Source organism: Pelomonas aquatica (genome assembly GCF_026712205.1).
Lineage (GTDB): Bacteria > Pseudomonadota > Gammaproteobacteria > Burkholderiales > Burkholderiaceae_C > Pelomonas > Pelomonas aquatica.
In genome coordinates this window covers 1-56,458 of sequence record NZ_JAPPUW010000020.1, presented here as the reverse complement: position 1 = coordinate 56,458, position 56,458 = coordinate 1, and the positions used below count along the sequence as shown (strand labels likewise).

50 protein-coding genes and 7 tRNA genes (1 of these 57 cut by a window edge) are annotated in these 56,458 nt (G+C 68.5%); 46 read left to right on the top strand and 11 right to left on the bottom strand.

Annotation, left to right across the window (positions count from 1 at the left end; genetic code table 11):
- Positions 1-854, bottom strand: partial view of an acetylornithine transaminase gene (locus NYP07_RS19040; protein WP_268153304.1) — the 5' portion only. 328 nt of this gene lie to the left of the window's left edge; 854 of the gene's 1,182 nt are visible here — the first part of the coding sequence; it begins with the start codon at positions 852-854; its stop codon lies off the left edge, out of view.
- Positions 855-953: 99 nt separating this feature from the next.
- Here NYP07_RS19040 and NYP07_RS19035 point away from each other — a divergent pair, with 99 nt between their 5' ends.
- On the top strand, positions 954-1,922 hold the full coding sequence (locus tag NYP07_RS19035) for a GlxA family transcriptional regulator (protein ID WP_268153303.1): 969 nt from the start codon (positions 954-956) through the stop codon (positions 1,920-1,922).
- Between the two features lie 17 nt (positions 1,923-1,939).
- Here NYP07_RS19035 and NYP07_RS19030 read toward each other — a convergent pair whose 3' ends face one another.
- Genes NYP07_RS19030 through NYP07_RS19020 form a run of 3 tightly spaced genes read right to left on the bottom strand, consistent with a single transcriptional unit; the run spans position 1,940 to position 4,044 of the window.
- Positions 1,940-2,482 carry a chromate transporter gene (locus NYP07_RS19030; protein ID WP_268153301.1) on the bottom strand — a complete coding sequence of 181 codons (543 nt, stop codon included), beginning with the start codon at positions 2,480-2,482 and terminating at the stop codon, positions 1,940-1,942.
- Positions 2,479-3,036: a chromate transporter gene (locus NYP07_RS19025; protein WP_268153299.1), complete on the bottom strand. Its 558-nt coding sequence runs from the start codon at positions 3,034-3,036 to the stop codon at positions 2,479-2,481. The genes NYP07_RS19030 and NYP07_RS19025 overlap by 4 nt, the downstream gene beginning before the upstream one ends.
- On the bottom strand, positions 3,037-4,044 hold the full coding sequence (locus NYP07_RS19020; RefSeq protein WP_268153297.1) for a D-2-hydroxyacid dehydrogenase family protein: 1,008 nt from the start codon (positions 4,042-4,044) through the stop codon (positions 3,037-3,039).
- An 80-nt stretch (positions 4,045-4,124) separates the two neighbouring features.
- Here NYP07_RS19020 and NYP07_RS19015 point away from each other — a divergent pair, with 80 nt between their 5' ends.
- Entirely contained in the window at positions 4,125-4,631 is a 507-nt protein-coding gene (locus NYP07_RS19015) for a DUF1993 domain-containing protein (protein ID WP_268153295.1), read from the top strand.
- A gap of 85 nt (positions 4,632-4,716) precedes the next feature.
- On the opposite strand, the gene NYP07_RS19010 is transcribed toward NYP07_RS19015, so the two are convergent.
- The gene (locus NYP07_RS19010) at positions 4,717-5,370 is read right to left on the bottom strand and encodes a GntR family transcriptional regulator (protein ID WP_268153293.1); all 654 of its coding nucleotides are present in this window, start codon (positions 5,368-5,370) and stop codon (positions 4,717-4,719) included.
- Between the two features lie 96 nt (positions 5,371-5,466).
- On the opposite strand from NYP07_RS19010, the gene scpA reads away from it, so the two are divergent.
- From scpA to NYP07_RS18845, 33 genes are all read left to right on the top strand, one after another.
- The gene (gene scpA / locus NYP07_RS19005) at positions 5,467-7,650 is read left to right on the top strand and encodes a methylmalonyl-CoA mutase (protein WP_268153291.1); all 2,184 of its coding nucleotides are present in this window, start codon (positions 5,467-5,469) and stop codon (positions 7,648-7,650) included.
- A complete protein-coding gene (locus tag NYP07_RS19000; protein WP_268153289.1) occupies positions 7,650-8,075 on the top strand; it encodes a GNAT family N-acetyltransferase in 426 nt (141 codons plus the stop codon). The genes scpA and NYP07_RS19000 overlap by 1 nt, the downstream gene beginning before the upstream one ends.
- Complete coding sequence (gene meaB / locus NYP07_RS18995) at positions 8,072-9,040, top strand: methylmalonyl Co-A mutase-associated GTPase MeaB (protein WP_268153287.1); 969 nt, start codon at positions 8,072-8,074, stop codon at positions 9,038-9,040. The genes NYP07_RS19000 and meaB overlap by 4 nt, the downstream gene beginning before the upstream one ends.
- On the top strand, positions 9,037-9,426 hold the full coding sequence (locus tag NYP07_RS18990) for a VOC family protein (RefSeq protein ID WP_268153285.1): 390 nt from the start codon (positions 9,037-9,039) through the stop codon (positions 9,424-9,426). The genes meaB and NYP07_RS18990 overlap by 4 nt, the downstream gene beginning before the upstream one ends.
- Positions 9,427-9,441: 15 nt before the next feature.
- Positions 9,442-10,974 (top strand): acyl-CoA carboxylase subunit beta, encoded by a 1,533-nt coding sequence (locus NYP07_RS18985; protein WP_268153283.1) that lies wholly within the window; start codon positions 9,442-9,444, stop codon positions 10,972-10,974.
- 5 nt (positions 10,975-10,979) lie between these two features.
- A complete protein-coding gene (locus NYP07_RS18980) occupies positions 10,980-11,270 on the top strand; it encodes a helix-hairpin-helix domain-containing protein (protein ID WP_268153281.1) in 291 nt (96 codons plus the stop codon).
- Between the two features lie 14 nt (positions 11,271-11,284).
- Complete coding sequence (locus NYP07_RS18975) at positions 11,285-12,343, top strand: acyltransferase family protein (protein WP_268153279.1); 1,059 nt, start codon at positions 11,285-11,287, stop codon at positions 12,341-12,343.
- A complete protein-coding gene (locus NYP07_RS18970; protein ID WP_268153277.1) occupies positions 12,336-14,462 on the top strand; it encodes an acetyl-CoA carboxylase biotin carboxylase subunit in 2,127 nt (708 codons plus the stop codon). Before NYP07_RS18975 ends, NYP07_RS18970 begins: the two co-directional genes overlap by 8 nt.
- Positions 14,462-14,920 carry a VOC family protein gene (locus NYP07_RS18965; protein ID WP_268153275.1) on the top strand — a complete coding sequence of 153 codons (459 nt, stop codon included), beginning with the start codon at positions 14,462-14,464 and terminating at the stop codon, positions 14,918-14,920. Before NYP07_RS18970 ends, NYP07_RS18965 begins: the two co-directional genes overlap by 1 nt.
- 260 nt (positions 14,921-15,180) lie before the next feature.
- Positions 15,181-16,512, top strand: a complete 1,332-nt coding sequence (locus NYP07_RS18960) for a hypothetical protein (protein WP_268153273.1) — start codon at positions 15,181-15,183, stop codon at positions 16,510-16,512.
- Positions 16,513-16,592: 80 nt separating this feature from the next.
- On the top strand, positions 16,593-17,486 hold the full coding sequence (locus NYP07_RS18955) for a LysR family transcriptional regulator (protein WP_268153271.1): 894 nt from the start codon (positions 16,593-16,595) through the stop codon (positions 17,484-17,486).
- A 112-nt stretch (positions 17,487-17,598) separates the two neighbouring features.
- A complete protein-coding gene (leuC, locus tag NYP07_RS18950) occupies positions 17,599-19,014 on the top strand; it encodes a 3-isopropylmalate dehydratase large subunit (protein WP_268153269.1) in 1,416 nt (471 codons plus the stop codon).
- 2 nt (positions 19,015-19,016) lie between these two features.
- Positions 19,017-19,664 carry a 3-isopropylmalate dehydratase small subunit gene (leuD, locus tag NYP07_RS18945; RefSeq protein WP_268153267.1) on the top strand — a complete coding sequence of 216 codons (648 nt, stop codon included), beginning with the start codon at positions 19,017-19,019 and terminating at the stop codon, positions 19,662-19,664.
- Positions 19,664-20,758, top strand: coding sequence for a 3-isopropylmalate dehydrogenase (leuB, locus tag NYP07_RS18940; protein WP_268153265.1), 1,095 nt, complete (start codon positions 19,664-19,666; stop codon positions 20,756-20,758). The genes leuD and leuB overlap by 1 nt, the downstream gene beginning before the upstream one ends.
- A gap of 96 nt (positions 20,759-20,854) precedes the next feature.
- Positions 20,855-21,976: an aspartate-semialdehyde dehydrogenase gene (gene asd / locus NYP07_RS18935; protein ID WP_268153263.1), complete on the top strand. Its 1,122-nt coding sequence runs from the start codon at positions 20,855-20,857 to the stop codon at positions 21,974-21,976.
- A 232-nt stretch (positions 21,977-22,208) separates the two neighbouring features.
- Positions 22,209-24,722, top strand: coding sequence for a motility hub landmark protein FimV (locus tag NYP07_RS18930; protein ID WP_268153261.1), 2,514 nt, complete (start codon positions 22,209-22,211; stop codon positions 24,720-24,722).
- Between the two features lie 98 nt (positions 24,723-24,820).
- Entirely contained in the window at positions 24,821-25,603 is a 783-nt protein-coding gene (gene truA, locus NYP07_RS18925; protein ID WP_268153259.1) for a tRNA pseudouridine(38-40) synthase TruA, read from the top strand.
- Positions 25,600-26,229: a phosphoribosylanthranilate isomerase gene (locus NYP07_RS18920; RefSeq protein WP_268153257.1), complete on the top strand. Its 630-nt coding sequence runs from the start codon at positions 25,600-25,602 to the stop codon at positions 26,227-26,229. The genes truA and NYP07_RS18920 overlap by 4 nt, the downstream gene beginning before the upstream one ends.
- An 8-nt stretch (positions 26,230-26,237) precedes the next feature.
- A complete protein-coding gene (gene trpB, locus NYP07_RS18915) occupies positions 26,238-27,491 on the top strand; it encodes a tryptophan synthase subunit beta (RefSeq protein WP_268153255.1) in 1,254 nt (417 codons plus the stop codon).
- Positions 27,488-28,288 (top strand): tryptophan synthase subunit alpha, encoded by an 801-nt coding sequence (gene trpA / locus NYP07_RS18910; protein WP_268153253.1) that lies wholly within the window; start codon positions 27,488-27,490, stop codon positions 28,286-28,288. The genes trpB and trpA overlap by 4 nt, the downstream gene beginning before the upstream one ends.
- Before the next feature lie 3 nt (positions 28,289-28,291).
- Positions 28,292-29,164, top strand: a complete 873-nt coding sequence (gene accD, locus NYP07_RS18905) for an acetyl-CoA carboxylase, carboxyltransferase subunit beta (RefSeq protein WP_268153251.1) — start codon at positions 28,292-28,294, stop codon at positions 29,162-29,164.
- Between the two features lie 62 nt (positions 29,165-29,226).
- A complete protein-coding gene (gene folC, locus NYP07_RS18900) occupies positions 29,227-30,537 on the top strand; it encodes a bifunctional tetrahydrofolate synthase/dihydrofolate synthase (RefSeq protein ID WP_268153249.1) in 1,311 nt (436 codons plus the stop codon).
- Between the two features lie 15 nt (positions 30,538-30,552).
- Positions 30,553-31,365 (top strand): SPOR domain-containing protein, encoded by an 813-nt coding sequence (locus tag NYP07_RS18895; RefSeq protein WP_268153247.1) that lies wholly within the window; start codon positions 30,553-30,555, stop codon positions 31,363-31,365.
- Positions 31,366-31,375: 10 nt separating this feature from the next.
- Complete coding sequence (locus NYP07_RS18890) at positions 31,376-31,909, top strand: CvpA family protein (protein ID WP_268153245.1); 534 nt, start codon at positions 31,376-31,378, stop codon at positions 31,907-31,909.
- Positions 31,910-31,920: 11 nt separating this feature from the next.
- Entirely contained in the window at positions 31,921-33,435 is a 1,515-nt protein-coding gene (purF, locus tag NYP07_RS18885; protein WP_268153243.1) for an amidophosphoribosyltransferase, read from the top strand.
- A 4-nt stretch (positions 33,436-33,439) separates the two neighbouring features.
- On the top strand, positions 33,440-34,663 hold the full coding sequence (locus NYP07_RS18880) for an O-succinylhomoserine sulfhydrylase (protein ID WP_268153241.1): 1,224 nt from the start codon (positions 33,440-33,442) through the stop codon (positions 34,661-34,663).
- Positions 34,663-36,093, top strand: a complete 1,431-nt coding sequence (gene gltX / locus NYP07_RS18875) for a glutamate--tRNA ligase (RefSeq protein ID WP_268153216.1) — start codon at positions 34,663-34,665, stop codon at positions 36,091-36,093. The genes NYP07_RS18880 and gltX overlap by 1 nt, the downstream gene beginning before the upstream one ends.
- A gap of 91 nt (positions 36,094-36,184) precedes the next feature.
- Positions 36,185-36,260 (top strand) — tRNA-Ala (locus NYP07_RS18870).
- A 52-nt stretch (positions 36,261-36,312) separates the two neighbouring features.
- A tRNA-Glu gene (locus NYP07_RS18865) sits at positions 36,313-36,388 on the top strand.
- 74 nt (positions 36,389-36,462) lie between these two features.
- Positions 36,463-36,539 (top strand) — tRNA-Asp (locus NYP07_RS18860).
- 75 nt (positions 36,540-36,614) lie between these two features.
- Positions 36,615-36,690: transfer RNA gene (locus NYP07_RS18855), tRNA-Ala, on the top strand.
- 48 nt (positions 36,691-36,738) lie between these two features.
- Positions 36,739-36,814, top strand: a tRNA-Glu gene (locus NYP07_RS18850).
- 72 nt (positions 36,815-36,886) lie between these two features.
- Positions 36,887-36,963, top strand: a tRNA-Asp gene (locus NYP07_RS18845).
- 62 nt (positions 36,964-37,025) lie between these two features.
- On the opposite strand, the gene NYP07_RS18840 is transcribed toward NYP07_RS18845, so the two are convergent.
- From NYP07_RS18840 to NYP07_RS18830, 3 genes are all read right to left on the bottom strand, one after another.
- Positions 37,026-37,277, bottom strand: coding sequence for a hypothetical protein (locus NYP07_RS18840; protein WP_268153215.1), 252 nt, complete (start codon positions 37,275-37,277; stop codon positions 37,026-37,028).
- 184 nt (positions 37,278-37,461) lie between these two features.
- A tRNA-Ser gene (locus NYP07_RS18835) sits at positions 37,462-37,552 on the bottom strand.
- A gap of 23 nt (positions 37,553-37,575) precedes the next feature.
- Positions 37,576-37,872, bottom strand: coding sequence for a hypothetical protein (locus NYP07_RS18830; protein WP_268153214.1), 297 nt, complete (start codon positions 37,870-37,872; stop codon positions 37,576-37,578).
- 194 nt (positions 37,873-38,066) lie between these two features.
- Here NYP07_RS18830 and NYP07_RS18825 point away from each other — a divergent pair, with 194 nt between their 5' ends.
- Positions 38,067-38,771 (top strand): helix-turn-helix transcriptional regulator, encoded by a 705-nt coding sequence (locus NYP07_RS18825; protein WP_268153213.1) that lies wholly within the window; start codon positions 38,067-38,069, stop codon positions 38,769-38,771.
- A 276-nt stretch (positions 38,772-39,047) separates the two neighbouring features.
- Here NYP07_RS18825 and NYP07_RS18820 read toward each other — a convergent pair whose 3' ends face one another.
- Positions 39,048-39,959 (bottom strand): SPFH domain-containing protein, encoded by a 912-nt coding sequence (locus NYP07_RS18820; RefSeq protein ID WP_268153212.1) that lies wholly within the window; start codon positions 39,957-39,959, stop codon positions 39,048-39,050.
- A 42-nt stretch (positions 39,960-40,001) separates the two neighbouring features.
- Entirely contained in the window at positions 40,002-40,430 is a 429-nt protein-coding gene (locus tag NYP07_RS18815) for an NfeD family protein (RefSeq protein WP_268153211.1), read from the bottom strand.
- Between the two features lie 130 nt (positions 40,431-40,560).
- Between NYP07_RS18815 and NYP07_RS18810 the strand changes: the two genes are divergently transcribed.
- On the top strand, positions 40,561-42,834 hold the full coding sequence (locus NYP07_RS18810; protein WP_268153210.1) for an arginine/lysine/ornithine decarboxylase: 2,274 nt from the start codon (positions 40,561-40,563) through the stop codon (positions 42,832-42,834).
- A 163-nt stretch (positions 42,835-42,997) separates the two neighbouring features.
- Here NYP07_RS18810 and fabI read toward each other — a convergent pair whose 3' ends face one another.
- Positions 42,998-43,780, bottom strand: coding sequence for an enoyl-ACP reductase FabI (gene fabI, locus NYP07_RS18805; RefSeq protein WP_268153208.1), 783 nt, complete (start codon positions 43,778-43,780; stop codon positions 42,998-43,000).
- 248 nt (positions 43,781-44,028) lie between these two features.
- Here fabI and rimP point away from each other — a divergent pair, with 248 nt between their 5' ends.
- From rimP to NYP07_RS18760, 9 genes are all read left to right on the top strand, one after another.
- A complete protein-coding gene (rimP, locus tag NYP07_RS18800; RefSeq protein ID WP_268153207.1) occupies positions 44,029-44,652 on the top strand; it encodes a ribosome maturation factor RimP in 624 nt (207 codons plus the stop codon).
- On the top strand, positions 44,649-46,127 hold the full coding sequence (nusA, locus tag NYP07_RS18795) for a transcription termination factor NusA (RefSeq protein WP_268153205.1): 1,479 nt from the start codon (positions 44,649-44,651) through the stop codon (positions 46,125-46,127). The genes rimP and nusA overlap by 4 nt, the downstream gene beginning before the upstream one ends.
- 53 nt (positions 46,128-46,180) lie before the next feature.
- Positions 46,181-49,186, top strand: a complete 3,006-nt coding sequence (gene infB / locus NYP07_RS18790; RefSeq protein WP_268153203.1) for a translation initiation factor IF-2 — start codon at positions 46,181-46,183, stop codon at positions 49,184-49,186.
- A 64-nt stretch (positions 49,187-49,250) separates the two neighbouring features.
- Positions 49,251-49,631 carry a 30S ribosome-binding factor RbfA gene (rbfA, locus tag NYP07_RS18785; RefSeq protein WP_268153201.1) on the top strand — a complete coding sequence of 127 codons (381 nt, stop codon included), beginning with the start codon at positions 49,251-49,253 and terminating at the stop codon, positions 49,629-49,631.
- Complete coding sequence (gene truB, locus NYP07_RS18780; RefSeq protein ID WP_268153199.1) at positions 49,624-50,580, top strand: tRNA pseudouridine(55) synthase TruB; 957 nt, start codon at positions 49,624-49,626, stop codon at positions 50,578-50,580. The genes rbfA and truB overlap by 8 nt, the downstream gene beginning before the upstream one ends.
- Before the next feature lie 24 nt (positions 50,581-50,604).
- On the top strand, positions 50,605-52,428 hold the full coding sequence (typA, locus tag NYP07_RS18775; protein ID WP_268153197.1) for a translational GTPase TypA: 1,824 nt from the start codon (positions 50,605-50,607) through the stop codon (positions 52,426-52,428).
- A 109-nt stretch (positions 52,429-52,537) separates the two neighbouring features.
- The gene (locus NYP07_RS18770; RefSeq protein ID WP_268153195.1) at positions 52,538-53,485 is read left to right on the top strand and encodes a DMT family transporter; all 948 of its coding nucleotides are present in this window, start codon (positions 52,538-52,540) and stop codon (positions 53,483-53,485) included.
- The gene (locus NYP07_RS18765; protein ID WP_268153193.1) at positions 53,482-54,597 is read left to right on the top strand and encodes an enoyl-CoA hydratase/isomerase family protein; all 1,116 of its coding nucleotides are present in this window, start codon (positions 53,482-53,484) and stop codon (positions 54,595-54,597) included. Before NYP07_RS18770 ends, NYP07_RS18765 begins: the two co-directional genes overlap by 4 nt.
- A gap of 248 nt (positions 54,598-54,845) precedes the next feature.
- The coding region (locus tag NYP07_RS18760) for a heavy metal translocating P-type ATPase (protein ID WP_268153191.1) at positions 54,846-56,458 on the top strand (1,613 nt) is incomplete at its 3' end.

Here is a 56,458-nt window from a genome sequence, read left to right as displayed (position 1 = left end):
AGCCCCACGGCCGCCATCAGCGGGTTGCCGCAGAAGGTGCCGCCCTGGTCGCCGGGCTGGAAGCAGTTGAGGGCCTCCTTGCACAGCAGCGCCGCCAGCGGCACGCCGCCGCCCAGGCCTTTGGCCAGGGTCATGATGTCGGGCTCGATGCCGAACAGCTCGTAGGCGAAGGCTGCTCCGCAGCGGCCGATGCCGGTCTGCACCTCGTCGGCGATCAGCAGCACGCCGCGTTCGGCCGTCAGTGCGCGCAGCTCGCGCACGAAGCCGGGGTCGGCCATCACGACGCCGGCCTCGCCCTGCACGAACTCGATCATCACGGCCACCGTGCGCGGCGACATCGCGCGCTCCACCGAGGCCAGGTCGTTGAGCCTGGCCTTCGCGAAGCCGGTGGGCATGGGCGGGTAGATCTCGCTCCAGCCCGGCTTGCCGGACGCGCTCATCATGGCCAGCGTGCGGCCGTGGAAGCCCTGCTCGAAGCCGATGACCTCGTGCGCGCCGCCGCGCATGCGGCTGCCCCAGCGGCGCGCGAGCTTGACGGCGCCCTCGTTGGCCTCGGCGCCCGAGCTGGCGAGGAAGACGCGGTCGAAGCAGCTCAGGCCCACCAGCCGCGCGGCCAGATCCAGCAGCGGCCGGTTGTAGTAGGCCGGGCTGGGGTTCAGCAGCCGCTGCGACTGCCGCAGCAGGGCCTCGGTGATCAGCGCCGGGCTGTGGCCCAGGCTGTTCACGGCCCAGCCCTGTACCAGGTCCAGGTGGCGCTTGCCGCCTTCGTCGGTCAGCCAGGCGCCCTGGCCCGAGGCGAACACGGTGTCGGGCCGGCGGGTGATGGTGAGGAGGTCTTGTCCGGGGGAGGTCATGGCGCTGCGGTGCCGCTGTGGTCGATGCGGCGGCCAGTGTGCGGCGCGGCGTGCCTGGCCGCCAGGACGCAGTTCCCACCTTTCCTGCCATAGTGGGGCATGGCCTGCCGCATCGTCTTCGTGCTCTTCCCGGGCTTCCAGCAGCTCGACCTGGCCGGCCCGATGGCGGTGTTCGAGGTGGCCCGGCTCGCCCGGCCCGGCAGCTACGACTGGCGGCTGGTGGCCAGCGCGCCGCCGGCCGTGCGCAGTTCCGCCGGCGTGGCCTGGCCGGTGCAGGCCCTGCCGCGCCGGCTGGGTGGCGGGGACACCGTCATGGTGATCGGCGGCGACGGCGTCGATGCCGCCTGCCGGGATGCGCGCCTCGTCGCCTGGCTGCAGCGGGCCAGCCGCTCGGGGGCGCGCATCGCCAGCATCTGCAGCGGCAGCCTGTTGCTGGCGGCGGCCGGCCTGCTGGACGAGCGCACGGCCACGACGCACTGGTCGCGCAGCCGGCAGTTCGCCACCGACTTCCCCGCCGTGCGCCTGCAGCCCGACCGCATCTATGTGCGCGAGCCGGCCCTGCGGCGGCGGCAACTGCCCGAGCTCTGGACCAGCGCCGGCATGACGGCCGGCATCGACCTGTGCCTGGCCCTCGTCGCCCACGACCATGGCGAGGAGGTGGCGAAGCAGGCCGCCCGGCAACTGGTGGTGGAGCGCCGGCGGCCGGGCGGGCAGTCGCAGTTCTCGCCGCTGCTGGACCTGCAGCGCCCGGAGGGCCGCTTCGGTGCGCTGCTCGACGAGGTGCGCCGCGACCTGCGGCAGGACCTCGGCGTGGAGGCGCTGGCCGCACTCGCCTGCATGAGCCCGCGCCACTTCGCGCGCTGCTTCCGGGCCGAGACGGGCGCGACGCCCGCCCAGGCCGTGGAACGCCTGCGGGTGGAGGCGGCGCGGGCGGCGCTGGAGCAGGGGGCGGCGTCGGTGCTGCGCGTGGCCGTGGACTGCGGCTTCGGCAACACCGAGCGCATGCGGCGCGCCTTTCTGCGCCTGCTGGGGCGGCCGCCGGCGGCGCTGCGTTCCGCCGCGGCCTGAACCGCCCGACGCGCTTCTCAGACCAGGCCGAGCGCGCCCAGCAGGCCGCCGGCCAGCACCATCCAGACCAGGCCCAGGCGCGTCTTCAGCGTCAGCAGCACCGTCGCGGCCATCAGTGCCAGCGTGCCCCAGCGGTGCGCGTCGACCTTCAGGAAGGGCAGGGCCAGCAGCCAGCCGGTCGCGATGATGAGGCCCAGCGTCAGCGGCGTCATGCCGGCCGAGAAGGCGCGCAGCACGACATGCTCGCGGTTGGCGCGCGCCCAGCGCGTGGCGGTCAGCGTCAGCACGCTGGACGGCAGCATCATGCCGGCCATGGACGCGGCGGCCCCCGGCAGGCCGGCGACGTTCCAGCCCAGCACCGCGACGAAGAGGATGTTGGGCCCCGGCGCGGCCTGGGCCAGCGCGATGGACGAGGTGAAGGAGGTGTCGGTCAGCCAGCCCGTCCTGTCGACGAGGTAGCGGTGCATCTCCGGCACCGTCGTGATGCCGCCGCCGATGGCCAGCAGCGACAGCGTCAGGAAATGCAGGAAGAGGCTGGAGAGGTCGACGGGCGTGCTCACTGCCTGAGCCTCCACCAGGCGACGAGCATGCCGCTGCCGCCCAGCAGCGCGAGGACGTCGATCAGCGGCCAGCGCAGCAGGCCGATCAGCGCGAAGGCCAGCAGGGCCAGGCCCAGGGCCAGCGGGCGCCCGAGCGGGCTCTTCTTCAGCGCCGGCAGCAGCTTGAGGCCGGTGGCCAGGATGAGCCCGGCCGACACCGCGCCCATGCCGCGCAGCGCGTCCGCGGCGACGGGGTGGCCGGCGACCTGGCCGTAGATGGCGGCCATGCCGAGCACGATGACCGAGGGCACGCCCAGCATGCCGGCCAGCGCGACGACGGCGCCGCGCAGCCCGAAGAAGCGGTCGCCGATCATCATCGACAGGTTGACGATATTGGGCCCCGGCAGCACCTGGGCGATGGCCAGGGTCTCGACGAAGTCCTCCTTGCTCATCCAGCCCAGGCGCTCGACCAGCTCGCGCTGGGCCACGGCCAGCACGCCGCCGAAGCCCTGCAGCGCCAGCCGCGAGAACGCGAGGAAGAGCTCGGTCAGCGACCGCGGCCGGTTCTGGCTCATTCAGCGCAGAACCTTGAGCGCCTCGGGGTTGACGATGTTCGTCGGCCGCGACTGCATGAAGTTCAGCACATTGTCGAAGGCGGCGTCGAAGTAGAGCTCGTAACCGTCCTGCTCGACATAGCCGATATGGGGCGTGCAGACCGCGTTCTCCAGCCGCAGCAGCGGGTGGCCCTGCAGGATGGGCTCGCTCTCGAACACGTCGATGGCGGCCATGCCGGGGCGGCCGCGGTTCAGCGCGGACACCAGCGCGTTCTCCTGCAGCAGCTCGGCCCGCGAGGTGTTCACGAACAGCGCGGTCGGCTTCATCTGCGCGAGGTCTTCGGGCGTGACGATGCCGCGGGTCGCGTTGCACAGGCGCAGGTGCACGCTCAGCACGTCGGCCTCGGCGAAGAAGGCCTCGCGGCTGGCCGCGGCCTCGTGGCCGTCGGCCTCGGCCTTCAGCCGCGAGGACTCGCTGCCCCAGACTAGCACCGTCATGCCGAAGGCGCGGCCGTAGCCGGCGACGAGCTGGCCGATCTTGCCGTAGCCCCAGATGCCCAGCGTCCTGCCCTTGAGCACCATGCCGACGCCGAAATTGGCCGGCATGGAGGCCGCCTTCAGCCCCGCCTGCTGCCAGGCGCCGTGCTTGAGGTTGCCGATGTACTGCGGCAGCCGACGCATGGACGCCATGATGAGGGCCCAGGTCAGTTCGGCCGGCGCGACCGGGCTGCCCATGCCCTCGGCCACCGCGATGCCCAGTCGCGTGCAGGCCTCGACGTCGATGTGGCTGCCGACGCGGCCGGTCTGCGAGATGAGCTTGAGCTTGGGCAGCTTCTCGAGCAGCTGGCGCGGGAAGGCGGTGCGCTCGCGGATCAGCACCAGCACCTCGGCGTCGCGCAGCCGCACGGAGAGTTGCCCGATGCCCTTCACCGTGTTGGTGAACACCTTGGCGTTCAGGGGCTCCAGCTTGGCTGCGCAGCGCAGTTTTCGGACGGCGTCCTGGTAGTCGTCAAGAATGATCACGTTCATGGCTCGGGGCATTTTGCCCCGCCGTGCGGCAAGCGTCGGCCGTGCTGGCTACGATAGTTTTCCCGCAAAGGAGACCCCCGATGACGAAGATCTCGATGCATGCCGCGAGCGTTCCCGCCTTCGCGAAGATGCTGGGCAACATGCTGAGCTGGCTGGAAGCCGCCAAGGCCCATGCCGAGGCGCGCAAGTTCCCGGCCGACAACTACCTGGGCCTGCGTCTGGCGCCCGACATGCTGCCGTTCACGAAGCAGATCCAGATCGCCAGCGACGCGGCCAAGGGCTGCGTGGCCCGCCTGGCCGGCCAGGAGATCCCGAAGTACGAGGACGACGAGGCGACGCTGGCCGAACTGGCCGAGCGCATCCGCAAGACGCGCGACTATGTGCTGTCGGTGCCGGCGGCGGCCTTCGAGGGCAGCGAGGACCGCGAGATCACGATCCCGCGCCGCTCGGGCGAGGCGCTGAAGTTCGACGGGCTGAGCTATCTGACGCATTTCGCCCAGCCCAACTTCTATTTCCACGCCACCACCACTTACGCGCTGTTGCGCCATGCCGGCGTGCCGCTGGGCAAGAGCGATTACCTGGGCTGAGCGAAGGCCGGGGGCGGCTGCCAGCCGCTCCTGGCTTCGATGGGCAAGCCCTGTCGGCGGCGGTTCACGACCTGTCCCGATTCCTTCAGGCGGCAGCCTGGGTGGCGCTCAGGCCGTTGCGGAAATGGGCGCTGACGAGGCTGCGGCAGGCCTGGGCGTCGCGCGCCAGCAGCGCGGCGACGATGGCCCGGTGCTCGTCCAGCGATTCCGCCAGCCGGCCCTCGCGGAACAGCGAATGGTGGCGGTTGAGCTTCATCAGCCGGCGCAGATCGCCCACGATCTGCAGCCGCCAGCGGTTGCCGTCGATCTCCAGCACGCGCAGGTGGAAGCGCTCGTTGGCGGCGAAGAAGCGGTCCTGGTCGGGGAGGGCGTCCTCCAACTCGCGGTGCAACTGGCCGAGTTCGGCCAACTCGGCGTTCGTGGCGCGGCTGGCCACCTCGGCGGCCGCGTCACTTTCGAGCAGCGACAGCAGTTGGTAGGCTTCCCGCACGTCGCGCTCGCTCATCTCGGTCACGTAGGCGCCGCGGCGCAGCTTCATCGTCACCAGGCCTTCGGCGGCCAGCACCTTCAGCGCCTCGCGCAGCGGCGTGCGGCTGATGCCCAGTTCGCCGCAGAGCTTGAGCTCGTCGATCCACGAGCCCGGCTCCAGCTCGCGGCCCAGGATGCGCTGGCGCAGCCGGTCGGCCACCTGCTCGTACAGGGCCGTGGAGGCGAGTGGGGCGGCGTGCCGGTCGGTCATGGGCGGGGCGGGTGTCAGTTCAGTGTAGCGCTTCTGAATTTATAATTATGAATGACGAATCGGCTAAGATGCCGACCGAGTTACAGGAGAGTTTCGATGTCGGATGCCAGCCGCGCCGCAGGCGCCCCGGAGTTCAAGACCGCCACGCTGGAGCAGTGGAACAAGGCAGCAGCCAAGTCCGCCCCGGGCGGTGACGTGGCTGCGCTGAACTGGGTCACGCCCGAGGGCCTGACGGTCAAGCCGCTCTACACCGCGGCCGACACGGCCGGCCTGCCGCATGCCGACACCTTGCCCGGCTTCGAACCCTTCCTGCGCGGCCCGCAGGCGACGATGTATGCCGCGCGGCCCTGGACCATCCGCCAGTACGCCGGCTTCTCCACCGCCGAGGAGAGCAATGCCTTTTATAGAAAGGCGCTCGCCGCCGGCGGCCAGGGCGTGTCGGTGGCCTTCGACCTGGCCACCCACCGCGGCTACGACAGCGACCATCCGCGCGTGACGGGCGACGTCGGCAAGGCCGGCGTGGCCATCGATTCGGTGGAGGACATGAAGATCCTGTTCGACGGCATCCCGCTGGACAAGGTCTCGGTGTCGATGACGATGAACGGTGCCGTGCTGCCGGTGCTGGCCGGCTATGTCGTGGCGGCGGAAGAGCAGGGCGTGGGCCAGCAGCAGCTGGCGGGGACCATCCAGAACGACATCCTGAAGGAGTTCATGGTCCGCAACACCTATATCTACCCGCCGGAGCCATCGATGCGCATCGTCGGCGACATCATCGAGTACACGGCCCGGGAGTGCCCCAGGTTCAACTCCATCTCCATCTCGGGCTATCACATGCAGGAGGCGGGCGCCAACCAGGCGCTGGAGCTGGCCTTCACGCTGGCAGACGGCCAGGAGTATGTGAGGACCGCGATGGCCAAGGGCCTGAGCGTGGACGACTTCGCGCCGCGCCTGTCCTTCTTCTGGGCCATCGGGATGAACTTCTATCTCGAGATCGCCAAGATGCGCGCCGCGCGCCTGCTGTGGTGCCGCATCATGAAGGACTTCGGCGCTGCGTCGCCCAAGAGCCTGATGCTGCGCACCCACTGCCAGACTTCGGGATGGAGCCTGACCGAGCAGGACCCGTACAACAACGTCGTGCGCACCACCATCGAGGCCATGGCCGCCGTGTTCGGCGGCACGCAATCCCTGCACACCAACTCGCTGGACGAGGCCATCGCGCTGCCCACCGAGTTCAGCAGCCGCATCGCGCGCAACACCCAGCTCATCATCCAGGAAGAGACCCACATCACCAGCGTCGTCGACCCCTGGGCCGGCAGCTACATGATGGAGAAGCTCACCCAGGACATGGCCGACAAGGCCTGGGCCATCATCGAGGAGGTGAACGCCCAGGGCGGCATGATCAAGGCGGTGGATTCGGGCTGGGCCAAGCTCAAGATCGAGGCCAGCGCGGCGGAGAAGCAGGCCCGCATCGACTCCGGCGCCGACGTCATCGTCGGCGTCAACAAGTACAAGCTCGCCAAGGAAGACCCGGTCGAGATCCTGGAAGTGGACAACGTCAAGGTGCGCGACGCACAGATTGAGCGGCTGAAGAAGATCAAGGCCACGCGCAATGCCGAGTCGGTCCAGGCGGCGCTGGCCGCGCTGACCCAGGCGGCCGAGACCGGCGAGGGCAACCTGCTGGACCTCAGCATTCAGGCCGTGCGCGTGCGCGCGACGGTGGGCGAGATCTCCGACGCGTTGGAAGCCGTCTTTGGCCGCCACCGCGCCGACACCCACAAGGTCAGCGGCGTCTATGCCGCGGCCTATGACTCGGCCGAGGGCTGGGCCAAGCTGCAGGGCGAGATCGCCGCATTCGGCGACGAACAAGGCCGGCGCCCGCGCGTGATGATCGCCAAGCTCGGCCAGGACGGCCACGACCGCGGCGCCAAGGTCGTCGCCACCGCGTTTGCCGACCTCGGCTTCGACGTCGACATCGGCCCGTTGTTCCAGACCCCTGAGGAGTGCGCCCGCCAGGCCATCGAGAACGACGTGCACGCCGTGGGCGTGTCGACGCTGGCCGCCGGCCACAAGACGCTGGTGCCGGCCATCCTCGCCGAGCTGAAGAAGCAGGGCGCCGACGACATCATCGTCTTCGTCGGCGGCGTCATCCCGCAGCAGGACTACGACTTCCTGTACGAGGCCGGCGTCAAGGGCATCTATGGCCCGGGCACGCCCATCCCGGCCAGCGCCAAGAGCGTGCTGGAGTCCATCAAGGCGCAACTGGCTGGAGTGACCGCCTGATGACGCCGACGCTGGCGCCCGTTGCCGACGAGGACTTCGAGGCCATGCTGGCCCTGCGCATCGAGGCGCTGCGCGAGAGCCTGGAGCGGCTGGGCCGCTTCAACCCCGACGTCGCCCGGGCGCGGCTGAAGAGCCAGTTCCGGCCCGAGTGGATGCAGCACCTCGTCGTCGACGGCGAGCGCGTCGGCTATTTCACTGTTGAGCCGCGCGACGGCGAGTTGCGTCTGCACCACCTCTATCTGCGGCCGGCCGCGCAAGGGCAGGGCGTCGGCGCCTGGGTGCTCGACCTGATCAAGTCACGAGGTCTGCCGATCACGCTGGCCGCGTTGCGCGACAGCCGTGCCAACGACTTCTATCGTCGCCACGGCTTCCGTGCCGTCGAGGAACAGGACTTCGACATCGAATACCGCTGGGAGGCCGCTTGAGCCTCGCTGAGCCGCTGCAGGGCGGCGACCGCCGCGCGCTGGCCAAGGCCATCACGCTGATCGAGTCCACCCGGGCCGACCACCGCGAGCAGGCCGACGCGCTGTTGACCGCGCTGATGCCCGCCACCGGCGGCGCGCTGCGGCTGGGCATCTCCGGCGTGCCGGGCGTGGGCAAGAGCACCTTCATCGAGGCCCTGGGCGTCTTCCTGCTGGAGCGCGGCCACCGCGTCGCGGTGCTGACGATTGACCCCTCCAGCAGCGTGTCCGGCGGCGCCATCCTGGGCGACAAGACGCGCATGGAGAAGCTCTCCATGGACACGCGTGCCTTCATCCGCCCCAGCCCCAGCGGCGGCACGCTGGGCGGTGTGGCCGAGAAGACGCGTGAGGCCCTGCTGCTGTGCGAGGCGGCGGGCTTCGACGTCGTCATCGTCGAGACCGTCGGCGTGGGCCAGAGCGAAACCGCCGTGGCCGGCATGACCGACCTCTACCTGCTGCTGCAGTTGCCCAATGCCGGCGACGACCTGCAGGCCATCAAGAAGGGCGTCATGGAGCTGGCCGACCTCGTCGTCATCAACAAGGCCGACCTGGACCAGGCCGCCGCGATGCGCGCGCAGGCGCAGATCACGTCGGCGCTGCGGCTGCTGCCCACCCATGCCCATGCCACGCAGCGCGTCATGAAGGTCAGCGCGCTGAAGTCCGACGGCATCGAACCCGTGTGGGCCGCGCTGACGGCGCTGCGCACCGAGCGCGAGGCCAGCGGCGCCTGGGGCGCCAGGCGCCGCGAGCAGTCGCTGGCCTGGATGTGGGAGCGTATCCAGTCCGGGCTGAAGCAGGCCTTCATGGCCCATCCCGGCGTGCATGCGCAGCTGGACATCACCACGGCCGCCGTGCGCGAAGGCCGCACGCCGGCCTCCACCGCCGCCCGCCAGCTGCTGGCGGCCTTTCAAGCCGGGAGCGTCGCATGATCACGGGCCTGCATCACCTCAACCTGCGCGCGCCTGCTCCGATGCTCGCCGTGCTGCGCGATTTCTACCGCGATGCGCTCGGCCTCGAACCCGGCCCGCGGCCGAACTTCGGCACGTCCGGCTACTGGCTCTATGCGGGCGGCCACCCGGTGCTGCACCTGTCCGAGCAGGCGCCGCACGAGCCGCGGCGCGGCGCCGTGGACCCGGCCGCGCCGACGACCTACGACCACACCGCCTTTGCCGGCACCGACCCCGAGGCCACCGCCGCGCAGCTGCGCCAGCTGGGCGTGGCCTTTCACGAATCCCGCTCGGCCGTGACCGGCCAGCACCAGTTCTTCCTGCAAGACCCCGCCGGCAACGGCGTGGAGATCAATTTCCCGTTCTGAAGAGAGCCGACCACCATGCACGACATCCTGCAAGCACTCGAAGCCAAGCGCGCCCGCGCCCGGCTGGGCGGCGGCGAGAAGCGCATCGCCGCCCAGCACGCCAAGGGCAAGCTGACCGCCCGCGAGCGGCTGGAGCTGTTGTTCGACGAGGGCAGCTTCGAGGAATGGGACATGTTCGTCGAGCACCGCTGCGTCGACTTCGGCATGGCCGACAACAAGATCCCCGGCGATGGCGTCGTGACCGGCTACGGCATGATCAACGGCCGCCTGGCCTTCGCCTTCAGCCAGGACTTCACCGTCTTCGGTGGCGCGCTGTCCGAGGCCCATGCCGAGAAGATCTGCAAGGTGATGGACCAGGCGATGAAGGTCGGCGCCCCGGTCATCGGCCTGAACGACTCGGGCGGCGCGCGCATCCAGGAGGGCGTCGCCAGCTTGGGCGGCTATGCCGACGTGTTCCAGAAGAACGTGCTGGCCTCGGGCGTGATTCCGCAGATCAGCATGATCATGGGCCCCTGCGCCGGCGGCGCGGTCTACTCGCCGGCCATGACGGACTTCATCTTCATGGTGAAGGACAGCAGCTATATGTTCGTCACCGGCCCCGAGGTCGTGAAGACCGTGACGCACGAGGAAGTGACGGCCGAGGAACTTGGCGGCGCGACGACGCACAGCACGCGCAGCGGCGTGGCCGACCTGGCCTTCGAGAACGACGTCGAGGCGCTGCTGATGCTGCGCCGCTTCTTCAACTACCTGCCGCTGTCCAACCGCGAGAAGGCGCCCGTGCGTCCCAGCGGCGACCCGGCCGGCCGGCTCGACCTGTCGCTGGACACGCTGGTGCCCGACAACCCGAACAAGCCCTATGACATCAAGGAGCTGATCCTCAAGGCCGTCGATGACGGCGACTTCTTCGAGCTGCAGCCCGACTACGCGAAGAACATCGTCACCGGCTTCGCCCGCATGGAGGGCCAGACGGTCGGCATCGTCGCCAACCAGCCCCTCGTGCTGGCCGGCTGCCTGGACATCAAGAGCAGCATCAAGGCCGCGCGCTTCGTGCGCTTCTGCGACGCCTTCCACATCCCCGTCATCACCTTCGTCGACGTGCCCGGCTTCATGCCCGGCACCAGCCAGGAATACGGCGGCATCATCAAGCACGGCGCCAAGCTGCTGTACGCCTACGCCGAGGCCACCGTGCCCAAGATCACCGTCATCACCCGCAAGGCCTATGGAGGCGCCTACGACGTGATGGCCTCCAAGCATCTGCGCGGCGACGTGAACTTCGCCTGGCCCAACGCCGAGATCGCCGTGATGGGCGCCAAGGGCGCCGTCGAGATCATCTTCCGCGAGGACAAGGGCGACCCCGAGAAGCTCGCGGCCAAGGAGGCCGAGTACAAGGCCCGCTTCGCCAACCCCTTCGTGGCCGGCAGCCGCGGCTTCATCGACGACGTCATCCAGCCCCACGAGACGCGCAAGCGCATCTGCCGCTCGCTGGCGATGCTGAAGGACAAGAAGCTCGACAACCCGTGGCGCAAGCACGGCAACATCCCGCTCTGACGGCCATGGCCAAGGCAACCTGTGCCGCCGAAGCGAAGCGGCTCACCGACATCCCCAACATCGGCAAGGCCCTGGAGGCCGACCTGATCGGCCTGGGGCTGCCGACGCCTGCACATGTGAAGGCCATGGACCCCTTCGAGACCTACGACCGCCTTCGCGACGCCCAGGGCCGGCTGCACGACCCCTGCGTGCTGGACACCTTCATGGTCGCGCACGACTTCATGAACGGCGGGCCCGCCCAGCCGTGGTGGAACTTCACCGAGCAGCGCAAGAAGCTGTTCGCGAAAACGAAATGAGCAGGCAGGGTGCGATGTCGTTCGCGGGCCTCCAGATGCTGCGTGCATTTGCGGCCTGGCTGGTCGTGCTGCATCACTACCACCAACTGATCCACGGGTTCGACAAGTCCACGCTGGTGGGGCGGCTGCTCGTCGAGGCCGGGCCCTACGGCGTTGACGTGTTCTTCGTCATCAGCGGTTTCATCATGCACAGCTCGCTGACCGGGCGCGAGCAGCGACCTGCAGACTTCCTGATGCGTCGAGTCGATCGCATCGTGCCGGCCTATTGGCTGGCGACGGTTGTGTTCGCGGTCTGCGTTGCCGTACTGGGGCGTGCCGAAGACCGCTGGACTCAATGGGACGCGCAGCGCCTGATCCTGTCTGCGCTGTTCATTCCCCACAAGCACCTAAGCAGCATGGGTCAGTACCCCGTGCTCACGGTCGGCTGGTCGCTCAACTTCGAGATGTTCTTCTACACGTTCCTGACCTTGATGCTGGTCTTGGCGGGACGATTCTGGATGTGGGCGGTCGCCTTGCTGCTGGTTGCCCTGCCATGGATCTGGCCTGTCAATGCCCCCTGGGCCGCAGTGCTCGCGTCACCGCTGCTGTTGTTCTTCGTCGCGGGCTTGCTCATCAGCCGCTGCTTGCAGTGGATGCAGGCTCGCGGCACGGCAGGTTCGCCATCCTGGCGGCTTGAGCTGCTGTTCGCGGTGCTCGTGTCGATCTGGACCTTCGCCTATCTCGGCTTCAAGCCCCTGCCACTGCTATGGCGATTCGATTTCCCGTTGCGGTTGCTGACTGCAGTTGCCGCCGTGGTGATGGTCATCCGGTGCGAGGGCTGGCTGGCGGGCAGGCCGTCGCTGGGCTGGCTGGTCCGACTGGGCGACGCTTCCTACTCCACCTACCTGGTCCACCCCATCGTATTGGTGCTGATGCTGGCCCTGCCCTGGGTCGTGGTCGGGCCCGACCTGCAGCCCCTGGCCCTGCTGGCCTACGTGGCCGGAACGCTGGGGCTGTCCCTTGTTTTTCATCGTTATGTAGAGAGCCGTCGCTGGTTCACGCGAAGCCTGACCGCTAGAGGTGCAAATGTTTAAGAAGATCCTGATCGCCAACCGGGGTGAAATCGCCTGCCGGGTTATCGCAACGGCGAAGAAGATGGGCATTGCCACCGTCGCCGTCTACTCCGAGGCCGACAAGGATGCCCGCCATGTCGAGCTGGCCGACGAGGCCGTGCTGCTCGGCCCGGCGCCGTCGCGCGAGAGCTATCTCGTCGCCGACAAGATCATTGCCGCCTGCAAGCAGACCGGCGCCGAGGCGCTGCACCCGGGCTACGGCTTCCTGTCCGAGAACGAGGACTTCGCGCGCCGCTGCGAGGCCGAGGGTATCGTCTTCATCGGCCCCAAGCACTACAGCATCGCGGCCATGGGCGACAAGATCGCGTCCAAGAAGCTGGCCAATGAAGCCCAGGTCAGCACCATCCCCGGCCACAACGAGCCCATCCTGTCGCCGGAAGAGGCGGTAGCGATCGCGCAACGCATCGGCTATCCGGTCATGATCAAGGCCAGCGCCGGCGGCGGTGGCAAGGGCCTGCGCGTGGCCTTCAACGACAAGGAATGCTTCGAGGGCTTCAGCTCCTGCCGCAACGAGGCGCGCAACAGCTTCGGCGACGACCGCGTCTTCATGGAGAAGTTCGTCGAGCAGCCGCGCCACATCGAGATCCAGGTGCTGGGCGACGGCCACGGCAACGTCGTCTACCTGCACGAGCGCGAGTGCTCCATCCAGCGCCGCCACCAGAAGGTCATCGAGGAGGCGCCGTCGCCCTTCATCAGCGAGGCCACGCGCAAGGCCATGGGCGAGCAGGCCGTGGCCCTGGCCAAGGCCGTCAACTACCAGAGCGCCGGCACCGTGGAGTTCGTCGTCGGCAAGGACCAGGACTTCTACTTCCTGGAGATGAACACGCGGCTGCAGGTCGAGCACCCGGTGACGGAATGCATCACGGGGCTGGACCTCGTCGAGCAGATGATCCGCGTCGCGGCCGGGGAGGCGCTGACCTTCAAGCAGGCCGACATCAGGCGCGACGGCTGGGCCATTGAATGCCGCATCAATGCGGAAGACCCCTTCCGCAACTTCCTGCCCTCGACCGGCCGCCTGGTGCGCTACCAGCCGCCCGAGGCCTCGATGGAGGCTGCCAGCCCCCGCTCGCTGGGTACAGCGAACGCCCCCCAAGGGGGCGCGGCCGACCTTGGGAGCGGCCCGGCGGTCGGCCTGGCCGAGCCGCAGCGCTTCGGCGTGCGCGTGGACACCGGCGTCTACGAAGGCGGCGAGATCCCGATGTTCTACGACTCGATGATCGCCAAGCTCATCGTGCACGGCAAGGATCGCACCGAGGCCATCGCCAAGATGCGCGAGGCGCTGAACGGCTTCGTCATCCGCGGCGTGTCCAGCAACATTCCCTTCCAGGCCGCGTTGCTGGCGCATCCAGACTTCGCCACCGGCAACTTCAACACCGGCTTCATCGCCCAGCATTACGCGGGCGGCTTCAAGGCCGAGGACGTGCCGCACGACGACCCGCTCTTCCTCGTCGCGCTGGCCGGCTTCATCCGCCGCAAGGCGCGTGAGCGCGAGGCCGGCATCAGCGGCCAGCTGCCGGGCCACGAGGTGCAGATCGAGCACGACTACGTCGCCGTCGTGAACCTGGGCGGCGGCCGCTCCGAGCCGCATGCGCTGCGCATCACCGAGTTCGCCGGCGCGCTGGGCGAGGCGCGCGTGCAGGTGGGGGGCAAGGACTTTCGGCTTGTCTCCGGCTCGCGGCTGAACGATGTGCGCATCAGCGGCACGGTCAACGGCCAGGCCTTCACGGCCCAGGCCGAGCGCGGCACGGCCAAGAACCCGCTGGCCTACCGCATCCAGCACGGCGGGCGCTCCGTCGAGCTGACCGTGCTGAGCCCGCGCGCGGCCGAGCTGCAGGCGCTGATGCCCTACAAGGCGCCGCCGGACACGTCCAAGCTGCTGCTGTCGCCGATGCCGGGCCTGCTGGTGCAGCTGGCGGCCCAGGTCGGCCAGACCGTTCAGGCCGGCGAAAGGCTCGCGGTCATCGAGGCGATGAAGATGGAGAACATCCTCAGCGCCAGCCAGGACGTCACCGTGGCCGAGGTGCTGGCCAGGCCGGGCGAGAGCCTGTCGGTGGACCAACCCATCCTGAGGTTCGCGTGATGAAGCCCTACCGCATCCTCGGCATCCAGCAGATCGCCATCGGCGGCCCCGACAAGGCCGCGCTGCGCAAGCTCTGGGTGGATGTGCTGGGCCTGCAGCTCACCGGCAATTTCGTGTCCGCGCGGGAGAACGTGGACGAGGACATCTGCGCCATCGGCCAGGGGCCGCACAAGGTCGAGGTGGACCTGATGCAGCCGCTGGACCCCGACAAGAAGCCCGCCGTGCACACGACGCCGCTGAACCATGTCGGCCTGTGGGTGGACGACCTGCCCAAGGCCGTCGAGTGGATGAGCGCCAACGGCGTGCGCTTCGCGCCCGGCGGCATCCGCAAGGGCGCGGCCGGTTTCGACATCTGCTTCATCCACCCGAAGAGCAATGACGAATTCCCGATCGGCGGCGAAGGCGTGCTGATCGAGCTCGTGCAGGCGCCGCCCGAGGTCGTCGCGGCGCTGGGCTGATTTCACAGCCCCGTCAAAGCTCGCTTGCCGGCCCGCGAAGCGGTTCGCTGCCGGCGAAGCGGCGATTCCCGACTTGCCGCTTCCGCGCAGCCGTACCGCTGCGTAACCTGAGGCCTGCAAAACTTGCGCGTGCCGCGCTGGGCTGACCGGCCCGTGGCACACCGGGAGGCGCGGTGGCCACAAGCCGGCGTGTGGATTCGGTCGCAAGGCTTTGCACTGATGGGGCCAGAATCGGCGTCTTTTGTCCGTCACGCCGCCCGATGCGCCCGATCTTCCCGCTGCTGGCCCTGCTGCTGCCCACGCTGGCGCAGGCCTGGGGCAACCACAGCCCCATGTGCTACCGCGCCTTCGAGCGCATGCCCGAGGTCGCGAATGCCGCGCCCGTGACGGCCGAACCCCTCGTCGATTTCCTGCGCAGCCAGGAGGCGCCCATCGCCGCCTTGCTGGACGGGCAGGAAGCCGCCTCCCGCGAGCACCTGAAGACCTATGCGCCGCGGCCCGAGGCGCTGCGCTTCACGGCCGATGCCCGGCGCAGCGATGCCGACCGTCGTGCCGCCTTGCTGCGGGCGCTGCGGCTTTCGCCGCAATCCAGGCTGGCGCTCTATCTGCAGCCTGACCCGCGCGAGCCCGACACGCAGAGGCCGCCACTGGATGCCGCCCTCGTCACCGCCGTGAAGCCCGGTGCCGGCGCGACGCAGCGCTTCATCGCGCTCAGCCCCGGCGAGGCGGTGGCGCCGCTGGCCGTGCTGGCCTCGGCCTGCGACGAGCCCGACTACGGCCACGACCTCAATCTCTTCGACGACAACCCCGGCCACCCCGGCTACGGCTTCGGCAGGCAGCCCTTCGGCAATCCGGCCGTCGCCATCGGCTCGCAGGCGCCTTTCCACATGGGCTTCTTCCACCAGGGGGCCATCTTCGACATGCTGGCGCCGGGCTTCACGCGCAGCTTCGTCGAGATGCGCGTGATGCAGTACGCCGGCCTGGCCCAACTGGCCTGGCGCAGCGGCCATGCCTACTGGGGCTGGCGCTTCGCCGGCATGGCGCTGCACCACATCGAGGATCTGACCCAGCCCTACCACGCCAGCGCGGCGCCCGGCGCCACGCTCGGCCGCATGCTGTGGGCCAATCTGCAGGCGGGGCTCGGCGCGGCGGCGGAGCTGCACGGCCTCGTCGTGTTGCAGGGCAACCGGCATTTCGTGCTGGAGAAGTTCCAGACGAACTGGATCCTGGACGATGCACGCCAGCGGCGTGACGGGCCGCTGGAGCTGGCGCTGCGCGACGCGAGCCGCGATGCGCGCTACCCGGCCTGGGGCTGGGCCTATGCGCGCGACGTCGTCGCGGCCGAGGCCCATGCGGCCGGGCCGGCGACGGACGCGGCCGTCGTGGCCGGCGCACCGGCACGTTTCGTCAGCGACCCGGGGCTGGACTTCGCGGCCGACGAGGCGCGCTACGGCCCCGAGCTGGAGCGCGACACGCAGGGCCGGCACCCGGCCCTGCAGCGCCAGGTCGCCGAACTGCTCGGCCATTTCGGCGCGCACAGCCGCAATGCGCTGCGGGGCATGCTGAAGGAAGCCGGGAAATCGCCCCGTTGAATTTCGTCTCTGGCGAAATCTCTATCGTTTCTTGGCGCAGAATTGCGTTCTTCACGAAGGCTATGCTGGAGTCAGACGATATGCGCCACGACCTCACCACCCTCAACCTCGTGCTGGCCATCGAGCAGACCCGCTCGATCACGCGCGGCGCGGCCCAGGAGCATCTGGCCCTGGCCGCGGCGAGCAAGCGCCTGTCCGACCTGGAAAGCCGCCTCGGCGTGCAGCTCTTCGAGCGGCGCGCGCGGGGCGTCGAGCCGACCGAGGCGGGGCGGGCGCTGGTGCGCCACATCCGTTCGCTGCACGCGTCCCTCTATGCCCTCGAGACCGAGGTCATGGAGTTCTCGCGCGGCATCAAGGGCCATCTGCGCATCGCGGCCAACAGCAGTGCGATCACCGAGGCGCTGCCGCCGCATCTGGTGGGCTTCTCGCAGGCCCATGGCCAGATCCGCATCAGCCTCGAGGACCTGACCAGCGCCGAGGCGCAGGCCGCGGTCGCCGAGGGCAGGGCGGACGTTGGCGTGTTCTCGCCGCCGCTGCTGGACAACCGCCTGCAGACCTGGGTCTTCGCCCACGGCCGGCTGGCGGCCCTGGTGCCGCTGAAGCACCCGCTGGCGCAGCGCGAGGAAGTCACCTTCGACGACCTGTTGGCCTACGACCTCATCGGCCTGCACGCGGGCGCCAGCGCCCAGGAGCTGATGCGCGAGCAGGCCGCGGCGCGCGGCAGGACGCTGAACGCGCGCTGGCAGGTGCGCGGCTTCGACGCCATCGCCCAGCTCGTCGAGGCGGGCCTGGGCGTGGCCGTGCTGCCCGAGCAGCCGGCCGAGCGCTTCACGCGCGTCTTCGGCGTGCGCTGCCTGCGCCTTGAAGAGCCCTGGGCCGAGCGCGAATATGTGTTGGGTGTGCTGCGCCAGCAGCGCCTGCCCACCGTGGTGCAACGCTTCGTGGACACCCTCATTCCCCGAGACAAGCAATGATTCCATTTAACGCCGTTCACGGCGCGCGCCGGGCCGAGCGCCGGGCCGCTCCCAAGCCGGCCCGTATCCCCTCGGGGGATCGGCTGGTGCACTCGCCAGACGAGGGGCAGACATGACGACCTCCCGTACCCTTTACGACAAGCTCTGGGACGAGCATGTCGTGCACTCCGAACCGGATGGCACGGCACTGCTCTACATCGACCGCCACCTCGTGCACGAGGTGACCAGCCCGCAGGCCTTCGAAGGCCTGGACCTGGCGGGCCGCAAGGTCTGGCGCCTGTCCGCCAACCTGGCCGTCAGCGACCACAACGTGCCGACGACCGACCGCTCCCACGGCATCGCCGACCCGGTCTCGAAGCTGCAGGTCGACACGCTGGACGCCAACTGCGACCGCGTCGGCATCACGCAGTTCAAGATGAACGACAAGCGCCAGGGCATCGTGCATGTCATCGGCCCGGAGCAGGGCGCCACGCTGCCCGGCATGACCGTCGTCTGCGGCGACAGCCACACGTCCACGCACGGTGCCTTCGGCGCGCTGGCCCACGGCATCGGCACCAGCGAGGTCGAGCATGTGCTGGCCACGCAGACGCTGTCGGCCAAGAAGGCCAGGAACCTGCTCGTCAAGGTCGAAGGCCAATGCGCCAAGGGCGTCGGCGCCAAGGACATCGTGCTGGCCATCATCGGCCGCATCGGCACGGCCGGCGGCACCGGCTACACCATCGAGTTCGCCGGCTCGGCCATCCGCGCGCTGAGCATGGAAGGCCGCATGACGGTCTGCAACATGGCCATCGAGGCGGGCGCACGCGCCGGCCTGATCGCCGTGGACGACACGACGATCAACTACGTGCAGGGCCGCCCCTTCTCGCCGCAGGGCGTGGAATGGGACCAGGCCGTCGCCTACTGGCGCACGCTGCACTCCGACCCCGGCGCCCACTTCGACAAGGTCGTCGAGATCGATGCCGCGCAGATCCGCCCGCAGGTTACCTGGGGCACCTCGCCCGAGATGGTGCTGTCCATCGACGACCGCGTACCCGACCCCGACAAGGAGCGCGACGCCGTCAAGCGCGGCGCCATCGAGCGCGCGCTGACCTATATGGCGCTGGAGCCCAACAAGGCCATCAGCGACATCCACGTCGACAAGGTATTCATCGGCTCCTGCACCAACAGCCGCATCGAGGACATGCGCGAGGCCGCGGCCGTCGTGCGTCGCGTGGGCGGACGTGTGGCCCGGAACATCAAGCTGGCCCTGGTTGTGCCGGGCTCGGGCCTTGTGAAGGCGCAGGCCGAAGCCGAAGGCCTGGACCAGGTCTTCAAGGCCGCCGGCTTCGAATGGCGCGAGCCGGGCTGCTCGATGTGCCTCGCGATGAACGCCGACCGGCTGGAGCCGGGCGAGCGTTGCGCCTCCACGAGCAACCGCAATTTCGAAGGCCGCCAGGGCGCCGGTGGGCGCACTCACTTGGTCAGCCCGGCCATGGCTGCTGCGGCCGCGATGACCGGCCATTTCGTTGACGTTCGCACGCTGAGCTGAGCATGGACAAGTTCACCCTCCACAAGGGCCTGGTCGCGCCCATGGACCGCGAGAACGTCGACACCGACGCGATCATCCCGAAGCAGTTCCTGAAGTCGATCAAGCGCACGGGCTTTGGCCCTAACCTGTTTGATGAATGGCGCTACCTTGACCACGGCGAGCCCGGCCAGGACCCGGCCAGCCGCCGGCCCAACCCCGACTTCGTGCTGAACCAGCCGCGCTATGCCAGCGCCAGCATCCTGATCGCGCGCCAGAACTTCGGCTGCGGCTCCAGCCGCGAGCACGCGCCCTGGGCGCTGCAGCAGTACGGCTTCCGCGCCATCCTGGCGCCGAGCTTTGCCGACATCTTCTTCAACAACTGCTTCAAGAACGGGCTGCTGCCCATCGTCATGCCCGAGTCGGCGATGAGCCAGCTGTTCGATGAGGTGAAGGCCTTCCCGGGTTACCAACTCGTCGTCGATCTGCCGCGCCAGGTCGTCGTCAAGCCCGATGGCGCCGAGATCCCGTTCGACATCGAGCCTTTCCGCAAGGAGTGCCTGCTCGGCGGTCTCGATGAGATCGGCCTGACGCTGCAGCATGCCGACAAGATCCGTGCCTTCGAGGCGGCGCGCATCGCCGCCAAACCCTGGCTGAACAACCGAGTGATTTGATGAAGAAGATTGCAGTATTGCCAGGCGACGGCATCGGCCCCGAGATCATGGCCGAGGCGGTCAAGGTGCTGAACGCACTGGACCTGCCGCTGACGCTCGAATGGGCCGACGTGGGCGGCAAAGCCTACGAGACCAGCGGCCACCCGCTGCCGCCGGCCACGCTGAAGCTGGCGCAGGAAGCCGACGCGGTGCTGTTCGGCGCCGTGGGCGACTGGAAGTACGACAAGCTCGAGCGTTCGCTGCGGCCTGAACAGGCCATCCTCGGCCTGCGCAAGGCCCTGGGCCTGTTTGCAAACCTCCGGCCGGCCATCTGCTACGAGCAGCTCACGCATGCCTCGTCGTTGAAGCCGGAGCTGGTCGCGGGTTTGGACATCCTGATCATTCGGGAACTCACCGGCGACATCTATTTCGGTCAGCCGCGCGGCCGCCGCACGGCGGTGGACGGCCATTTCCCCGGTGCCGATGAAGCCTTCGACACCATGCGCTACTCGCGCCCCGAGATCGAACGCATCACCCACGTCGCCTTCCAGGCCGCACGCAAGCGCAACAAGCGTCTGACCAGCGTCGACAAGGCCAATGTGCTGGAGACCTCGCAGCTCTGGAAGGACGTCGTCACCGAGGTCCACGCGAGCTACCCGGACGTCGAGCTGGACCACATGTACGTGGACAACGCGGCCATGCAGCTCGTCAAGGCGCCGAAGAAGTTCGACGTCGTCGTGACCGGCAACATGTTCGGCGACATCCTGTCCGACGAGGCCGCGATGCTGACCGGCTCCATCGGCATGCTGCCGTCGGCGTCGCTGGATGCGAACAACAAGGGCCTCTACGAGCCCAGCCACGGCAGCGCGCCGGACATCGCAGGGAAGGGGATTGCCAACCCTCTGGCTACAATCCTGTCCGCTGCCATGATGCTCAAGTTCTCCCTCAACCTGCCCGAAGCCGCCGCGCGTATCGAAGCCGCGGTGCAATCGGTGCTGGCCGAGGGCTTGCGCACCGCCGACATCTGGAGTGAAGGCACCTCGAAGGTTTCGACCGTCGAGATGGGCGACGCCGTCGTCAAAGCCATCACGACCACCAAAACCATCAAGAGCTGACCGCTCCGTCTCGTCTCGCCCCCTCCAGACCCGGCGAACGAGCCGGGGCCCAAAGTGAGAAGGGTTTGGTGAGCTAAAGACGAAAGGACTGATGAGATGACGACCCTGGTAGGCCTCGTAGGCTGGCGCGGCATGGTGGGCTCGGTGCTCATGGAGCGCATGACCGCCGAGCGCGATTTCGACCTGATCGAGCCGCTGTTCTTCTCGACCTCCAACGCCGGCGGCGCCGCCCCGGCCCAGGCGAAGAACGAGAAGACGCTGCAGAACGCCTTCGACATCGAACAGCTCAAGCGCTGCGACATCATCATCACCGCCCAGGGCGGCGACTACACGACCGAGGTCTTCCCCAAGCTGCGCGCCGCGGGCTGGGCCGGCCACTGGATCGACGCGGCCTCGACGCTGCGCATGGCCGATGACGCCGTCATCATCCTCGACCCCGTCAACCGCCCCGTCATCGACAAGGCGCTGGGCAGCGGCGGCAGGAACTGGATCGGCGGCAACTGCACCGTCAGCTGCATGCTGATGGGCGTGGGCGCCCTCTACAAGGCCGGCCTCGTCGAGTGGATGTCCACGCAGACCTACCAGGCCGCTTCCGGCGGCGGCGCGCAGCACATGCGCGAGCTGCTGACGCAATACGGCACGCTGAACGCCTCGGTCAAGTCGCTGCTGGACGACCCCAAGAGCGCCATCCTCGAGATCGACCGCCAGGTCATCGCCAAGCAGCGTTCGCTGTCGGCTGAAGAGACGGCCAACTTCGGCGTGCCGCTGGGCGGCTCGCTGATCCCGTGGATCGACCGCGACCTGGGCAACGGCCAGTCCAAGGAGGAATGGAAGGGCATGGCCGAAACCAACAAGATCCTCGGCAATGGATCGGCTCAGGCCATCCCCGTCGACGGCTTCTGCGTGCGCGTCGGCGCGATGCGCTGCCACAGTCAGGCGCTGACCTTCAAGCTGAAGAAGGACGTGCCGCTGGCCGACATCGAGGCCATGATCCGCGCCGACAACGAGTGGGTGCAGTACGTGCCCAACACGCGCGAGGACACGCTCAAGCATCTGACTCCCGTGGCCGTCACCGGCACGATGACCATTCCCGTCGGCCGCCTGCGCAAGCTGGCCATGGGCCCCGAGTACGTCGGCGCGTTCACGGTCGGCGACCAGTTGCTGTGGGGCGCGGCCGAGCCGCTGCGCCGCATGTTGCGCATTCTGTTGGAGCGCTGACCGCGCTTACACGCGCTTACCTCGAAACATAGGGTTCACCCGGGCGTCGATATTGAAACGAAGCGACACATCAGGTACCTCTTGAGCATTTCCGCGTATATGCTTGATGCCGTTGTGTTTTTGATTCGCGACTCGACGCAGGCCATACCGTGCAGACCAGGTTCGTGCAGCGCGTGCTGAAGATCGAGACAGGCGGGGCCCATTGCCCCGCCTTGTTGCTTTGGGGAATGCCTTGAAAGACCACACCCGCGACGCATCCGAGGGAATCCGCCCCACGGGCTTTGTCCGTCACCATCTGGCGCTCGCCGCTGCCCTTCTCGTCGCAGGCAGCGGCGCGCAGGCCCTGGGCCTGGGCAAGCTGAACGTGCAGTCGGCGCTGGGCGAAACCATGCGCGCCGAGATCGACGTCTCCAGCCTGACGGCCGAGGAGGCCGCCACGCTGAAGGTGCGCGTCGCGCCGCCGGAGTCCTACCGCGCGACGGGCGTCGACTACAACCCGGTGCTGACCTCGACCCAGGTCCAGGTCACGCGGCGCGACGGCCGCACCGTGCTGCGCGTCGTCAGCGACCGCGCCGTGCAGGAGCCCTTCGTCGACGTCATCCTGGAGCTGACCTGGTCCAGCGGCCGGCTGGTGCGCGAATACACGCTGCTGTTCGACCCGCCGAGCCTGCCCAAGCCCGCGCCCGTCGTCACCGCGCCGCCGGCCATCGCCGCGGCGCCGGCCCAGGCGGCCTCCACCGAGGCCGTGCCGGCACCGGCCCCCGCGGTCACCGCGACCCTGCCGCGCAACGGCGCCGCATCGGCCGCCGCGCCGGCCGTGGCGCGCCTGCCTGCGCCGGCCCAGGTGCAGACGCGCCCGCCCGTCACCGCCGCCTCCGAGTACACGGTGCGCCCGGGCGACTCGCTGTCCAGGGTGGCCTCGCACACCCAGGTCAGCGGCATCTCGCTGGACCAGATGCTGGTCGGCCTGTTCCGCAACAACCCGGACGCCTTCATCGACGGCAACATGAACCTGCTGAAGTCGGGCGCCGTGTTGCAGGTGCCGTCCAGCGACGCGCTGGCGAGCGTTCCGGCGCCCGAGGCGCGCCGCATCATCCTGGCCCAGAGCGCCGACTTCTCCGCCTACCGCCAGCGCCTCGCGTCCGCCGCGCCGACGCTGCAGAACACCGAGAGCGAGCGCCAGTCCAAGGGCAAGGTGCAGGCCGCCGTCGAGGACCGCAAGCCGGCCGCCGCGTCGACGCCGGACAAGCTGACGCTCAGCAAGGCCGCCGCCGCCAGCGCCGCCGAGACCAAGCTGTCCAAGGACGCCGAGAAGAAGGATGCCGCGGCGCGCGTTGCCGAGCTGACCCGCAACGTCGAAGAGCTGAAGCAGCTCTCCAGCGCCGCCAAGCCCGGTGCCGCCGGGGCTTCGTCCGCGCCCGCGGCGCCCGCGCTGCCGGCACCGGTGGCGGCCGCCGTCGAAGCGGCATCGACGCCTGCTCCCGCGGTGGCGGCGAGCGCTGCGGCCGCCAAGCCGATGGCGCGCGCCAGCGCGCCGCTTGCGCCGCCGCCGGCACCCGAGCCGCGGGGCTTCATCGAGCAGCTGCTCGACAGCCCCATCGTGCTGCCGCTGGCCGGTGTGCTCGTCGCCGTGCTCGGCGGGCTGGGCCTGTACCGCCTGCGCTCGCGCCGCCCGGCCCATGCGGCCGAGACCGGCTTCCACGAAAGCCGCCTGCAGCCGGATTCCTTCTTCGGCGGCACCGGCGGCCAGCGCGTCGACACGCGCGATGCGCAGAACAGCGGCCAGTCGTCGATGAGCTATTCGCTGAGCCAGCTCGACGCCATTGGCGACGTGGATCCGGTCGCGGAGGCCGACGTCTACCTGGCCTATGGCCGCGACCTGCAGGCCGAGGAAATCCTGAAGGAAGCCCTGCGCGCCAATCCGACGCGCCTGGCCATCCGCCTGAAGCTGCTCGAGGTCTACGCCAAGCGCCGCGACACCAAGGGCTTCGAGCAACTGGCCGTGCAGCTCTATGCCGAGACCAAGGGCGAGGGCGAGGACTGGGCCAAGGCCCAGGAGCTGGGCCGCGGCATCGATCCGGACAACCCGCTCTACCAGCCCGGCGGCGCGCCGGCCCATGCCGAGAACGGCCCCGAGCTGCGTCCCGAGCCGATGAACGCCAGCACGCTGCCGCAGACGGCCCTGCCCAGCGTCCCGAATGTGGCCCACGTGGCGACGGACGCGGTGAACCGCGGCAGCGGCCCCGATACCGGCCCGGTCAGCGGCTTCGATCTCGCGCTGGACCTGGACCTCGATGCGCCCGAGCCCGTCTCGCCGAGCGCGATGGCCGCGACCCAGGCCATGCCGGCTTCGGTCGAGCAGGCGCCGATGACGATGGACTTCGACATCTCCAGTCGCGGCACGCGCACTGCACCGCCTGCACCCGACCTGAACTTCGACCTCAGCGGCATGGGCGGCCTGTCCCCCAGCCCTGCGTCGGCGCCCGCCGCGGCGTCCACGGACCTGGACTTCGACCTCGGCGAGTCGACCCGGCCCGGCGAGGCTCACCCCGACCACCTGTCCGAGGCGTTGAGTGCGTTGGGCGACGACGATGGCGACCCCCTGCTGCGCCAGCTTGAGCTGGCTGACGAGTTCCGCCAGATCGGCGACACCGAAGGCGCCCGCGAGGTGCTGCAGGAGCTGATCCAGCGCGCCAGCGGCCCGCTGCGCGACAAGGCGCAGGCGATGCTGAACGAGCTGCGGTAGAGCGCTGCCGCGATACTTCGACGCCCGGCCCTGGCCGGGCGTTTTCGTTGGCGACTTGCACGTTAACCGTGCAAGCCGGCCTGATTACCTGGGAGCCCATGAGAGTCGCACTTGGAGTCAGCTACCGCGGCGGCGGCTACAACGGCTGGCAGAGCCAGCCCGACGGCCGCACCGTGCAGGACGCCCTCGAAAAAGGCCTGTCGGCCTTTGCCGCCCAGCCCATCCGCACGATCTGCGCCGGCCGCACCGACGCCGGTGTGCACGGCATCAACCAGGTCGTCCATTTCGACACCGAGGTCGACCGCGAGCCTTTCTCCTGGGTGCGCGGCAGCAACCGCTACCTGCCGCCCGACATCGCGATCCAGTGGTGCCGCTTTCCCGGCGACGCCTTCCATGCGCGCAACTCCGCACGAGGCCGGCGTTATGCCTATCTGCTGCTGGAGTCAGCGGTGCGGCCGGCCATCGAGTCCGGCCAATGCGGCTGGATCTTCCGCCCGCTCGACCAGGCGGCGCTCGAGGCCGCGGCCGGGCGCCTGATCGGCGAGCACGACTTCTCGTCCTTCCGCTCGTCGGAATGCCAGGCCGCGTCGCCCATCAAGACGCTGCGCGAGATCACCGTGCAGCGCCGCGGCGTCTATTGGCGCTTCGAGTTCGAGGCCAGCGCCTTCCTGCATCACATGGTGCGCAACCTGATGGGCTGCATCCTCGCCGTCGGCAGCGGCACGCGGTCGGCGGACTGGGTGTCCGAGGTGCTGGCCGCACGCGACCGCAAGGTGGCCGCGCCGACCTTTGCCCCCGACGGCCTCTACTTCCTCGGCCCGACCTACGATGCCGAACTGGACATCCCGCGGCATGTCGCCGCCCTCGATTGGCTCCCATGACTCGAATCAAGATCTGCGGCCTGACGCGCGAGGCCGACGTCGAGGCCGCCGTCGAAGCCGGTGCCGACGCCATCGGCTTCGTCTTCTACGCGAAAAGCCCGCGCGCCGTGACGCCGGAGCGGGCGAAGGCGCTGGCGCGCCTGCTGCCGCCCTTCGTAATGCCGGTCGGCCTGTTCGTCAACGCGAGTGACGCGGAGTTGCAGGCCGGCCTGGAGGCATTGCCCAATATGCTGATGCAATTCCATGGCGACGAAACGCCGGCCGACTGCGAGCGCGTGAGGCGGCCCTATCTGCGCGCCGCCCGCATGGCGCCGGGTTTCGACTTGGTAGACTTCGGCTCTCGTTTTTCCAGCGCCCAGGCCATCCTGCTCGACGCCCATGTCGACGGCTATGGCGGCGGCGGCAAGGTCTTCGATTGGTCACTCGTTCCTCCAAGCGTCAGCTCTCGCCTCGTTTTGTCTGGTGGGTTGAGTGCTGCCAACGTAGCCGATGGCATCGCCCGGATGCGGCCTTGGGCCGTTGATGTGAGTTCCGGCGTCGAGGTGGCCTTTGGGCTCAAGAGCGCCGACCTGATCCACGAGTTCTGCCGCGCGGTACGCCGCGTCGATGCCGAACCGACCTGCTAGGAAAGACCATGTTCCCCTACGACCAGCCCGATGCGACCGGGCATTTCCGCCATGCGGGCACGCCGACCTATGGCGGCAGCTTCGTGTCCGAGACCCTTGTCCATGCGCTCGACCAGCTCAAGGACGCCTACGCCCACTACCGCAACGATCCCGAGTTCATCGCCGAGTTCCAGAAGGAGCTCAAGCACTTCGTCGGACGGCCCAGCCCGATCTACCACGCCGAGCGCTTGAGCCGGGAGCTGGGCGGCGCGCAGATCTACCTGAAGCGTGAGGATCTCAACCACACCGGCGCGCACAAGATCAACAACGTCATCGGCCAGGCCTTGCTGGCCAAGCGCATGGGCAAGCCGCGTGTCATCGCCGAGACCGGCGCCGGCCAGCATGGCGTGGCGACGGCCACGATCTGCGCGCGCTACGGCCTGGAGTGCGTCGTCTACATGGGCAGCGAAGACGTGAAGCGCCAGTCGCCCAATGTCTACCGCATGAAGCTGCTCGGCGCGACCGTCGTGCCGGTGGAGAGCGGCAGCAGGACGCTGAAGGACGCGCTCAACGAGGCGATGCGCGACTGGGTCACCAACGTCGAGAACACCTTCTACATCATCGGCACCGTGGCCGGCCCGCATCCCTACCCGATGATGGTGCGCGACTTCCAGCGCATCATCGGCCTGGAGTGCCTGGAGCAGATGCCCGAGCTGGCCGGCCGCCAGCCGGACGCCGTCATCGCCTGCGTCGGCGGCGGCAGCAATGCCATCGGCATCTTCCATCCCTACATCCCTCACGAGGGCGTTCGGCTGATCGGCGTCGAGGCCGAAGGGCAGGGCGTGGCCAGCGGCAAGCATGCCGCGACGCTGACGGCCGGCAGCCCCGGCGTGCTGCACGGCAACCGCACCTATCTGCTGCAGGACGAGGATGGCCAGATCATCGAGACGCACTCGATCTCCGCCGGCCTGGACTACCCCGGCGTCGGCCCCGAGCATGCCCACCTGAAGGACATCGGCCGCGCCGAATACGTCGGCATCACCGATGCCGAGGCGCTGGCGGCCTTCCACCGGCTGTGCCGCACGGAAGGCATCATCCCGGCGCTGGAATCCAGCCATGCCGTCGCGCATGCGATCAAGCTCGCGCCGACGCTGGGGAAGGACAAGGTGCTGCTCGTGAACCTCTCCGGCCGCGGCGACAAGGACATCGGCACCGTCGCCGACCTGTCCGGCGCCGCCTATTTCGATCGTCCGTCGCAAGCCGGTGAAAAGGTGAAGCAATGAGCCGCATCAAGACCACCTTCGGCCGGCTCAAGGCTGATGGCCGCAAGGCCCTGATCCCCTTCGTCACCGCTGGTGATCCGCACCCCAGCGCGACCGTCGACCTGCTGCTGGCCATGGCCGAGGCCGGCGCGGACGTCATCGAGCTGGGCGTGCCTTTCTCCGACCCCATGGCCGACGGCCCCGTCATCCAGCGTGCGGGCGAACGGGCGCTGAAGCACGGCATCGGCCTGCGCAAGGTGCTGGCCTATGTGCGCGAGTTCCGCGCCCGCAACGACGCCACGCCGCTGGTGCTGATGGGCTATGCCAACCCGGTCGAGCATTACGGCCTGGAGGCCTTCGTGGCCGATGCGAGCGCGGCGGGCGTCGACGGCGTCCTCATCGTCGACTACCCGCCCGAGGAGTGCGCCGAATTCGCCGCCAGGCTGCGGGCCGCGAACATGGACGCGATCTTCCTGCTCGCGCCCACGTCCACCGAGGCGCGCATGGCCCAGGTCGGCCAGCTCGCCAGCGGTTATGTCTACTACGTGTCGCTGAAGGGCGTGACCGGCGCCGGCCACCTGAACACCGCCGCCGTCGCCGAGGCCGTGCCGCGCATCCGCCGCCATGTCAGCACGCCGGTGGGCGTGGGCTTCGGCATCCGCGATGGTGCCACGGCGCGGGCGGTTGCCGATGTTTCCGACGCCGTCGTCATCGGCTCCAGGCTGGTCGAATTGCTGGAGCGCCAGCCGGCCGATAATGTCGCCTTGACTGGCGCGGCCTTCATCCGTGAAATCCGCGCCGCACTCGACAAGGACTGAGACATGAGTTGGCTCGACAAACTGCTCCCGCCCAAGATCCAGCAAGGCGACCCGGCCGACCGCCGCACGGTGCCCGAAGGCCTGTGGATCAAGTGCCCGAGCTGCGAGACGGTGCTCTACAAGACCGACCTGGAGCAGAACATCAATGTCTGCCCCAAGTGCAGCTTCCACCACCGCATCGGCGCGCGTGCCCGTCTGGACGCCTTCCTCGACGGCGAGGGCCGCTACGAGATCGGCCAGGAGGTGCTGCCGGTCGACGCGCTGAAGTTCAAGGACAGCAAGAAGTATCCCGACCGCCTGAAGGAAGCGCTGGAGAACACCGGCGAGACCGATGCGCTGGTCGTCATCGGCGGCGCCGTCATGAGCGTGCCCGTCGTCGCGGCCTGCTTCGAGTTCGACTTCATGGGCGGCTCCATGGGCTCCGTCGTCGGCGAGCGCTTCGTGCGCGGCGTCGAGACGGCCATCGAGCAGAAGACGCCCTTCATCTGCTTCACCGCCACCGGCGGCGCGCGGATGCAGGAGGGCCTGCTGAGCCTGATGCAGATGGCCAAGACCAACGCGTCGCTGACGCGCCTGGCCAAGGCCAAGCTGCCCTACATCAGCGTGCTGACCGACCCGACGATGGGCGGCGTGTCGGCCTCGTTCGCCTTCGTCGGCGACATCGTGCTGGCCGAGCCCAAAGCGCTGATCGGCTTTGCCGGCCCGCGCGTCATCGAGAACACCGTGCGCGAGAAGCTGCCCCCGGGCTTCCAGCGCGCCGAGTTCCTGATGGAGAAGGGCGCCGTCGACATGATCGTGGACCGCCGCCAGCTGCGCGAGACCATCGCCCGCCAGCTCGCGATGCTGCAGCGCCAGAGCGCCGACGCGGTGGCCTGAACCTCGTCGCGATAGTTCCAAGCCAGGCCCCGAGCCTGGCTTTTGTTTTTCAGTGATCCGCCATGACGCTTGAAGACTGGCTCGCCCACTGCGAGCGCCTGCACCCCAAGACCATCGACATGACGCTGGATCGCGTCAGGGCGGTGAAGGAGAAGCTCGGCATCGCCTTCGACTGCCCGGCCATCGTCGTCGCCGGCACCAACGGCAAGGGCTCGACCTGCGCGATGCTGGAGTCCATCGCGCTGCATGCCGGCTACCGCGTGGGCCTCTACATCAAGCCCCATCTCGTGCATTTCCAGGAGCGCTGCCGCGTGGGCGGTGCGCCGGTGGCGGCCGAGTCGCTGGAACCGCATTTCGAGGCCGTCGAGGCCGCGCGCGGCGACATCACGCTGACCTATTTCGAGTTCACGACGCTGGCCATCATGCGCCGGCTGCAGCACGAGCCGCTGGACCTCGTCATCCTCGAAGTCGGCCTGGGCGGACGGCTGGACGCGGTCAACGTCATCGACGGCGACTGCGCCGTCATCACCAGCATCGACCTCGACCACACCGAATTCCTCGGCTCCGACCGCGAGAGCGTGGGCCGCGAGAAGGCCGGCATCATGCGCACCGGCCGGCCGGTCGTCGTCAGCGACCCGATGCCGCCTGCCTCGCTGGCCGAGCGGGCGCTGGAGATAGCCGCCGACCTGCGCCAGCTCGGCCGCGACTTCACGTTCAGCGGCGACCGCACGCAATGGCAGTGGGCCGGCCGCGGCAAGCGCTTCTCGGGCCTGGCCTACCCGGCGCTGCGCGGCGTGAACCAGCTGCTGAATGCCTCCGGCGTGCTGGCCGCCTTCGAGGCCCTGGCCGACCGCCTGCCCATCAGCGCCCAGGCCGTGCGCACCGGCCTGGCCCTGGTCGAGCTGCCCGGGCGCTTCCAGGTGCTGGCCGGTCAGCCGGCCGTCGTGCTGGACGTGGCCCACAACCCCCACGCGGTCGCCGCGCTGGCGCAGAACCTCGACCAGATGGGCTTCTTCCCGCGCACCCATGCCGTCTTCGGCGCGATGGCGGACAAGGACCTGGCCGGCATCCTGGCCAAGGTCGCGCCGCTCGTGGACGCCTGGCATTTCACGGACCTGCCCATCCCGCGCGCCGCGACGGCCGCGCAACTGGAGGCCGCCTTCCTCGCTGCGGGGCTGAAGACGCCGCCCGACGTGGCGACGCACACCCATGCCAATCCGCTAGACGCCCTCCATGCCGCGGCGGCCGGGGCGACCACGGCCGATAGAATCCTGGTCTTTGGTTCCTTCTACACCGTGGGCGGGGTGCTCCAGCAGGGCCTGCCCCGCGTGACGGCCGGCGCTGCCGAGCCCAAGCCTCCCACCCTCCACTGACGTCAGACGCCGCCGATGGGCCTGTTTTCCTTCCTCAAGCGCGATGACGCCGCCACCGCGGCGGCGCCCAAGAAGTCTTCGGCCCGGGCCGGCGCCAAGGCCAGTGCGGCCGACGACGTCCAGGTGCTGCGCATCCGCGCGCGTCGGCGTCTCATCGGTGCGGCCGTGCTGGTGGCGGCCGGTGTCGTCGGTTTCCCGCTGATCTTCGAGACCCAGCCGCGGCCGATTCCCGTCGACCTGCCCATCGACATCCCGCGCAAGGAGACCGCGCCGCCGCTGACCGTGCCGACGCGCGAGCCGCTGTCGCAGGCGGCCGAGCCGGCGTCCAAGCCCGCGCCTGCGCCCGTCGCGCAGACGCCGAGCGCGCCGGTCGCCGCGGCCAAGCCGGTCGAAAAGACGGCGGAGAAGCCCGTCGAGAAGGCGCCCGCCGCCGACAAGCCGGTGGCCGACAAGCCGCACGACAAGCCAGCCACGCCGGTCAAGCTCGCCGAGAAGCCGGCCGACCGCCCGGCGGACAAGCCCAAGGCCCACGCCAACGATGGCGCCCGTGCCCAGGCCCTGCTGGATGGCAAGGACACGGCCTCTGCACCGGCCGCCGCGGCGCGCTTCATCGTGCAGGTCGGCGCCTACGGCGAGAACAAGACGGCCCAGGACGTGCGGATGAAGGTCGAGAAGCTCGGCCTCAAGACCTATGCGCAGGCCGTGGACACGGCCGACGGCCGCCGCGTGCGCGTGCGCCTGGGGCCCTTCGCCAGCCGCGACGAGGCCGAGCGCGCCGCCGCCAAGCTCAAGGGCGCGGGCCTGCCCGGCGCCATCCTGACGCTCTGAAGGCCGCGACGTGGACGTCACGCTGAGCTGGGTCGACCTCGCGCTGGCAGCCCTGCTGCTGATCTCGATCGGCCTGGGCCTGTGGCGTGGCCTGATTTTCGAGGTGATGTCGCTGGCCGGCTGGGTCGTGGCCTATTTCGCGGCCGCGCCGCTGGCGCCCGTCATCGAGCCGATGCTGCCCGAGGGGCAGTTCGGCCCCGCGGCCGTCCACCTCGTCGCGCTGGCCCTGGCCTTCTTCGCCGTGCTCATCGTCTGGAGCCTGGCCAGCCGCCTCGTCAAGGCGCTGATCCACGCCACGCCGTTGTCCGTCGTGGACCGCCTCGGCGGCGCCGGCTTCGGCGCGCTGCGCGGCGTCTTCATCGCGCTGCTGCTGGTGCTCGTCGTCGGCGCCTCGCCGCTGGCCCAGTCGGCCACCTGGCGGGCCTCGCGCGCGGCGCCGGTCCTGGCCGGCGTGCTGCACGACGCCGCGCCGCTGCTGCCCCAACCGCTTGCCCATTTCATTTCCCGCTCGATGACCCCATCTGATGCGGCATCGACTGACTAAGGACTCCTGCCATGTGCGGCATCGTCGGCACCCTCGCTGCCTCCCCCGTCAACCAGCTCCTCTATGACGCCCTGCTGCTGCTGCAGCACCGCGGCCAGGACGCCGCCGGCATCGTCACGATGCAGGGCCAGAAGTGCTTCATGCACAAGGCCCGCGGCATGGTGCGCGACGTCTTCCGCACCCGCAATATGCGCGCGCTGCCTGGCAACATCGGCCTGGGCCAGGTGCGCTACCCCACGGCCGGCAACGCCTACAGCGAGGAAGAGGCCCAGCCGTTCTACGTGAACGCGCCGTTCGGCATCGTCCTCGTGCACAACGGCAACCTGACGAACGCGCATGCGCTGAAGGACGAGCTCTTCGACATCGACCGCCGCCACATCAACACCGAGAGCGACACCGAGGTGCTGATCAATGTGCTGGCCCACGAGCTGGAGCTGGCCGCGCGCGACCTGCCGCTGACGCCCAAGGAAATCTTCGCCGCCGTGCGCGCCGTGCAGAAGCGCATCAAGGGCAGCTATGCCGTCATCGCGCTGATCGCCGGCCAGGGCCTGCTGGCCTTCCGCGACCCCTACGGCATCCGCCCGCTGTGCTTCGGCCGCGCGAGCAATGGCGACTTCATGGTCGCCAGCGAGAGCGTCGCGCTGGAAGGCACGGGCCACCAGCTGGAGCGCGACGTGGCGCCGGGCGAGGCGCTGTTCGTCGACATGACCGGCAAGCTGCACACCGAGCAGTGCAACGACAACCCGCAGCTCAACCCCTGCATGTTCGAGTTCGTCTATCTGGCGCGCCCGGACTCGGTGATGGACGGCATCTCCGTCTACCAGGCCCGCCTGAACATGGGCGAGACGCTGGCCCAGCGCGTCATCTCGACGATGCCGCCGAGCGAGATCGACGTCGTCATCCCCATCCCGGAGAGCAGCCGCCCGTCGGCCATGCAGCTGGCCCACCGCATCGGCAAGCCCTACCGCGAGGGCTTCGTGAAGAACCGCTACGTCGGCCGCACCTTCATCATGCCGGGGCAGGGTGCGCGCAAGAAGAGCGTGCGGCAGAAGCTCAACGCCATCGGGCTGGAGTTCAAGAACCGCAACGTGCTGCTGGTGGACGACTCCATCGTGCGCGGCACCACGTCCAAGGAGATCGTGCAGATGGCCCGTGAGGCCGGCGCGCGCAAGGTCTACCTGGCGTCTGCCGCGCCGCCGGTGCGCTTCCCCAATGTCTACGGCATCGACATGCCGACCCGCGAGGAGCTGATCGCCCATGGCCGCAGCATCGAGGAGATCCGCCATTACATCGGCGCCGACGCGCTGATCTACCAGGACGTCGACGCGATGAAGCGCGTCGTCGCGGCGCTGCACCCGGGCCTGGCCGGCTTCGAGGCCAGCTGCTTCGACGGCAGCTATGTCACCGGCGACGTCAGCCTCGAGGACTTCGCCGCGATGCGCGAGCAGCGCGCGGCCTCGCAGGGCGACGAGGAAGACGCCGCGGCGCGCAGCCGCCTGGCGCTGCAGAGCGGCGGCGAGGGCTGAGCGCATGCATGACCCCGCCCATCGCCCGCTGCCCGAAGGCCTGCGCTCCGAGACGCTGGCCGTCCGCACCGCGCTCGCGCCCAGCCAGCACGGCGAGAACTCCGAGGCGCTGTTCCTGACGACGGCCTACGTCCAGCCCGACGCCGAGACCTCGGCGCGCAAGTTCTCCAACGCCGAGGACTTCACCTACACGCGCACCAGCAACCCGACCGTGCGCAGCCTGGAGGCGCGCCTGGCCGCGATGGAGGGCACGGAAGCCGCCATCGCCACGTCCACCGGCATGAGCGCCATCCTGCTGCTCGCGATGGGCACGCTGAAGGCCGGCGACCATGTCGTCTGCTCGCGCTCGGTGTTCGGCTCGACGATCAACCTGTTCGCCAAGGAGTTCGGCAAGTTCGGCGTCGAGGCGAGCTTCGTGTCGCAGACCGACCTCGCCGAGTGGCGGGCCGCCATCCGGCCGACGACGCGGCTCTTCTTCGCCGAGACGCCCACCAACCCGCTGACCGAGGTCTGCGACATCCGCGCGCTGGCCGACATGGCCCGCGCGGCGGGCGCCATCCTCGCCGTCGACAACACCTACTCGACGCCGGCCCTGCAGCGCCCCGCCGAGATGGGCGCCGACATCATCATGCACTCGGCCACCAAATACATGGATGGCCAGGGCCGCGTGATGGCCGGCGCGCTGTGCGGGCCGAACAAGCTCATCCGCGACGTCTTCGGCCCCATCCTGCGCACGGTGGGCATGACGCTGTCGCCCTTCAACGCCTGGGTGGTGCTGAAGGGGCTGGAGACCTTGAGCCTGCGCATGAAGGCGCAGAGCGAGCAGGCCCTGGCCGTGGCCCGCTGGCTGGAGGCTCGGCCCGAGGTCGACCGCGTCTACTACCCGTCGCTCGCCTCCCATCCCCAGCACGAGCTGGCCATGCGCCAGCAGGGCGGGCAGGGCGGGGCGGTGCTGTCCTTCGACGTGAAGGCCGATGGCCCCGAAGCCGCCCGCGCCGCCGCCTTCCACGTCATCGACAGCACCCGTGTCGTGTCCATCGCCACCAACCTCGGCGACACGAAATCCATCATCACTCACCCCGCGACGACCTCGCATGGCCGTCTCACGGAGGCGCAGCGCCAGGCCGCGGGCGTCGGCCAGGGCCTGATCCGGCTGTCTGTCGGCCTTGAGCATGTCGACGACATCTGCGACGACCTGCTCCGCGGCCTTTCCACACTCAAGACCTGATGAGCCCCACTTTCGACAAGGTCCGCACGCGCATCGCGCCGTCGCCGACCGGCTTCCTGCACCTGGGCACCGCCCGCACGGCGCTCTACTCCTGGGCCTATGCCCGCCACCACGGCGGCGAGTTCGTGCTGCGCATCGAGGACACCGACGTCGCCCGCTCCACGCAGGACTCGGTCGACCAGATCATCGCGGCGATGAACTGGCTGGGCCTGAATTACGACGAGGGCCCGATCTACCAGATGCAGCGCCTGGACCGCTACCAGGCCGTCATCGACCAGATGATCGCCGCTGGCCGCGCCTATCGATGCTATGCGACGCCCGAAGAGCTAGACGCCATGCGCGAGGCCCAGCGCGCCCGCGGCGAGAAGACCCACTACGACCGCCGCTGGCGCCCGGAGCCTGGCAAGACGTTGGCGACGCCGCCCGAGGGCGTGAAGCCCGTCATCCGCTTCGCCAACCCCATCGACGGCGACGTGACCTGGGACGACCTCGTCAAGGGCCCGATCACGATCAACAACCGCGAGATCGACGACCTGATCATCGCCCGCGCTCCATCGGATGGCGCACCTGTCGGCGCGCCGGGCGTGCCGACCTACAACTTCGCCGTCGTCGTCGACGACTGGGACATGCGCATCAGCCATGTCTTCCGCGGCGACGAGCACGTCAACAACACGCCCTGGCAGATCAACATCTTCAACGCACTGGGCGCGCCGCTGCCGGCTTTCGGCCACCTGCCCATCATCCTGGGCGACGACGGCCTGAAGCTGTCCAAGCGTCGCGGCGCCGTCAGCGTGATGGACTACGCCGCCGACGGCTACCTGCCCGAGGCCATGCTGAACTACCTGGCCCGCCTCGGCTGGAGCCACGGCGACGAGGAACTGTTCAGCGCCGCGCAGATGGTGTCCTGGTTCGACGGCTCCCACCTTTCCAAGAGCCCGGCCCAATGGGACCCGGCCAAGCTGGACTGGGTCAACGGCCACTATGTGAAGCAGATTGACGAGGCTCGGCTGGCGGAGCTGGTCGTGGCCCAGCTGGCGGCCAAGGGCATCGCCGCCACGGTCGAGCAGGTCCAGCCCAAGGTCGGCCTGTTCAAGGACCGTTGCGCGACGACGGCGGCGCTGGCGGATTGGCTGGCGATGTATTTCGCGCCGGTCAGCCCCTCGGCCGACGATCTTGCGACCCACATCACGGAGGCCGTGCGCCCCGCTTTGCGCGCGCTGGCCGAGCGCCTGTCCGCGCTGACCGACTGGCACAAGACCGGCATCCAGCAGGCGTTGAAGGAGACGCTGGCTGCGACCGGGCTCAAGATGCCGCAATTGGCCGTTCCCGTGCGCTTCGCCGTGTGCGGTCGTGCACAAACGCCAAGCCTGGATGCGGTGCTCGAACACTTCGACCAGAAAAAAGTCGTCGATCGCTTGCAAACAGTCTGAAATTCGTCATATACTCTTGGTCTCGCTTGAACGGCGCTGCGAACGAAGCGATTCTTGAAGATGCCGGCAACGGTGGAATCAAAATCAAACCGGGGGTATAGCTCAGCTGGGAGAGCGCTTGCATGGCATGCAAGAGGTCAGCGGTTCGATCCCGCTTACCTCCACCAAATTTCCTGAAAAGGGTTTTGCGTGGCGCGCAGTTCAAGCGGCGAAAGTTTAGTCCCCTTCGTCTAGAGGCCTAGGACACCACCCTTTCACGGTGATTACAGGGGTTCGAATCCCCTAGGGGACGCCAAATTCCCGTCGAAAGACGGGCGAGTTTGATGAGCTTGGATATTGTCGAAAGACGGTATCGAATTCATCCCACGCGGAGTGGTAGTTCAGTTGGTTAGAATACCGGCCTGTCACGCCGGGGGTCGCGGGTTCGAGCCCCGTCCACTCCGCCAAGGATTCCGTCGGGTCCGCCCGATCAGCGAACGGCCAATCAGTTGGCCGTTTGCTTTTTGCGACCGTCATTTGACGGGGGTATAGCTCAGCTGGGAGAGCGCTTGCATGGCATGCAAGAGGTCAGCGGTTCGATCCCGCTTACCTCCACCAAGGCCTTTGTGGGTTTCGGGTGGAACGCAGTTAGGTAGTGAAAATTCAGTCCCCTTCGTCTAGAGGCCTAGGACACCACCCTTTCACGGTGATTACAGGGGTTCGAATCCCCTAGGGGACGCCATTCCTGTCGAAAGACGGGCGAGTTTGATGAGCTTGGATATTGTCGAAAGACGGTATCGTATTCATCCCATACGGAGTGGTAGTTCAGTTGGTCAGAATACCGGCCTGTCACGCCGGGGGTCGCGGGTTCGAGCCCCGTCCACTCCGCCAGATATGGCAATGCGCCGAAGCCCTCGCGGGTTTCGGCGCATTTCGTTTTTGGGGAATCTATTTCAGGAAACGCCGCGGGCCGGGGCGGGGGCCGTGCCGGTCTCGTCATTGCCGCCGCTGCCATGGGCTTGTTGGCCCGAACTGCTGGCCCGGGGCTCGCTAGGCGCGCTGCGCGGCGTTTCGCTCGGGCTGCGCTTGCCGCTGACGACCAGGCGCGCAAGCTTGACGACCTCGCTGGCCTCGGCCGGCAAGCCGCCGATCACGAGCCCCAGAGCCAGGCTCAGGCTCATCCATCCCTTACGCAGTTGCGACATCTCCGGCTCCAGCCTTGCGGACGGCAAGGCACGATTTGCAGTGTTTAGCAACCCGTGCCGGCAAGCCAGCGTCGAGCGACGAATTGCGTTTTGCAGGGGATGAATTGCGGCTGACCGACTGTTGTTCCCGATCTGTTAGCCGTGCCTGGAAAGCAAAACGGGCCCTTGCGGGCCCGGTCATGCTTGGCGGAGAGGGCGGGATTCGAACCCGCGGTGGGCTATTAACCCACACACGCTTTCCAGGCGTGCGACTTAAACCGCTCATCCACCTCTCCTGCAAGCCCGCCATCATAACCCATCATGGAGCCCAGGCAGACAAGCTGAAGCGAGGGGGCGATCTGGGCTCGTCGAGACATTCGCGCCAGCCGAGCTGGTGGACGACGTTGTTCAGGTGCAGCATGCGCTTGGAGCGGGCGAGCGTGTGGCCCTCGCCGTCGATCAGTGCGACGTTGCACAGGATGTTCATCGGGTCGAACAGCGCGACCACGTCCGGCTGGATCTCGGTCCATTCCCAGGCGATCTGGATGGGCTCGCCATTCGCCTCGGTCGCCCAGACTTCCTGGCCCGAACGCAGGCCGGACCGTGCATCGTCCACTCGGAGGCTGCTGCCGATTTGTCGGAGATCAGGTGCCACCTTTTCGAACTCGTTTACAGTCTTAACGACCGTTTCGCAGGCCATCAGTTGCCAGGCTGCTATCTGCATTCGGGTCTCCCGTCATTTGGATGGTTTGCAGTGTGCGTTCATCAGCGCCGCACTGCTCCTACCAACCCTAGTAGCGCCCTGCCTCGATGAACCTGCAGCGGTACGAACAAGTCAGTCAAGCGGCAGATTTAGCGTCTTTCAAGCAAGGGCTGATCGACTTCGCCAATGACTTGGACTTCGGCCTGATCTCCGGCGTATTGGCCACGCAGCGTCGTAGCGCGGGCTCAAAGGTGGACTATTTCTCCATCGGCAATACCCCTGCCGAGTTCCTTGCGGCACAGGTCGATCCTGAGAACGCCAAGCGCGATCCGGTGCATCTCCACGTAATGAGCAACGCAGCCCCCCTGGTGTATGACCAGCGCCTGTATGTGAAGGCGGGGGCTGGTGATCTGTGGGAAATGCAGGCGCCGTTCGGTTATCGGACGGGCTTGGCTGTCAGCGTGCACATGCCGGGATACCGGCGCTTCCTGCTGGGTGTGGATCGCCATGACGATCTGCCGAGGGAGCCGATCAAGCTCAACCGGATGATCGCCGACCTGCAGCTGCTCGCGGTGCATGCCCAGGAAGCTGCTGCGCGACTGCTCGTGCGGGGAGACCGCCCTAAGTTACCTGCGCGACAGCTCGAGATCCTGAAGCTCACGATGGAAGGGAAGAGTGCCTGGGTCGTCGGCACCCTACTCGGCATCAGTGAGAACACCGTGAACTACCATATGAAGCAACTGTTCAAGCAGTTGGATGTGTCGACAAAGCAGGCGGCGGTGCTGAAGGCCATGGAACTCGGCCTTCTGTGATCCAGTCCCCTACCAGGGTTTGTAGTTCCCTGGTCGTTCGCTGTCCTACAAACTGCGCCCATCTGAGTACGGCCTGACGGCCAGATGGAGCGAAACATGTGGAACTTGATTGCTGTAGTTTTCGGTCTGCCCTACACCGGCGGTTGAGCCGTCGCTGTCGAGGAAGACCACTGGAAAAAGCGACACCTCCATCGCTTTCGTTCGGTGCCCCCCGAACGTCCTGTTCCCGCGACCGCCCCTTTGCCGGGGCCCTCGCGGGTTTTTTGTATTTGAGGGTCAGCTCTTGCCGCCGCCCTTGAGCAGGCCCATGGCCGTGCCGATGAGGCCGGCGACTTCGGTCATGTTGCCCGGCACGATCATCGTGTTGTTCTTCTGCGCGAGCTGGGCATAGGCCTCGACGGCCTTCTCGGCGACCTTGAGCTGCACGGCCTGGTCGCCGCCCGGTTGCTGGATGGCCGCGGCGATCTTGCGGATCGCGTCCGACGTGGCCTCGGCCACCGCCGTGATGGCGGCGGCCTCGCCCTGGGCCTTGTTGATCTCGGCCTGCTTCTGGCCCTCGGACTTGGCGATGGCCGCTTCGCGCTCGCCGGTGGCGATGTTGATCTGTTCCTGGCGCCGGCCCTCGGACGCGGCGATCAGCGCGCGCTTCTCGCGCTCGGCCGTGATCTGCGCCTGCATGGAGTGCAGGATGGCCGGCGGCGGCGTCAGGTCCTTGATCTCGTAGCGCAGCACCTTGACGCCCCAGTTGAGCGCGGCCTCGTCCAGCGCCTCGACGACGGAGCTGTTGATGACGGCGCGTTCCTCGAAGGTGCGGTCCAGCTCCATGCGGCCGATGACGGAGCGCAGCGTCGTCTGCGCGAGCTGGGTGATGGCGACGACATAGTTGCTGGCGCCGTAGCTCGCGCGCATCGGGTCGGTGACCTGGAAGTAGAGGATGCCGTCGACGGTCAGCTGGGTGTTGTCCTTGGTGATGCAGACCTGGCTGGGCACGTCCAGCGGGATCTCCTTCAGCGAATGCCGGTAGGCCAGCCGGTCGACGAAGGGCACGAGGAAGTTCAGCCCGGGCGTCAGCGTGGCGTGATAGCGCCCCAGTCGTTCGACGACCCAGGCGTGCTGCTGGGGCACGACCTTGATCGACTGGACCACGAAGATGGCGGCAATGACGAGGATGACGAGTGCGATTTCCATGAAGCCTCTCGGGCGGGTGGTGGTCGGATGAAGGGGAGGGGATCAGCGGTCCAGCAGCAGGCAGCTGCCTTCCACGGCGCGGATGACGTGGCGGCCGCTGCGGGCCGGCGCGCTGCCGATGAAGCGGGCCTGCCAGGCCGCACCGCGGTACTGGACCTGGGCCAGGCCGTCTGCGGACCAGGCGTCGACCTGCACGCTTTGGCCGATGTCGAGGTTCATGTCCGGGTTGCTCGCGGCCGGCGCAGCCTTCGAGCCGCGACTGCGGCGGCGGTTCAGCGCGATGACGGCGGTGCCGCCGACGATGGCGGCCATCACCATCTGCGTGGTCTCGCCCAGGCCCAGATGCGCCGCCAGCGCGCCGGCACAGGCGCCGACGGCCAGCATCAGCAGGTAGAAAGTGCCGCTGGCCAGCTCCGCGGCGACCAGCAGGCCCGCCGCGATCCACCAGACGGTGGCCGTACTCCAATCCATCTCGCCTCCCGAGCTTTGCGATGGCGAGCCAGTGTAGACCGCGCTTCTGCCTGCGGCGACTCAGGCCGGACACGCTGCGGCCCTACACTTCGCCGCTTCGTTTTTTTGAGCCCGCCCGCTGGAGGCCGCGATGATCCGTTTTCACTTTCCCATCGTCATCATCGACGAGGACTACCGTTCCGAGAACACCTCGGGCCTGGGCATCCGCGCGCTGGCCGAGGCCATCCAGAAGGAGGGCATGGAGGTGCTGGGCGTGACGAGCTATGGCGACCTGTCGCAGTTCGCCCAGCAGCAGAGCCGTGCGTCGGCCTTCATCCTGTCCATCGACGACGAGGAGTTCACGCCTGGCCCAGACCTCGACCCGGCCGTGCTGAACCTGCGCAAATTCATCGAGGAGATCCGCTTCCGCAACCCGGACATCCCGATCTACGTCTACGGCGAGACGCGCACCAGCCAGCACCTGCCCAACGACGTGCTGCGCGAACTGCACGGCTTCATCCACATGTTCGAGGACACGCCGGAGTTCGTGGCCCGCCACATCATCCGCGAGGCCAAGAGTTATCTGGATGGCCTGGCGCCGCCCTTCTTCAAGGCGCTGATGGACTACGCGGCCGACGGCTCCTACTCCTGGCATTGCCCGGGCCACTCCGGCGGCGTGGCCTTCCTGAAGAGCCCGGTCGGCCAGATGTTCCACCAGTTCTTCGGCGAGAACATGCTGCGCGCCGACGTCTGCAACGCCGTGGAGGAACTGGGCCAGCTGCTGGACCATACCGGCCCCGTGGCGGCCAGCGAGAAGAACGCGGCGCGCATCTTCAACGCCGACCATTGCTTCTTCGTCACCAACGGCACATCCACGTCCAACAAGATGGTCTGGCACCACACGGTGGCGCCGGGCGACGTGGTCGTCATCGACCGCAACTGCCACAAGAGCAATCTGCACGCCATCATCATGTGCGGCGCGATCCCCGTGTTCCTGCCGCCGACGCGCAACCACTACGGCATCATCGGCCCCATCCCCGAGAGCGAGTTCAGCCCCGAGGCCATCCGCGCCAAGATCGCGGCCAACCCGCTGCTGGCCGGCGTGGACCCGGCGACCGTCAAGCCCGCCATCCTGACGCTGACGCAGAGCACCTACGACGGCGTGCTCTACAACACCGAGACCATCAAGAAGAAGCTCGACGGCTACATCCCGACGCTGCACTTCGACGAGGCCTGGCTGCCGCACGCGGCCTTCCATGATTTCTACGGCCAGTTCCATGCAATGGGCAAGAACCGCCCGCGCCCGAAGGAGGCCGTCGTCTACGCGACCCAGTCCACGCACAAGCTGCTGGCCGGCATCTCGCAGGCCTCGCAGGTGCTGGTGCAGGACTCGCAGACGGTCAAGCTCGACAAGCACCTCTTCAACGAGGCCTATCTGATGCACACCAGCACCAGCCCTCAGTATTCGATCATCGCGAGCTGCGACGTGGCCGCCGCGATGATGGAGCCGCCCGGCGGCACGGCGCTGGTGGAGGAGAGCATCAAGGAGTCGCTGGACTTCCGCCGCGCGATGCGCAAGGTCGACGAAGACTATGGCGACGACTGGTGGTTCAAGGTCTGGGGCCCCGACTTCCTGCGCGCGCAGGACGACGAGGGCAGCGAGCCCGTGGCAGCCGACTGGATGCTGCATGCCGACGAGGACTGGCATGGCTTCGGCGCGCTGGCCGAAGGCTTCAACATGCTGGACCCGATCAAGTCCACCGTCATCACGCCGGGGCTGGACATGGAGGGCCGCTTCGCGGCGACCGGCATCCCGGCGTCGGTGGTCACCAAGTTCCTCGTCGAGCATGGCGTCGTCGTCGAGAAGACGGGCCTGTACTCCTTCTTCATCATGTTCACCATCGGCATCACCAAGGGCCGCTGGAACACGCTGCTGACGGCGCTGCAGCAGTTCAAGGACGACTACGACAAGAACGCGCCGCTGTGGCGCATCCTGCCGGAGTTCTGCGCGGCCCACCCGAAGTACGAGCGCATGGGCCTGCGCGACCTCTGCCAGAGCATCCACCAGGCCTATGCCGAGGGCGACATCGCGCGGCTGACGACGGACATGTATCTGTCCAATCTGCAGCCGGCCATGACGCCGACTGACGCCTACGCCCACATCGCGCAGCGCAAGACCGAGCGCGTCGGTATCGACGAGCTGGAAGGCCGCATCACGACCTCGCTGCTTACGCCTTACCCGCCCGGCATCCCGCTGCTGATCCCGGGCGAGCGCTTCAACAAGAAGATCGTCGACTACTTGAAGTTCACGCGCAGCTTCAACGCCAGGTTCCCGGGCTTCGCGACGGACGTGCACGGCCTCGTCCACGAGGTGGACGAGGAAACCGGCCGCGGCCACTACTACGTGGACTGCGTGAAGCAGTAAGGAAAGAGGGCCCCGCGGGGCCCTCGGTCATTTCATACGGCTTCGCAATCAAAGCGCTCACTGCGTTGCTTCGCCTTGCCGTGCCAAAGCACTGTCTGCGGCTTCGCGCCTTGTTGCCTTGTTATCACTTTGATTGCAAACCCGTATCAGTGGTGGCGTGGGGTCACTCGCCGCCGGCCAGGGCCACGTGGCTGAAGCCGCCGTCCACGTACATGATCTCGGCGCTGACGCCGCCAGCCAGGTCCGACAGCAGGAAGGCCGCGGCATTGCCCACGTCGTCGATGGTCACGTTGCGGCGGATCGGTGCGGCCGCGGCGAACTGGCTCAGCAGCTTGCCGAAGTCCTTGATGCCCGAGGCGGCCAGCGTCTTGATCGGGCCGGCCGAGATGCCGTTCACGCGCACGCCCTTGGCGCCCAGGTCGTAGGCCAGGTAGCGCACGCTGGCTTCCAGCGCGGCCTTGGCCAGGCCCATGGTGTTGTAGTTGGGCACATAGCGCTCGGCGCCCAGGTAGCTCAGCGTCAGCAGCGAGGCGCCGGCGCGCAGGCGCGGCGCGGCCAGCTTGGCCATCGCCGGGAAGCTGTAGGCCGAGATGTCGTGGGCGATGCGGAAGTTCTCGCGCGTCATGCCGTCGAGGAAATTGCCGGCGATCGCGTCGCGCGGTGCGAAACCGATGGAATGCACGAAGCCGTCGAACTCGGGCCAGACCTCGCCTAACTGGGCGAACAGGGCTGCCATCTGCTCGTCGCTGGTCACGTCGCAGTCGTAGACCAGCTTGGAGCCGAATTCGGCAGCGAATTCACTGATGCGCTCCTTGAAGCGCTCGCCCTGGTAGCTGAAGGCCAGCTCGGCGCCTTCGCGGTGGCAGGCGCGGGCAATGCCGTAGGCGATGGAGCGGTTGGACAGCACGCCCGTGATCAGCAGCCGCTTGCCGGCGAGAAAGCCCATTCTTGTCTCCTGTGAGGTCTCAAACAGCCCGCGATTCTGGCACGCGATAGGGGCGGCATCTTGCCGGCACGGGACTTGCACAGTACAATCCCGGCTTCACCAGAAATGAGAGAACTCTCTCAACGAGCCCCGGACGATATCCCCCGGGGCCGGATTTGGTGAACGAGGTGGGCGGATTCATCCAGCCCATTTTTTTTGCTTTTCGATTTTCTCGCTTCTTTTTTCGGACCCAGGAACGCAATCCCCGCATGAGTTGGCAAACCGCTGTTGAAACGACCGTGACTGGCTTGGGTTACGAACTCGTGGACTGCGAACGCAGCGCCGGGGGATTGCTGCGCGTGACGATCGACAAACTGCCGGCCCAGGCGGATGCCGGCGAGCTGATCACGGTGGACGATTGCGAGAAGCTCACTCGCCAGCTGCAGTATGTGCTGGAGGTCGAAGGCTTTGATTACGCCCGGCTCGAGGTGTCCTCGCCGGGGCTGGACCGGCCGTTGCGCAACGCCGCGCACTATGCGCGCTTTGCCGGCCAGGAAATCGACATCACGCTGAAGCTGCCCTTCCAGGGCCGCAAGAAGTACCGCGGCGTGCTCGGCGCGCAGCCCGGCGCGGAGGGCGACCAGGCGTGGCGCCTGGTCTTCGACGACGGCACCGCGGAGCAGGCGCTCGACTTCACGCTCGACGAGGTGCGCGAGGCGCGCCTCGTGCCGGCGTTCAGTTTCAAGGGCCGCGGCGGCGAGCCGGCGCCCGACCGCAAGCCGGGCCAGCGCGGCGTCATCAAGCCGAAAAAGGCAGTACCCAAGAAACAAGCGGGCGAGCCCACGGAGGCGGCGCCCGGCCAAGACAAGGTTGACGGAGGTCTCAAGCAATGAACCGCGAAATGTTGATGCTGGTGGACGCGATCTCGCGCGAGAAGAGCGTGGAGCGCGATGTCGTGTTCGGTGCGGTCGAAGCCGCGCTGGCCTCGGCCACCAAGAAGATTTACGGCGGTGAGGCCGACATCCGCGTCAGCGTGGACCGCGATTCCGGCGAGTACGAGACCTTCCGCCGCTGGCATGTCGTGCCCAACGAGGCCGGCCTGCAGAACGCCGACGCCGAGATCCTGCTGTTCGAGGCCCAGGAGCAGATCGCCGACATCGAGGTGGACGACCACATCGAGGAGCCCGTCGAGTCCGTGCCCATCGGCCGCATCGGCGCCCAGGCCGCCAAGCAGGTCATCCTGCAGAAGATCCGCGACGCCGAGCGCGAGCAGCTGCTGAACGACTTCATGTCGCGCGGCGAGAAGATCTTCGTCGGCACCGTCAAGCGCCTGGACAAGGGCGACATCATCGTCGAGAGCGGCCGCGTCGAAGGCCGCCTGAAGCGCAGCGAGATGATCTCGAAGGAGAACCTGCGCACCGGCGACCGCGTGCGCGCCGTCATCCTCGGCGTCGACCCGACCCAGCGCGGCCCGCAGATCATGCTGTCGCGCTCCTCGCCCGAGTTCATGAAGGAGCTGTTCGCGCAGGAAGTGCCCGAGATCGAGCAGGGCCTGCTGGAGATCAAGAGCTGCGCCCGCGACAGCGGCAGCCGCGCCAAGATCGCCGTCATCAGCCACGACCGCCGCGTCGACCCCATCGGCACCTGCGTCGGCGTGCGCGGTTCGCGCGTCAACGGCGTGACGACCGAGCTGGCCGGCGAGCGCGTCGACATCGTGCTGTGGAGCGAGGATCCCGCCCAGTTCGTCATCGGCGCGCTGGCCCCGGCCAATGTGCAGTCCATCGTCGTCGATGAAGAGCGCCACGCCATGGACGTCGTCGTCGACGAGGAGAACCTCGCCATCGCCATCGGCCGCGGCGGCCAGAACGTGCGCCTGGCCTCCGAGCTGACCGGCTGGCGCATCAACATCATGTCGGCCGAGGAATCGGCCGCCAAGCACGAGCAGGAAAGCGAATCGGTGCGCAAGCTCTTCGTCGAGAAGCTCGACGTGGACGCCGAGGTCGCCGACATCCTGATCGCCGAAGGCTTCACCAGCCTGGAGGAAGTCGCCTACGTCCCGATGCAGGAAATGCTCGAGATCGAGGCCTTCGACGAGGACACCGTCACCGAGCTGCGCACCCGTGCCAAGGATGCGCTGCTGACGATGGAAATCGCCAAGGAAGAGAAGGTCGAGGAGGTCTCGCAGGACCTGCGCGACCTCGAAGGCGTCACGCCCGAACTGCTGAGCAAGCTGGCCGAAGGCGGCATCAACACCCGCGACGACCTGGCCGATCTGGCCGTGGACGAACTGGTCGACCTGTCCGGCCTGGACGAAGCGGCGGCGCGCGCGCTGATCATGAAGGCCCGTGAACACTGGTTCAACGACTGATCGATCAACAGCACACGCCGCACCGCACCGAAAGCAATTTGAAGGACCCCCACATGGCCGTGACTACCGTCGCCCAATTCGCCGCCGAGCTGAGCAAGCCGGCGGGCACGCTGCTGGAGCAGCTGCTAGCCGCGGGCGTCAAGAAGTCTTCCGTCGACGACGCCCTGAGCGAAGCCGACAAGGAACGCCTGCTCGACCACCTGCGTTCCTCGCATGGCACCGCCGGCACCGAGCGCAAGAAGATCACGCTCGTCAAGAAATCGACCACCGAGATCAAGCAGGCCGATGCCTCCGGCAAGGCCCGCACCATCCAGGTCGAAGTGCGCAAGAAGCGCACCTTCGTCAAGCGTGACGATGCCGGCGACGAGGCCTCTGCCGGCCCCGACGAGGCCGAACTGCTGCGCCGGGAGGAAGAGGCGCAGGCTCAGGCCGCCGCGCTGCGCGCCCAGGAAGAGGAACTCGCCGCCAAGGTGAAGGCCCGCGAGGAGGCCGAGCGCGCCGCGCGCGAAGCCGCCGAAGCGCGCCGCGCCGAGGAGCAGGCCGCCGCTGAGGCCGCCGCCCGCGCCGCTGCCGAGGCCGCCGCTGCCGCGGAAGCCGCCAAGGCCGGCGACAAGAGCGACGCACAGGCCGCCGAGGCGCGCCAGCGCAACGCCGCCGCTGCCGCTGCGGAAGCCGCGGCCATCAACAAGGCTGCCGCCGCCAAGCGCGCGCCCAAGGCCGCGCCGGCGCAGGAAGTGGTGGCACCGCCGCCGCCCGCGCCTGAGGTCGCCCCTGCCGTGGTGGCGGCACCGGCCGCGCCCGTCGAGGCGCCCAAGCCGGCGCTGCGTGTCGTCAAGGCCGTCGATGCCGCTGCCGAAGAGAAGCAGAAGCAGGACGACCTGGCCCGCCGCCGCAAGGCTGCCGAGGAAGAGGCCGCCAAGATCCGCGCGATGATGAACGCGCCCAAGAAGGTGCTGGTGGCGCCCAAGAAGGAAGAGCCCAAGCCGGCCGAAGGCGCGGGCATCAAGGGCACCATCCACAAGAAGGCCGGCGCCACGGCACCGGCCGCGCCGGCGCCCGCGGGTGCCGGCAAGCCGGGCGACAAGAAGTCGGTCAAGTCCGAGAAGCTGTCGTCCAGCTGGGCTGACGACGCCGCAAAGAAGCGTGGCCTGAAGACCATCGGCGCCGGCCCGGCCGGCGCCAACCGCCCGGGTGGCGGCGGCAACTGGCGTGCTCCGGCGCGCGGTGGTGCGGGTGGCCGTCGCGGCGATCGCGGCGCAGGCAATGGCGGCTCCAGCTTCCAGGCGCCCGTCGAGCAGCAGGTGCAGGAGGTGCACATTCCCGAGACCATCTCGGTGGCCGACCTCGCGCACAAGATGTCGGTCAAGGCGGCCGAGGTCATCAAGCAGCTGATGAAGCTGGGCCAGATGGTCACCATCAACCAGCAACTGGACCAGGAAACGGCCATGATCCTCGTCGAGGAAATGGGCCACAAGGCCTTTGCCGCCAAGCTGGACGACCCGGACGCCTTCCTCGAGGAGGAGGGCACGGCGGAGCAGCAGCACGAGTCGCTGCCGCGTGCGCCGGTCGTCACCGTCATGGGCCACGTCGACCACGGCAAGACCTCGCTGCTGGACTACATCCGCCGCAGCCGCGTGGCTGCAGGCGAAGCCGGCGGCATCACGCAGCACATCGGCGCCTACCACGTCGAGACGCCGCGCGGCGTGATCACCTTCCTGGACACCCCGGGTCACGCGGCCTTCACGGCCATGCGGGCCCGCGGCGCGAAGGCGACCGACATCGTCATTCTGGTCTGTGCGGCCGATGACGGCGTCATGCCCCAGACCAAGGAAGCCATCCACCACGCGAAGGCGGCCGGCGTGCCCATCGTGGTCGCGATGACCAAGGTCGACAAGCCCGATGCCAACATCGAGCGCGTGAAGAGCGAGCTCGTCGGCGAAGAGGTCGTGCCCGAGGACTTCGGCGGCGATGCCCCCTTCATCGGCGTGTCGTCCAAGACCGGCCAGGGCGTGGACGAACTGCTGGAGCAGGTGCTGCTGCAGGCCGAAGTGCTGGAACTGAAGGCGCCCGTCGAATCGATGGCCAAGGGCCTGGTCATCGAAGCCAAGCTGGACAAGGGTCGCGGCCCGGTCGCGACGGTGCTGGTGCAGAGCGGCACGCTCAAGCGCGGCGACGTCGTGCTGGCCGGCTCCACCTTTGGCCGCGTGCGCGCCATGCTGGACGAAGACGGCAAGGCGACCACCGAGGCCGGCCCGTCCATCCCGGTCGAGATCCAGGGCCTGACCGAAGTGCCGCAGGCCGGCGACGAGTTCATGGTGCTGTCCGACGAGCGCCGTGCCCGCGAAGTGGCCACCTTCCGTTCGGGCAAGTACCGCGACGTCAAGCTGGCCAAGCAGCAGGCCGCCAAGCTCGAGAACATGTTCAGCGAGATGGGCGCCGGCGACGTGCAGACCCTGCCGCTGATCATCAAAAGCGACGTGCAGGGCTCGCAGGAAGCGCTGGCCGCCTCGCTGCTCAAGCTCAGCACGGCCGAGGTCAAGGTGCAGATCGTCCACGCGGCGGTCGGCGGCATCAGCGAAAGCGACATCAACCTCGCCATCGCGTCCAAGGCCGTCATCATCGGCTTCAATGTGCGCGCCGACGCCGGTGCGCGCAAGCTGGCCGAGGGCAACTCGGTCGACCTGCGCTACTACAGCATCATCTACGACGCCGTGGACGATGTGACCAAGGCGATGTCCGGCATGCTGGCGCCCGAGCAGCGCGAGGAAGCGCTGGGCACGGCCGAGATCCGCGTCGTGTTCGTCGCATCCAAGATCGGCACGGTGGCCGGCTCCATGGTCACCAGCGGCCTGGTACGCCGTGGCGCACGCTTCCGCCTGCTGCGCGACAACACCGTCGTCTACACGGGCGAGGTCGAGTCGGTGCGCCGCGAGAAGGACGACGTGCGCGAGGTCAAGGAAGGCTTCGAGTGCGGCATCAAGCTCAAGAACTACAGCGACATCAAGGAAGGTGATCAGCTCGAATTCTTCGAGATCAAGGAAGTGGCCCGCACGCTTTAACGCTTCGCACTGAGGGTGAACCCCGCCCCTCGGGGCGGGGTTTGTCCTTTCAGGAAACCATGCCATGAAACACAAACGCGCCATCCCCAACCGCAGCTTTCGCGTCGCCGACCAGATCCAGCGTGATCTGGCCGAGCTGATCCGCGAGCTCAAGGACCCGCGCATCGGCATGGCCACCATCAGCGCGGTCGAGGTCACGCCCGACTACGCCCACGCCAAGGTGTTCTTCTCCGTGCTGATCGGCGATGCCGCCGAGACGCAGGCGGCGCTGAACGAGGCGGCGGGCTATCTGCGCAACGGCCTGTTCAAGCGCCTGCAGATCCACACGGTGCCGACGCTGCACTTCCAGTTCGACCGCACGACCGAGCGGGCGGCCGAGATGAGCGCGCTGATCAGCAAGGCCAACGCGACGCGCGCCGCGGACGACGAGGAGCCCAATGACTGAGGCCCTGGCCACTGCCAAGCCGGCGCGGGTTCGCATCCAGCGCCGGCCGCTGCATGGCGTGTTGTTGCTCGACAAGCCGCTGGGCCTGTCGAGCAACGACGCACTGCAGAAGGCCAAGTGGCTGCTGCGCGCCGAGAAGGCCGGCCACACCGGCACGCTGGACCCGCTGGCCACAGGCCTGCTGCCGCTGTGCTTCGGCGCCGCCACCAAGTTCAGCCAGCTCAGCCTGGACGCCGACAAGCGCTATCTGGCCACGCTGGCCCTGGGCATCCGCACGACGACGGGCGACGCCGAAGGCGAGGTGCTGGAGCGCCTGGACGCCGACCACATCACGCGCGAGCAGGTGGAGGCCGCCAGCCGCGCCTTCGTCGGCGAGATAGCCCAGATGCCGCCGATGTATTCGGCGTTGAAGCACGAGGGCAAGGCGCTCTACGAGTACGCGCGTGCCGGGGTCGAGATCGAGCGCAAGAGCCGCCGCGTGACGATTCATGCCATAGCCATCGTCGCGATGCATGCTGGCACCGTGACCCTCGACGTCCGTTGCACCAAAGGCACCTACATCCGCACGCTGGCCGAAGACATCGGCGCGAAGCTGGGCGTGGGCGCCTCGCTGGCCGCGCTGCGCCGCACCGGCTCCGGTGGCCTGACGCTGGACGGCGCCGTCACGCTGGCCCAGATCGAGGCCCTGCCCGACGCAGAGCGCGCCGCTCTGCTGACCTCGCCCGACCGCCTGCTGGCGGATGCACCCGAACTGCGGCTGGACATGCCCGACGCCGTGCGCTTCCTGTCCGGCCTGCGCCGCCGTGTCGACGTGCCCGATGCCGAGCGCGTGCGCGTCTACGGCCCCGAGCCGCGCGCCTTCCTCGGCAGCGCTCACATCACTTCCGGCGAACTGATCGCCGACCGCCTGTTGACCCCGCCGGAGGTCCAGGCCCTGCTTTCCGCCTGAACCGGTTTTTTTAGAAGCACCACCATGACCACCCCGATCCGCAACATCGCCATCATTGCCCACGTCGACCACGGCAAGACCACCATGGTGGACCAACTGCTGCGCCAGAGCGGCACCTTCGCCGACCATGAAAAGGTCGTCGACACCGTGATGGACAGCAATGCCATCGAGCGCGAGCGCGGCATCACCATCCTGGCCAAGAACTGCGCGGTCAGCTGGGGTGGCACCCACATCAACATCGTCGACACGCCCGGACACGCAGACTTCGGCGGCGAGGTCGAGCGTGCGCTGTCCATGGTGGACGGCGTGGTGCTGCTGATCGACGCCCAGGAAGGCCCGATGCCGCAGACCCGCTTCGTCACGAAGAAGGCGCTGGCCCTGGGCCTGAAGCCCATCGTCGTCGTCAACAAGGTCGACAAGCCGGGCGCCAAGCCCGATGCCGTCATCAACGCCGCCTTCGACCTGTTCGACAAGCTCGGCGCCAACGACGAGCAGCTGGACTTCCCGGTCGTCTACGCCTCCGGCATCAACGGCTGGACCTCGCTGACCGAAGGCGCTCCCGGCGAGCAGTGGGGCCCCGACATGTCGGCCCTGTTCGAGACCATCCTGAAGCATGTGCCGCCCCAGAAGGGTGACCCGGCCGCCCCGCTGCAACTGCAGATTTCCGCGCTGGACTTCTCCACCTTCGTCGGCCGCATCGGCGTGGGCCGCATCAGCCAGGGCACCATCAAGCCCGGCATGCAGGTCGCCGTCATGGAAGGCCCGGACGGCAAGAGCGTCAACGGCCGCATCAACCAGGTGCTGACCTTCCACGGCCTGGACCGCGTGCAGGTCACGGAAGCCGGCCCCGGCGAGATCGTGCTGATCAACGGCATCGAGGACATCGGCATCGGCGTGACCGTGACCGACCCGGCCAACCCGGCGCCGCTGCCCATGCTGAAGGTGGACGAGCCGACGCTGACGATGAATTTCTGCGTCAACACCAGCCCGCTGGCCGGCCGTGAAGGCAAGTACGTCACCAGCCGCCAGATCTGGGACCGCCTGCAGAAGGAACTGCAGCACAACGTCGCGCTGCGCGTCTCCGAGACGGACGAGGACGGCATCTTCGAGGTTTGTGGCCGCGGCGAACTGCACCTGACCATCCTGCTGGAAAACATGCGCCGCGAAGGCTACGAGCTGGCCGTGTCCAAGCCGCGCGTGATGTTCAAGGACATCGACGGCGTGAAGAGCGAGCCGATGGAACTCGTCACCGCCGACGTCGAAGAGACCCACCAGGGCGGCGTCATGCAGGCGCTGGGCCTGCGCAAGGGCGAGATGATCAACATGGAGCCGGACGGCCATGGCCGCGTGCGCCTGGAGTACCGCATCCCGGCGCGCGGCCTGATCGGCTTCGCCAACGAGTTCATGAACCTGACCCGCGGCTCCGGCCTGATCTCGTCCATCTTCGACGGCTACGAGGCCCACAAGGGCGACATCGGCGGCCGCAAGAACGGCGTGCTGATCTCCATGGACGACGGCGAGATCTTCACCTACGCCCTGGGCAAGCTGGACGACCGCGGACGCATGTTCGTCAAGCCCAACGACCCGGTCTACGAGGGCATGATCGTCGGCATCCACAGCCGCGACAACGACCTCGTCGTCAACGCGACGCGCACCAAGCAGCTGACCAACTTCCGCGTGTCCGGCAAGGAAGACGCGATCAAGATCACGCCGCCCATCGACCTGACGCTGGAATACGGCGTGGACTTCATCGACGACGACGAGCTGGTCGAGATCACGCCGAAGTCGGTCCGCCTGCGCAAGCGCCACTTGTCGGAGAACGACCGCAAGCGCGCCGCGCGCGCTTGAGCGCACGCAGCGCGCTCGCGGTCCCCGCGGCATGTTGCGCTCCCCCTGCCCCCTCCAGGAGGGGGTTCTAGCCAGTTGATTGCCCGCGCCCCGAAAGGGGCGCTCTGCTGTGAGTCACCGAAGCGCTGTTTTTCTGATGCTGCTGGTCACGCTGATGTGGAGTTCGGCGGGCGTGGTCACGCGGCATCTGGAGGCGGCGCGGGGCTTCGAGATCACGTTCTGGCGTGCGCTGTTCAATGCGGCGGCGCTGCTGCTGATCCTGGGCGTCATGCGGGGCAGGGCGCTGCTGGCGGCGATGCGCGGCGTGGCCGTCTGGGCCTCGGGGCTGTGCTGGGCCGTCATGTTCACGGCCTTCATGGTCGCGCTGTCGCTGACGACGGTGGCCAATGTGCTGGTCACGATGTCGCTGTCGCCGCTGTTCACGGCGCTGTTCGCGCGCGCCTTCCTGCACCAGCCCATTCCGGGCCGCACCTGGGCTGCCATCGCGGTGGCCGGCGCTGGCATCGCATGGATGTTCGGCGGCCAGCTCGGCGGGCCGCTGACCGGTGTCTTCGTCGCGCTGGGCGTGCCGCTGGCCGCGGCATCGAACTGGTGCCTGCTGCAGAAGGTCGGCCAGCGCGGCCAAGAAGTTGACCCCCACGGGAGCTCCGCTCCCTGCCCCCCGAGGGGGCGCGTCAGGGCCTCCGGGCGGCCGAGCGCCCCTGACATGCTGCCCGCCGTGCTGATCGGCGCGCTGCTCTGCATGGCCGCCACGCTGCCGCTGGCCTGGCCGCTGCAGGCCGGTGCGCATGACCTGGGCCTGCTGGCCTTCCTCGGCGTCTTCCAGCTCGCCATGCCCTGCCTGCTCGCGGTGCGCCTCGCGCGCGAACTGCCCAGCCACGAGCTGGCGCTGCTCGGCCAGGCCGAGACGCTGCTGGGTGTGCTCTGGGCCTGGCTGTTTGCGGGCGAACACCCGGGCAGCGCCGCGCTGATCGGCGGTAGCCTTGTGCTTGCCGCGCTGATCGCCAACGAGGCGCTGGCGCCTCCCGCCGTCAAAACCGTCCTGAAGAACGCATGAACGACCTGATCCCGCCCTTAGGTGCAGAAGGCCAGATCCTGGCCGACGTCAACGGCTGCCTCGGCCTCATCACGCTGAACCGCCCGCAGGCCTTGAACGCGCTGTCGCTGGCCATGATCCGCGACATGACCGCGCTGCTGAAGCACTGGGCCGGCCGCCCCGAGATCCAGGCCGTGGCCGTGCTGGGCGCCGGCCGCGAAGGCAAGCCGCCGGCCTTCTGCGCGGGCGGCGACATCCGCTTCTTCCACCAGGCCGCCCACGCGGGCGACCCGGCGCTGGAGGACTTCTTCACCGAGGAATACCGCCTCAACCACCTGATCCACGCCTTCCCCAAGCCCTATGTCGCGCTGATGGACGGCATCGTCATGGGCGGCGGCATGGGCATCAGCCAGGGCGCCAGGCTGCGCGTGCTCAGCGAGCGCTCCAGGCTCGCGATGCCCGAGACCGCCATCGGCCTCTTCCCCGACGTGGGCGGCGGCTGGTTCCTCGCGCAATGCCCTGGCCATGTCGGCGAATGGCTGGCGCTGACCGGCCACGCGATCTCCGCGGGCGATGCGATCGAATGGGGCCTGGGCGACGTCTTCGTGCGCGCCGAGCAGTGGCAGGCCCTGGTCGACGACCTGCGCCAGGGCGACCAGCCGAGCGCCGAGCATGTCGTCGCCACGGTCATGGAACGGGCCGACCTGGCGCCCCTGTCGGCGCCCAAGGCGACGATGGAGCGCATCGACCGCCACTTCGGCCAGCCGACGCTGCCAGCCATCCTCGCCTCGCTCGCCGCGGTCGACGACGACTGGGCGCGCGACACCCGGGCGACGCTGCTGGAGCGCTCGCCGACGATGATGGCCGTCACGCTGGAACTGGTGCGCCGCGGCCGCCGGCTCGGCCTGGCCGACGACCTGCGCCTGGAGCGCGACCTCGTCCACCACGCCTTCCATCTGCGGGGCGCGGCGCGCAGCGAGACCGTCGAGGGCGTGCGCGCTCTGGCCGTGGACAAGGACCATGCGCCGCGCTGGCAGCCGGCCAGCGTCGCCGAGGTCGATGCGGCCGAGGTGGCGGCCTTCTTCGTCAGCCCCTGGGCGCCGGCCGAGCATCCGTTGCGCGACCTGGGCTGAGAGGTTGATAGTCTTTCGCCCATGCCCGCCCTGCACGCCAAAACACCCCCGCTCGTCGTTGCAAATGCTCGCCATAGCCCGAGCTATGGCTGTGCTTTGCGCCTAGATCGGGGGCGTTTTGACGCGCCTTTCGGGCACGGCCGCAATACTCTCAACCTCTGAGCCCACCGGCGAAAGCCGGGCAGAGAATGCGCAATCCTTGACAAAGGTCATGCCCCCGGCCCGAGGGCGCGGCCAAGATGCGCACCGTGAGCGTTCCTCCCCCCGGCTTGCCTGCGGCTGATTCAGACGCGCGCCTTCTCGCCCCCTTCACGACCTGGCCGGACGGCCCCGGCGGCGTCGCGCTGTCGCAGTTCCAGGTGGCCGGCATGCACTGCGCGGCCTGCTCGGGCATCGTCGAGGCGGCCCTGCTGAAGCTGCAGGGCGTGGAGGGCGCCAGCGTCAACCCGGCCTCCGCCCGCCTGTCGCTGCGCTGGCAGCCCTCGCGCATCGCGCTGGCCGATGTGCTCGGCGCCCTGCAGTCCGCCGGTTATGGCGCGACGCCCGACGTGGCCGCGTCGGCGCGCGAGCTGCGCCGCCAGGAAAGGCGGCAGGCGCTGTGGCGACTCTTCGTCGCCGGCTTCCTGATGATGCAGGTCATGATGATGGCCACGCCCGCCTATGTGGCCGGCCCGGGCGAGTTGGCGCCCGACCTGGACCGGCTGCTGCGCTGGGCCGCCTGGATGCTGACCCTGCCGGTCATGGTGTTCTCGGCGGCCCCCTTCTTCGTGGGCGCCTGGCGGCAACTGCGCGCGGGCCGGCTGGGCATGGACGTGCCCGTGGCCCTGGGGCTGGCCGTCACCTTCGTGGCCAGCAGCGGCGCGCTGTTCGACCCGGGCGGCCTGTTCGGCCACGAGGTCTATTTCGATTCTCTGACCATGTTCATCGCGCTGCTGCTGCTGGCGCGCTGGTTCGAGCTCGGTACGCGCCACCGCGCCGCCGAGGCGCTGGAGGCCGCGGCCGGCGCGCTGCCGACGCTGGCCGAGCGGCTGCTGGACGACGGCACGAGCGAGCGCGTGCCGCCCGAGGCGCTGCGCGTGGGCGACCGCATCCGCGTCGCGGCCGGCGAGGCCTTCGCGGCCGACGGCCATGTGCTGGCCGGCCAGGGCTGGGTCAACGAGGCGCTGCTGACGGGCGAGTCCGCGCCGGTCGCCAAGGCGCCGGGCGACGCGGTCGTGGCCGGCAGCATCAATGGCGACGGCCCGCTGCTCGTCGCCGCGCAGCGCGTGGGCGCCGACACCACGGCCCAGGGCATCGTCAGGCTGATGCAGCAGGCGCAGAGCCGGCGCCCCGCGGCCGGCGGCATCCTGGACCGAGTGGCCGCGGGCTTCACGGCCGGCGTGCTGCTGCTGGCGCTGGCGGCCGGCATCGGCTGGTGGTGGGTCGAGCCCTCGCGGGCGGTGGCCGTCGCGGTGGCCGTGCTCATCGTGACCTGCCCCTGCGCGCTGACGCTGGCCGCGCCGGCGGCCTGGCTGACGGCCAGCGGCGCGCTGGCCCGGCGCGGCCTGCTGCTGGTCGACCTGTCGGCGCTGGAGCGGCTGTGCACGGTCGACACCGTGGTCTTCGACAAGACCGGCACCGTCAGCGAAGACCGGCTGCAGTTGCAGCGCCATTGGGCCGAGGGCGCGGATGCCGACGCGCTGCTGGCCGTGGCGCGCAGCCTGGCGGCGCTGTCCCGCCACCCGCATGCGCGGGCGCTGGCCGAGGGCTGCGAGGCGGGCGCCTGGGTCGACGTGCGCGAGCTGGCCGGCCGCGGCATCGAGGCCCGCGACGCCACCGGCCGGCTGTGGCGGCTGGGCGCGCCGGCGTGGGTCAGCGAGCG

Bases quoted from the DNA above. Each gene is read 5' to 3' on its own strand.
- NYP07_RS19000 (WP_268153289.1), top strand. From the start codon at position 7,650: ATGACGCCGACGCTGGCGCCCGTTGCCGACGAGGACTTCGAGGCCATG.
- rimP (WP_268153207.1), top strand. From the start codon at position 44,029: ATGAGTTGGCAAACCGCTGTTGAAACGACCGTGACTGGCTTGGGTTAC.
- NYP07_RS19035 (WP_268153303.1), top strand. From the start codon at position 954: ATGGCCTGCCGCATCGTCTTCGTGCTCTTCCCGGGCTTCCAGCAGCTC.
- NYP07_RS18970 (WP_268153277.1), top strand. From the start codon at position 12,336: ATGTTTAAGAAGATCCTGATCGCCAACCGGGGTGAAATCGCCTGCCGG.
- rbfA (WP_268153201.1), top strand. From the start codon at position 49,251: ATGAAACACAAACGCGCCATCCCCAACCGCAGCTTTCGCGTCGCCGAC.
- gltX (WP_268153216.1), top strand. From the start codon at position 34,663: ATGAGCCCCACTTTCGACAAGGTCCGCACGCGCATCGCGCCGTCGCCG.
- NYP07_RS18985 (WP_268153283.1), top strand. From the start codon at position 9,442: ATGCACGACATCCTGCAAGCACTCGAAGCCAAGCGCGCCCGCGCCCGG.
- infB (WP_268153203.1), top strand. From the start codon at position 46,181: ATGGCCGTGACTACCGTCGCCCAATTCGCCGCCGAGCTGAGCAAGCCG.
- fabI (WP_268153208.1), bottom strand. From the start codon at position 43,780: ATGGGCTTTCTCGCCGGCAAGCGGCTGCTGATCACGGGCGTGCTGTCC.
- NYP07_RS19020 (WP_268153297.1), bottom strand. From the start codon at position 4,044: ATGAACGTGATCATTCTTGACGACTACCAGGACGCCGTCCGAAAACTG.
- truB (WP_268153199.1), top strand. From the start codon at position 49,624: ATGACTGAGGCCCTGGCCACTGCCAAGCCGGCGCGGGTTCGCATCCAG.
- NYP07_RS18880 (WP_268153241.1), top strand. From the start codon at position 33,440: ATGCATGACCCCGCCCATCGCCCGCTGCCCGAAGGCCTGCGCTCCGAG.
- NYP07_RS18765 (WP_268153193.1), top strand. From the start codon at position 53,482: ATGAACGACCTGATCCCGCCCTTAGGTGCAGAAGGCCAGATCCTGGCC.
- purF (WP_268153243.1), top strand. From the start codon at position 31,921: ATGTGCGGCATCGTCGGCACCCTCGCTGCCTCCCCCGTCAACCAGCTC.
- folC (WP_268153249.1), top strand. From the start codon at position 29,227: ATGACGCTTGAAGACTGGCTCGCCCACTGCGAGCGCCTGCACCCCAAG.
- typA (WP_268153197.1), top strand. From the start codon at position 50,605: ATGACCACCCCGATCCGCAACATCGCCATCATTGCCCACGTCGACCAC.
- NYP07_RS18980 (WP_268153281.1), top strand. From the start codon at position 10,980: ATGGCCAAGGCAACCTGTGCCGCCGAAGCGAAGCGGCTCACCGACATC.
- trpB (WP_268153255.1), top strand. From the start codon at position 26,238: ATGTTCCCCTACGACCAGCCCGATGCGACCGGGCATTTCCGCCATGCG.
- NYP07_RS18810 (WP_268153210.1), top strand. From the start codon at position 40,561: ATGATCCGTTTTCACTTTCCCATCGTCATCATCGACGAGGACTACCGT.
- scpA (WP_268153291.1), top strand. From the start codon at position 5,467: ATGTCGGATGCCAGCCGCGCCGCAGGCGCCCCGGAGTTCAAGACCGCC.
- truA (WP_268153259.1), top strand. From the start codon at position 24,821: ATGAGAGTCGCACTTGGAGTCAGCTACCGCGGCGGCGGCTACAACGGC.
- nusA (WP_268153205.1), top strand. From the start codon at position 44,649: ATGAACCGCGAAATGTTGATGCTGGTGGACGCGATCTCGCGCGAGAAG.
- NYP07_RS18975 (WP_268153279.1), top strand. From the start codon at position 11,285: ATGTCGTTCGCGGGCCTCCAGATGCTGCGTGCATTTGCGGCCTGGCTG.
- NYP07_RS18840 (WP_268153215.1), bottom strand. From the start codon at position 37,277: ATGTCGCAACTGCGTAAGGGATGGATGAGCCTGAGCCTGGCTCTGGGG.
- NYP07_RS19025 (WP_268153299.1), bottom strand. From the start codon at position 3,036: ATGAGCCAGAACCGGCCGCGGTCGCTGACCGAGCTCTTCCTCGCGTTC.
- accD (WP_268153251.1), top strand. From the start codon at position 28,292: ATGAGTTGGCTCGACAAACTGCTCCCGCCCAAGATCCAGCAAGGCGAC.
- NYP07_RS18825 (WP_268153213.1), top strand. From the start codon at position 38,067: ATGAACCTGCAGCGGTACGAACAAGTCAGTCAAGCGGCAGATTTAGCG.
- NYP07_RS18820 (WP_268153212.1), bottom strand. From the start codon at position 39,959: ATGGAAATCGCACTCGTCATCCTCGTCATTGCCGCCATCTTCGTGGTC.
- trpA (WP_268153253.1), top strand. From the start codon at position 27,488: ATGAGCCGCATCAAGACCACCTTCGGCCGGCTCAAGGCTGATGGCCGC.
- leuB (WP_268153265.1), top strand. From the start codon at position 19,664: ATGAAGAAGATTGCAGTATTGCCAGGCGACGGCATCGGCCCCGAGATC.
- asd (WP_268153263.1), top strand. From the start codon at position 20,855: ATGACGACCCTGGTAGGCCTCGTAGGCTGGCGCGGCATGGTGGGCTCG.
- leuD (WP_268153267.1), top strand. From the start codon at position 19,017: ATGGACAAGTTCACCCTCCACAAGGGCCTGGTCGCGCCCATGGACCGC.
- NYP07_RS18815 (WP_268153211.1), bottom strand. From the start codon at position 40,430: ATGGATTGGAGTACGGCCACCGTCTGGTGGATCGCGGCGGGCCTGCTG.
- NYP07_RS18920 (WP_268153257.1), top strand. From the start codon at position 25,600: ATGACTCGAATCAAGATCTGCGGCCTGACGCGCGAGGCCGACGTCGAG.
- NYP07_RS18955 (WP_268153271.1), top strand. From the start codon at position 16,593: ATGCGCCACGACCTCACCACCCTCAACCTCGTGCTGGCCATCGAGCAG.
- leuC (WP_268153269.1), top strand. From the start codon at position 17,599: ATGACGACCTCCCGTACCCTTTACGACAAGCTCTGGGACGAGCATGTC.
- NYP07_RS18965 (WP_268153275.1), top strand. From the start codon at position 14,462: ATGAAGCCCTACCGCATCCTCGGCATCCAGCAGATCGCCATCGGCGGC.
- NYP07_RS19015 (WP_268153295.1), top strand. From the start codon at position 4,125: ATGACGAAGATCTCGATGCATGCCGCGAGCGTTCCCGCCTTCGCGAAG.
- NYP07_RS19010 (WP_268153293.1), bottom strand. From the start codon at position 5,370: ATGACCGACCGGCACGCCGCCCCACTCGCCTCCACGGCCCTGTACGAG.
- NYP07_RS18990 (WP_268153285.1), top strand. From the start codon at position 9,037: ATGATCACGGGCCTGCATCACCTCAACCTGCGCGCGCCTGCTCCGATG.
- NYP07_RS18895 (WP_268153247.1), top strand. From the start codon at position 30,553: ATGGGCCTGTTTTCCTTCCTCAAGCGCGATGACGCCGCCACCGCGGCG.
- NYP07_RS18960 (WP_268153273.1), top strand. From the start codon at position 15,181: ATGCGCCCGATCTTCCCGCTGCTGGCCCTGCTGCTGCCCACGCTGGCG.